This is a genomic window from Leclercia sp. UBA5076, assembly GCF_002416465.1.
Taxonomy (GTDB): Bacteria; Pseudomonadota; Gammaproteobacteria; order Enterobacterales; family Enterobacteriaceae; genus Enterobacter.
In genome coordinates this window covers 1-56849 of record NZ_DIAO01000010.1, presented here as the reverse complement: position 1 = coordinate 56849, position 56849 = coordinate 1, and the positions used below count along the sequence as shown (strand labels likewise).

The 56849-nt window shown below is 57.3% G+C and carries 54 protein-coding genes and 1 other RNA gene (1 of these 55 running past the window's edge); 39 read left to right on the top strand and 16 right to left on the bottom strand.

Annotation, left to right across the window (positions count from 1 at the left end):
- On the top strand, positions 1 to 229 hold the end of the coding sequence (locus tag B3X29_RS10390) for a transcriptional regulator (RefSeq protein ID WP_103176925.1). It extends 467 nt beyond the left edge of the window; only the last 229 of its 696 coding nucleotides appear in the window; the start codon falls outside the window, past its left edge; the stop codon is at positions 227 to 229.
- Positions 230 to 261: 32 nt separating this feature from the next.
- Here the strand turns inward: B3X29_RS10390 and ruvX are convergent, their stop codons facing one another.
- The 8 genes from ruvX to metK all read right to left on the bottom strand — a co-directional run bounded on the left by ruvX (position 262) and on the right by metK (position 7315).
- The gene (gene ruvX / locus B3X29_RS10385) at positions 262 to 678 is read right to left on the bottom strand and encodes a Holliday junction resolvase RuvX (protein ID WP_103176924.1); all 417 of its coding nucleotides are present in this window, start codon (positions 676 to 678) and stop codon (positions 262 to 264) included.
- A complete protein-coding gene (locus B3X29_RS10380; RefSeq protein WP_103176923.1) occupies positions 678 to 1238 on the bottom strand; it encodes a YqgE/AlgH family protein in 561 nt (186 codons plus the stop codon). Before B3X29_RS10380 ends, ruvX begins: the two co-directional genes overlap by 1 nt.
- A 155-nt stretch (positions 1239 to 1393) precedes the next feature.
- The gene (gshB, locus tag B3X29_RS10375) at positions 1394 to 2341 is read right to left on the bottom strand and encodes a glutathione synthase (RefSeq protein ID WP_114316823.1); all 948 of its coding nucleotides are present in this window, start codon (positions 2339 to 2341) and stop codon (positions 1394 to 1396) included.
- A 19-nt stretch (positions 2342 to 2360) separates the two neighbouring features.
- Positions 2361 to 3092: a 16S rRNA (uracil(1498)-N(3))-methyltransferase gene (rsmE, locus tag B3X29_RS10370; RefSeq protein WP_156655212.1), complete on the bottom strand. Its 732-nt coding sequence runs from the start codon at positions 3090 to 3092 to the stop codon at positions 2361 to 2363.
- A 90-nt stretch (positions 3093 to 3182) separates the two neighbouring features.
- Positions 3183 to 3890 carry a deoxyribonuclease I gene (gene endA, locus B3X29_RS10365; RefSeq protein ID WP_103176920.1) on the bottom strand — a complete coding sequence of 236 codons (708 nt, stop codon included), beginning with the start codon at positions 3888 to 3890 and terminating at the stop codon, positions 3183 to 3185.
- A 94-nt stretch (positions 3891 to 3984) separates the two neighbouring features.
- Positions 3985 to 4482 (bottom strand): SprT family zinc-dependent metalloprotease, encoded by a 498-nt coding sequence (locus tag B3X29_RS10360; protein ID WP_159339850.1) that lies wholly within the window; start codon positions 4480 to 4482, stop codon positions 3985 to 3987.
- Positions 4483 to 4553: 71 nt separating this feature from the next.
- Entirely contained in the window at positions 4554 to 5951 is a 1398-nt protein-coding gene (locus B3X29_RS10355) for a sugar porter family MFS transporter (protein WP_103176918.1), read from the bottom strand.
- 209 nt (positions 5952 to 6160) lie between these two features.
- Positions 6161 to 7315: a methionine adenosyltransferase gene (gene metK / locus B3X29_RS10350; RefSeq protein ID WP_103176917.1), complete on the bottom strand. Its 1155-nt coding sequence runs from the start codon at positions 7313 to 7315 to the stop codon at positions 6161 to 6163.
- Positions 7316 to 7734: 419 nt separating this feature from the next.
- On the opposite strand from metK, the gene B3X29_RS22650 reads away from it, so the two are divergent.
- From B3X29_RS22650 to speA, 3 genes are all read left to right on the top strand, one after another.
- Entirely contained in the window at positions 7735 to 7887 is a 153-nt protein-coding gene (locus tag B3X29_RS22650; protein ID WP_418936642.1) for a hypothetical protein, read from the top strand.
- A gap of 87 nt (positions 7888 to 7974) precedes the next feature.
- On the top strand, positions 7975 to 8106 hold the full coding sequence (gene yqgB / locus B3X29_RS10340; protein ID WP_139156299.1) for an acid stress response protein YqgB: 132 nt from the start codon (positions 7975 to 7977) through the stop codon (positions 8104 to 8106).
- Between the two features lie 8 nt (positions 8107 to 8114).
- Positions 8115 to 10091: a biosynthetic arginine decarboxylase gene (gene speA / locus B3X29_RS10335; protein WP_159339848.1), complete on the top strand. Its 1977-nt coding sequence runs from the start codon at positions 8115 to 8117 to the stop codon at positions 10089 to 10091.
- Between the two features lie 220 nt (positions 10092 to 10311).
- Here speA and B3X29_RS10330 read toward each other — a convergent pair whose 3' ends face one another.
- Positions 10312 to 11886: a hypothetical protein gene (locus B3X29_RS10330; protein ID WP_103791339.1), complete on the bottom strand. Its 1575-nt coding sequence runs from the start codon at positions 11884 to 11886 to the stop codon at positions 10312 to 10314.
- Positions 11887 to 12047: 161 nt separating this feature from the next.
- On the opposite strand from B3X29_RS10330, the gene B3X29_RS10325 reads away from it, so the two are divergent.
- From B3X29_RS10325 to speB, 4 genes are all read left to right on the top strand, one after another.
- Entirely contained in the window at positions 12048 to 13226 is a 1179-nt protein-coding gene (locus B3X29_RS10325) for an oligogalacturonate lyase family protein (protein ID WP_159339847.1), read from the top strand.
- A 13-nt stretch (positions 13227 to 13239) separates the two neighbouring features.
- Positions 13240 to 14523 carry an ABC transporter substrate-binding protein gene (locus tag B3X29_RS10320; protein WP_103176912.1) on the top strand — a complete coding sequence of 428 codons (1284 nt, stop codon included), beginning with the start codon at positions 13240 to 13242 and terminating at the stop codon, positions 14521 to 14523.
- 36 nt (positions 14524 to 14559) lie between these two features.
- Positions 14560 to 15375 carry a sugar phosphate isomerase/epimerase family protein gene (locus tag B3X29_RS10315; RefSeq protein ID WP_159339846.1) on the top strand — a complete coding sequence of 272 codons (816 nt, stop codon included), beginning with the start codon at positions 14560 to 14562 and terminating at the stop codon, positions 15373 to 15375.
- Positions 15376 to 15526: 151 nt separating this feature from the next.
- Positions 15527 to 16447, top strand: a complete 921-nt coding sequence (gene speB / locus B3X29_RS10310; RefSeq protein WP_058608614.1) for an agmatinase — start codon at positions 15527 to 15529, stop codon at positions 16445 to 16447.
- Positions 16448 to 16450: 3 nt separating this feature from the next.
- Here speB and B3X29_RS10305 read toward each other — a convergent pair whose 3' ends face one another.
- The gene (locus B3X29_RS10305; RefSeq protein WP_290531445.1) at positions 16451 to 17662 is read right to left on the bottom strand and encodes an MFS transporter; all 1212 of its coding nucleotides are present in this window, start codon (positions 17660 to 17662) and stop codon (positions 16451 to 16453) included.
- Positions 17663 to 18075: 413 nt separating this feature from the next.
- Between B3X29_RS10305 and B3X29_RS10300 the strand changes: the two genes are divergently transcribed.
- The 14 genes from B3X29_RS10300 (at position 18076) to B3X29_RS10235 (ending at position 30771) form a co-directional block, all read left to right on the top strand.
- A complete protein-coding gene (locus tag B3X29_RS10300; RefSeq protein ID WP_013098654.1) occupies positions 18076 to 18399 on the top strand; it encodes a Rieske (2Fe-2S) protein in 324 nt (107 codons plus the stop codon).
- Positions 18396 to 18704 carry a recombinase-like helix-turn-helix domain-containing protein gene (locus tag B3X29_RS10295; RefSeq protein WP_159339844.1) on the top strand — a complete coding sequence of 103 codons (309 nt, stop codon included), beginning with the start codon at positions 18396 to 18398 and terminating at the stop codon, positions 18702 to 18704. The genes B3X29_RS10300 and B3X29_RS10295 overlap by 4 nt, the downstream gene beginning before the upstream one ends.
- Positions 18705 to 18714: 10 nt before the next feature.
- Positions 18715 to 19737 carry an aromatic ring-hydroxylating oxygenase subunit alpha gene (locus B3X29_RS10290; RefSeq protein ID WP_103176908.1) on the top strand — a complete coding sequence of 341 codons (1023 nt, stop codon included), beginning with the start codon at positions 18715 to 18717 and terminating at the stop codon, positions 19735 to 19737.
- Positions 19737 to 20486 (top strand): SDR family oxidoreductase, encoded by a 750-nt coding sequence (locus B3X29_RS10285; RefSeq protein ID WP_156655206.1) that lies wholly within the window; start codon positions 19737 to 19739, stop codon positions 20484 to 20486. The genes B3X29_RS10290 and B3X29_RS10285 overlap by 1 nt, the downstream gene beginning before the upstream one ends.
- 12 nt (positions 20487 to 20498) lie before the next feature.
- A complete protein-coding gene (locus B3X29_RS10280; protein ID WP_156655205.1) occupies positions 20499 to 21287 on the top strand; it encodes an IclR family transcriptional regulator in 789 nt (262 codons plus the stop codon).
- Between the two features lie 78 nt (positions 21288 to 21365).
- Positions 21366 to 22292 (top strand): VOC family protein, encoded by a 927-nt coding sequence (locus B3X29_RS10275; protein WP_156655204.1) that lies wholly within the window; start codon positions 21366 to 21368, stop codon positions 22290 to 22292.
- A complete protein-coding gene (locus B3X29_RS10270) occupies positions 22289 to 23476 on the top strand; it encodes an NAD(P)/FAD-dependent oxidoreductase (RefSeq protein WP_159339843.1) in 1188 nt (395 codons plus the stop codon). The genes B3X29_RS10275 and B3X29_RS10270 overlap by 4 nt, the downstream gene beginning before the upstream one ends.
- Before the next feature lie 25 nt (positions 23477 to 23501).
- Positions 23502 to 24758, top strand: a complete 1257-nt coding sequence (locus B3X29_RS10265) for an MFS transporter (RefSeq protein ID WP_114316837.1) — start codon at positions 23502 to 23504, stop codon at positions 24756 to 24758.
- 10 nt (positions 24759 to 24768) lie between these two features.
- The gene (locus B3X29_RS10260) at positions 24769 to 25299 is read left to right on the top strand and encodes a cupin domain-containing protein (protein WP_103176904.1); all 531 of its coding nucleotides are present in this window, start codon (positions 24769 to 24771) and stop codon (positions 25297 to 25299) included.
- 10 nt (positions 25300 to 25309) lie between these two features.
- Complete coding sequence (locus B3X29_RS10255; RefSeq protein ID WP_156655202.1) at positions 25310 to 26080, top strand: alpha/beta fold hydrolase; 771 nt, start codon at positions 25310 to 25312, stop codon at positions 26078 to 26080.
- Positions 26064 to 26858 carry an SDR family oxidoreductase gene (locus tag B3X29_RS10250; RefSeq protein ID WP_103176902.1) on the top strand — a complete coding sequence of 265 codons (795 nt, stop codon included), beginning with the start codon at positions 26064 to 26066 and terminating at the stop codon, positions 26856 to 26858. Before B3X29_RS10255 ends, B3X29_RS10250 begins: the two co-directional genes overlap by 17 nt.
- A 9-nt stretch (positions 26859 to 26867) precedes the next feature.
- A complete protein-coding gene (locus B3X29_RS10245; protein WP_156655201.1) occupies positions 26868 to 27638 on the top strand; it encodes an aspartate dehydrogenase in 771 nt (256 codons plus the stop codon).
- A gap of 9 nt (positions 27639 to 27647) precedes the next feature.
- Positions 27648 to 29117: an aldehyde dehydrogenase gene (locus B3X29_RS10240; RefSeq protein ID WP_290531438.1), complete on the top strand. Its 1470-nt coding sequence runs from the start codon at positions 27648 to 27650 to the stop codon at positions 29115 to 29117.
- A 13-nt stretch (positions 29118 to 29130) separates the two neighbouring features.
- A complete protein-coding gene (locus B3X29_RS10235) occupies positions 29131 to 30771 on the top strand; it encodes a thiamine pyrophosphate-binding protein (protein WP_103176899.1) in 1641 nt (546 codons plus the stop codon).
- A gap of 115 nt (positions 30772 to 30886) precedes the next feature.
- Here the strand turns inward: B3X29_RS10235 and B3X29_RS10230 are convergent, their stop codons facing one another.
- Positions 30887 to 31645, bottom strand: coding sequence for a M48 family metallopeptidase (locus B3X29_RS10230; protein ID WP_159339841.1), 759 nt, complete (start codon positions 31643 to 31645; stop codon positions 30887 to 30889).
- 279 nt (positions 31646 to 31924) lie between these two features.
- Here B3X29_RS10230 and tkt point away from each other — a divergent pair, with 279 nt between their 5' ends.
- From tkt to B3X29_RS10195, 7 genes are all read left to right on the top strand, one after another.
- Positions 31925 to 33916, top strand: coding sequence for a transketolase (tkt, locus tag B3X29_RS10225; RefSeq protein ID WP_103176897.1), 1992 nt, complete (start codon positions 31925 to 31927; stop codon positions 33914 to 33916).
- Between the two features lie 347 nt (positions 33917 to 34263).
- On the top strand, positions 34264 to 35283 hold the full coding sequence (epd, locus tag B3X29_RS10220) for an erythrose-4-phosphate dehydrogenase (RefSeq protein ID WP_159339840.1): 1020 nt from the start codon (positions 34264 to 34266) through the stop codon (positions 35281 to 35283).
- A gap of 49 nt (positions 35284 to 35332) precedes the next feature.
- Complete coding sequence (gene pgk / locus B3X29_RS10215; protein WP_103176895.1) at positions 35333 to 36496, top strand: phosphoglycerate kinase; 1164 nt, start codon at positions 35333 to 35335, stop codon at positions 36494 to 36496.
- An 89-nt stretch (positions 36497 to 36585) separates the two neighbouring features.
- Positions 36586 to 37665, top strand: a complete 1080-nt coding sequence (fbaA, locus tag B3X29_RS10210) for a class II fructose-bisphosphate aldolase (protein WP_039029814.1) — start codon at positions 36586 to 36588, stop codon at positions 37663 to 37665.
- Positions 37666 to 37854: 189 nt separating this feature from the next.
- Positions 37855 to 38712 carry a small-conductance mechanosensitive channel MscS gene (locus tag B3X29_RS10205; RefSeq protein WP_103176894.1) on the top strand — a complete coding sequence of 286 codons (858 nt, stop codon included), beginning with the start codon at positions 37855 to 37857 and terminating at the stop codon, positions 38710 to 38712.
- A gap of 140 nt (positions 38713 to 38852) precedes the next feature.
- Complete coding sequence (argO, locus tag B3X29_RS10200) at positions 38853 to 39488, top strand: arginine exporter ArgO (protein WP_103176893.1); 636 nt, start codon at positions 38853 to 38855, stop codon at positions 39486 to 39488.
- A 125-nt stretch (positions 39489 to 39613) separates the two neighbouring features.
- Positions 39614 to 40366 carry an oxidative stress defense protein gene (locus B3X29_RS10195; RefSeq protein WP_409454965.1) on the top strand — a complete coding sequence of 251 codons (753 nt, stop codon included), beginning with the start codon at positions 39614 to 39616 and terminating at the stop codon, positions 40364 to 40366.
- 60 nt (positions 40367 to 40426) lie between these two features.
- On the opposite strand, the gene argP is transcribed toward B3X29_RS10195, so the two are convergent.
- On the bottom strand, positions 40427 to 41320 hold the full coding sequence (argP, locus tag B3X29_RS10190) for a DNA-binding transcriptional regulator ArgP (RefSeq protein WP_103176891.1): 894 nt from the start codon (positions 41318 to 41320) through the stop codon (positions 40427 to 40429).
- A 150-nt stretch (positions 41321 to 41470) separates the two neighbouring features.
- Between argP and rpiA the strand changes: the two genes are divergently transcribed.
- Both rpiA and serA read left to right on the top strand, forming a co-directional pair.
- Positions 41471 to 42130, top strand: coding sequence for a ribose-5-phosphate isomerase RpiA (gene rpiA / locus B3X29_RS10185; RefSeq protein ID WP_103180978.1), 660 nt, complete (start codon positions 41471 to 41473; stop codon positions 42128 to 42130).
- A gap of 267 nt (positions 42131 to 42397) precedes the next feature.
- Entirely contained in the window at positions 42398 to 43630 is a 1233-nt protein-coding gene (gene serA, locus B3X29_RS10180; protein ID WP_103176889.1) for a phosphoglycerate dehydrogenase, read from the top strand.
- A 100-nt stretch (positions 43631 to 43730) separates the two neighbouring features.
- Here serA and B3X29_RS10175 read toward each other — a convergent pair whose 3' ends face one another.
- From B3X29_RS10175 to zapA, 3 genes are all read right to left on the bottom strand, one after another.
- Positions 43731 to 44327 (bottom strand): 5-formyltetrahydrofolate cyclo-ligase, encoded by a 597-nt coding sequence (locus B3X29_RS10175; protein ID WP_159339838.1) that lies wholly within the window; start codon positions 44325 to 44327, stop codon positions 43731 to 43733.
- Positions 44328 to 44352: 25 nt separating this feature from the next.
- Positions 44353 to 44536, bottom strand: a non-coding RNA gene (gene ssrS, locus B3X29_RS10170) — 6S RNA.
- Positions 44537 to 44577: 41 nt separating this feature from the next.
- Positions 44578 to 44907: a cell division protein ZapA gene (gene zapA, locus B3X29_RS10165; protein ID WP_039029820.1), complete on the bottom strand. Its 330-nt coding sequence runs from the start codon at positions 44905 to 44907 to the stop codon at positions 44578 to 44580.
- A 167-nt stretch (positions 44908 to 45074) separates the two neighbouring features.
- On the opposite strand from zapA, the gene B3X29_RS10160 reads away from it, so the two are divergent.
- The 8 genes from B3X29_RS10160 to B3X29_RS10125 all read left to right on the top strand — a co-directional run bounded on the left by B3X29_RS10160 (position 45075) and on the right by B3X29_RS10125 (position 55175).
- A complete protein-coding gene (locus tag B3X29_RS10160; RefSeq protein WP_139156297.1) occupies positions 45075 to 45653 on the top strand; it encodes a YecA family protein in 579 nt (192 codons plus the stop codon).
- Positions 45654 to 45674: 21 nt separating this feature from the next.
- Positions 45675 to 46988, top strand: coding sequence for a Xaa-Pro aminopeptidase (pepP, locus tag B3X29_RS10155; RefSeq protein ID WP_103176886.1), 1314 nt, complete (start codon positions 45675 to 45677; stop codon positions 46986 to 46988).
- Positions 46985 to 48163: a 2-octaprenyl-6-methoxyphenyl hydroxylase gene (gene ubiH / locus B3X29_RS10150; RefSeq protein ID WP_159339837.1), complete on the top strand. Its 1179-nt coding sequence runs from the start codon at positions 46985 to 46987 to the stop codon at positions 48161 to 48163. The genes pepP and ubiH overlap by 4 nt, the downstream gene beginning before the upstream one ends.
- 12 nt (positions 48164 to 48175) lie before the next feature.
- Positions 48176 to 49378, top strand: coding sequence for an FAD-dependent 2-octaprenylphenol hydroxylase (gene ubiI / locus B3X29_RS10145; protein WP_159339836.1), 1203 nt, complete (start codon positions 48176 to 48178; stop codon positions 49376 to 49378).
- 428 nt (positions 49379 to 49806) lie between these two features.
- A complete protein-coding gene (gene gcvT / locus B3X29_RS10140; protein ID WP_290531436.1) occupies positions 49807 to 50901 on the top strand; it encodes a glycine cleavage system aminomethyltransferase GcvT in 1095 nt (364 codons plus the stop codon).
- Positions 50902 to 50924: 23 nt separating this feature from the next.
- Complete coding sequence (gcvH, locus tag B3X29_RS10135; protein WP_039029826.1) at positions 50925 to 51314, top strand: glycine cleavage system protein GcvH; 390 nt, start codon at positions 50925 to 50927, stop codon at positions 51312 to 51314.
- Positions 51315 to 51488: 174 nt separating this feature from the next.
- The gene (gene gcvP / locus B3X29_RS10130) at positions 51489 to 54362 is read left to right on the top strand and encodes an aminomethyl-transferring glycine dehydrogenase (protein ID WP_290531435.1); all 2874 of its coding nucleotides are present in this window, start codon (positions 51489 to 51491) and stop codon (positions 54360 to 54362) included.
- A 69-nt stretch (positions 54363 to 54431) separates the two neighbouring features.
- A complete protein-coding gene (locus tag B3X29_RS10125) occupies positions 54432 to 55175 on the top strand; it encodes an SDR family oxidoreductase (RefSeq protein WP_103176880.1) in 744 nt (247 codons plus the stop codon).
- 86 nt (positions 55176 to 55261) lie between these two features.
- On the opposite strand, the gene bglA is transcribed toward B3X29_RS10125, so the two are convergent.
- A complete protein-coding gene (bglA, locus tag B3X29_RS10120; protein WP_156655195.1) occupies positions 55262 to 56695 on the bottom strand; it encodes a 6-phospho-beta-glucosidase BglA in 1434 nt (477 codons plus the stop codon).
- Positions 56696 to 56849 lie beyond the last annotated feature (154 nt).

Genomic DNA, 56849 nt, shown 5'->3' with positions numbered 1-56849 from the left:
TACGCCAGAGCAGTGGCAAAACCTCGCCCCGCATGTGGCCCAGCAGCGCGAGCAGGGACGTGTGATCTGGCATCATGACGACGGTGAAGTGTCGATGGCGGTGCCCGTAGGGGCGCACCATGCCGCGCTGGCCTTTGCCGGCATGTGGAATATTGACGATGAGAGCGTCCGCTCCCGTCTTGATGAGCTGACCGCGCTCAACGCTACGCTGCTGGCGGACCGGGAATGAATTGCCCGGATTGCCGGGCAAAGGGAAGGGGATCAGTAACCCTGCTCGAAGAAACTTTCGAGAATAATCACCGCAGAAGCGGAATCGACGCTGCCTTTGTTTAGCGCGCGAAAACCGCCATGCTCGAACAGACCGGCGCGGGCTTCAACCGTGCTTAACCGTTCGTCATGCAGCTTAATCGCCACGCCAAAACGGCCATGAATTTTATTGGCAAAATTGCGCGCCCGGGCAGTTAGTGGCTGTTCTGTGCCATCCATATTCAACGGTAAACCGACGATGACCTCGTCCGGCTGCCACTCTTTCAACAGTCGTTCGATCAGGTTCCAGTCCGGGATGCCATTTTGCGCTTTCAGCGCCGTCAGCGGGCGGGCGGTGCCGGTGATGCGCTGGCCGATCGCCACGCCGATACTTTTAGTGCCGAAATCAAAGGCGAGAAGCGTGCCGCTCATCAGGCATGCCCCGCGACGCCAGGCATGGTCTGGATATCAATGCCAATCAGTTTTGCCGCATCCCGCCAGCGATCGGCGATGGGGGTTTTAAACAGAATGTTCAGATCTGCCGGGGCAGTGAGCCAGGCATTATCCAGGATCTCCTGCTCAAGTTGGCCTTTTTCCCATGAGGCGTAACCGAGCGCCACAAGCACATCCGCCGGCTGGCTGGTGGTGCCCAGCGTCTCCAGCACGTCACGGGAGGTGGTCACAACGGTATTGTCAGAGATGCGGATGCTGGAGGAGAAACCGGGCGGCGTATGCAAAATAAAGCCGCGATCTTCTGCCAGCGGGCCACCCAGCATCACCGGTTTGTCGAGACGAATTTCAGGAACACGTTCGTCCTGGGAAATTTTCAATTTTTCCAGAATGCCTTCAACAGTCAGATTTTCCAGCGGTTTATTGATGATAATCCCCATCGCACCCTCTTCGCTGTACTCGCAGATATACACGACGGAACGGCGGAAAATCGGATCCTGGAGAGCAGGCATGGCAATCAGAAAGTGATGCTGTAAATTCATTGTCAGAGGTTCAGTTTCCTGGTTTAAAAAGCGACAGTACCCAGTATGCGGACAAAACCCGACACTGTCACTATACACTTCACCCTTCACGCTGCCGGGGTAACGGCTGCGCCTTGATGCAGCATGAAGGGTTGTGTGTATAAATATTGGGACTGTTACTGCTTCAGCCGTTTTTCGATCGCATCCATCAGCATGCCGGTGATAGACACCGGGAACTCAGCTTCGATTTCACGAATACAGGTCGGGCTGGTCACGTTCACTTCTGTCAGGCGATCGCCAATGATGTCGAGGCCAACGAAGATCAGCCCTTTGGCTTTTAACAGCGGGCCCACGCGGCGGGCAATTTCCCAGTCGCTTTCGGTCAGCGGACGCGGCTCGCCACGGCCACCGGCCGCCAGGTTACCACGGGTTTCGCCACCCTGCGGAATACGCGCCAGGCAGTAAGGCACCGGCTCGCCGTCCACCACCAGCACGCGCTTGTCGCCGTCGACAATCGCCGGAATATAGTTCTGCGCCATGCAGTAGCGGGTACCGTGCTCGGTCAGCGTTTCGGCGATCACCCCCAGGTTTGGGTCACCCTCTTTAACGCGGAAGATTGAGGCACCGCCCATGCCGTCCAGCGGTTTCAGGATGATATCGCCATGTTTCTGCCAGAAGGCTTTCAGCTGCGCTTTATTGCGCGTTACCAGCGTCTCTGGCGTCAGGTCGGAGAACCAGGCGGTGTAGAGCTTCTCGTTACAGTCGCGCAGGCTCTGCGGTTTGTTGACGATCAGGGTGCCTTTCTCTTCTGCGCGCTCCAGGATATAGGTGCAGTAGATGTATTCCGTGTCGAACGGCGGGTCTTTACGCATCAGGATCACGTCAAGTTCGGCAAGCGGCAGATCCTGCTCGGAACCAAACTCGTACCATTTATCGTAATTCTGCTCGACGTTGACGATGCGGGTGCGCGCACGCGCCTCGCCGTTAATCAGGTAGAGGTCGCTCATCTCCATATAGTGGAGCTGATAGCCGCGACGTTGCGCTTCCAGCAGCATAGCGAAGCTGGAATCTTTCTTGATATTAATGCTTGCGATGGGGTCCATCACGATGCCGAGCTTGATCATTGTCTTCTCCGTTAATGCTTCAACCTAAATCACCAAAACGCACCTGCAGGGCAGTGATGGCGGTTAGCGCGGTGGTCTCAGTACGCAGAACGCGGGGTCCCAACAGAATATCAGTAAACTGGTAGCGTGCGGTCATGGCGATCTCATCCGCCGACAGGCCGCCTTCCGGGCCGATCAACAAACGCACGCGCTCAACCGGCAGCGGCAGGGTGTTGATGCTGGCGCTGGCGCGGGGATGAAGGTTGAGCTTCAGACCCTGCTCCTCTTCCGCGCACCAGGCTTCAAGATCCATGGCCGGACGGATCTCCGGGACGCGGTTGCGGCCACACTGCTCACAGGCGGCAATGGCGATTTTTTGCCACTGCTGGAGCTTCTTATTCAGACGTTCAGCATCCAGTTTAACCCCGCAGCGCTCAGAAAAAAGTGGCGTAATGAGGCTTACACCCAGTTCGATCGATTTCTGGATGGTGAATTCCATTTTTTCGCCGCGCGACATCACCTGGCCTAAATGGATATGCAGCGGTGATTCACGATCGTCGATGTCGCTATGCAGGACGCTGACCTGCACGCTTTTTTTATCGGCGCGGATGATTTCGGCGTCAAAAACCTGATTTGATCCATCAAACAGTTGAATCGCCTGGCCTGCACCCATGCGCAGCACGCGGCCAACATGGTTGGCGGCCTCTTCCGAGAGGGCGATTTCACTGCCAGCGGCGATCGGTTCAGGGTGATAAATACGAGGAACACGCATAGTTAAGAAATCCATCAAGAGCTGAGTCCCCCTCACCCCACAGGGGAGAGGGGGAGGGGGACGCTAAGAAACAGTTGCCGCTAGTGTAGGTTAGCTCTTTTGCGCCTGGCAAGCGCGCTGGACGTAAGGGTTGTGATTCCCCTGCACTTTGGCGATGCGCTCGTCTCGTATGCACTCCCAGGCCGTGACCGGATAGAGTTTATCCCAGGCGTTGAAGAGCTGGGTCTGCTGGCGGGAGAGGTTGAGGTGATACCTGTCGCGCATGTAGAAATAGATGCGGGCGATGCTGCCGCGGGCGCGGGCAGGCGGCTCGGCAAGTTTCTCCTTGAAATCGACCTTCATGGCGCACTGGCCATACTGGCCTTCGCCGCCGTTCCACTGGCTGTACATAAAGTTGCCGCGATCGCCATTTACCTCGCCCACGGCGGGTTGCAGGTTATGCATATCGCTCTCTATCTGGCGATAGATCGGGTCTTTGGCGCAGTTTTTACGTCCGCCATCCTGCCAGCACTGACGCTGGTGGCCGAACTGCCAGGCCGGGACCACATGTTCCCATTCGATACGGCTGGCACGGTTCTCATTTTTACGCACTTTGTAGCCGCAGGACTGCAGATCCACGACCCCTTTTTTGCCCTGCCAGTTAATTTTACAGCCGCAGTAAAAATCGCCCGGCACGTCGGCATTAACCTTTACGCCTGCGGCTTTTGCCTGGGAAAAACTGTGGATACCTTCGGCCAGCGCATGGCCTGAGAACGCCGTCGTCAGAAACGCGACCGCGAGAGAGAAATTACGGGACATCGTGAACTCCGTGTCAAAACGAGCCCGCAACGTAACGAAAGTTGTTCCTGTATGCAATCAGGCAGATCATGAATGTTCCTGATTGTTCTGCCGGTTACTCAGCGATAAGGGGTTCACCGCACTTGACGCAGCGGTAGGTGGCTTCACCGCGCACCACCCGATTATGACGACGCACCGTAAGCTGGTGCTGCTGACAGGGGCAGCGATAGGGGAACGTATTGCGCCGAACGGAATCAAGCTCGAACTGGTGGGTTCGGCGAGCCGGTATGCCCAGCACCGCTTCCATCATCCATTTCCACTCTTTGCCGTGCGGTGCCACGCGGCCAAAGTGCTTCCAAACCAGCAGATGCGCCAGTTCATGCGGCACCACCTCGTCAATAAACGCCTGCTGGTTTTCCAGCATTAAAACAGGGTTAAGGCGGATCTCGTACGCATCCAGCCAGGCGGTGCCTGCTGCGGTGCCGCGCTGCTGCCACACCAGTTTAGGTTCAGGGTAGTTCCGGTCGAGTTTCAGATTGGCCTGGGCCAGTTTATCGCGCAGGCTGCGCATAGCGGCTTGCTGAAGCGCAATAGGGAGACGGGGTGTTTTCATAGGAGCAGAGCATAGAGCCTGCGGCGAGGCGGTGCAAGCGGCTTCCTCCGCAGGGGAGGAAGCCGGACGGATTAGTCGTGGGAGCCAATTTCGCGCAGTGGGCGACCTTTCATCAGGTTGCGTTCAATATGTTCCAGCGAAACATGTTTCGTTTCAGGAACCAGCCACAGCGTCAGCACGATAAACAGCAGGTTCAGACCGCCGTACACCCAGAAGGTGTTGGCATTACCCAGCGTATCGAGCATGGTCAGGAAGGTTGCGCCGACAATCATGTTGGCGATCCAGTTGGTGGCGGTGGAGCAGGTAATACCGAAGTCGCGGCCTTTCAGCGGCTGGATCTCAGAACAGAGTACCCAGATCAGCGGGCCCGCGCTCATCGCAAAACCAACAATAAACATCAGCAGCATCCCGACGGCTACATACTGCATCGCGGTGGAATCAATACCCACATGCAGCATTGTACCCAGCACACCCATACCGGCGGCCATCACCAGGAAGCCCAGCGTCAGCGTCGGTTTACGACCCCAGCGATCCACCAGACCGATGGCGATAAAGGTCGCCAGCACGTTGGTCAGGCCGACAATCACGGTGCCCCACATCTGCTGAGTGGTGTTGCTGTAACCCGCCAGCTCAAAGATTTTCGGCGCGTAATACATAATGACGTTCATCCCGGTGAACTGCTGCATGATCTGCAGCAGCACGCCAAGGAACACCGCCCGACGGAAATTGCTGTTCTCTTTAAACAGCGCCCAGCCGCTCTGTTTGACCTGCAGGCTTTCGCGGATCTCTTCCAGCTCACGCTTCGCTTCCGCGCTGGTATCGCGCAGGCGCAGCAGGACGCGCTCCGCATCGTTAAAGCGCCGTTTAGCCGCAAACCAGCGCGGGCTGTCAGGCAGGAAGAAGACGCCAATCAGCAGCAGTACCGCCGGGATAATGATCACGCCCAGCATCCAGCGCCATGCGCCGCTGTAGCTGAAGGCGGTGTCAGAAAGATAGGCGCCAAGAATACCGATAGTGATCATCAGCTGATACATGGAGATCATGCTGCCGCGGATTTTCTCCGGTGCAATCTCAGACAGATACAGCGGCGCGGTATAAGAGGCCACACCCACCGCCAGACCCAGCAGCACACGCGAAGCAATCAGCACTTCCACGTTAGGCGCCGCGGCAGAGAAGAGCGAACCGGCGACAAACAGAATCGCGCCAATCATCAGGCTCTTTTTACGCCCGAGTTTGAAGGAGAGCCAGCCGCTGCCAACTGCCCCAACCGCAGCCCCGAACATCATCGAGCTGACCACCCACTCCTGGGTATGGGAATCGATCTGGAATTCGTCAGTAATGAACGGCAGGGCGCCGGCAATCACGCCGATATCGAGGCCGAAAAGTAATCCTGCCAGTGCTGCGAGGAAGCAGACGAAGAATGTCATCGTCTTGTTGGACGTCCGCCCCTGTTTTTTATTATCAGGCATGAAGCCCTCCAGTTGGTTTTTTGTTTTATGAATGTAAAGTTTTGAATGGGATGCTGTAAAAGTATGTGAGAGGGGCGGGACAGACAAAGAGAGTATTCCGAAAGGGCTGCGTTTTTATCGCGATGTAAGCGATTTCAGGCGGGGCATTCAGGGGGATAAAAAACAAAAAGCCAGCACGAGGCTGGCTTTTTCAGTAAGCGGTCAGTCGATTATTTCAGACCGGCAGCTTCACGCAGCAGAGCGGCTTTGTCGGTTTTTTCCCATGGGAAATGTTCGCGACCAAAGTGACCGTATGCAGCGGTTTCTTTGTAGATTGGGTGCAGCAGATCCAGCATCTGAATCAGACCGTACGGACGCAGGTCGAAGAACTCGCGTACCAGCAGGGTCAGCTGTTCTGAAGGCACTTTTTCAGTACCGAAGGTTTCAACCATGATGGAGGTCGGTTCCGCCACGCCGATAGCGTAGGAGACCTGGATCTCACAGCGGTCTGCCAGGCCAGCAGCCACGATGTTCTTGGCAACATAACGTGCTGCGTAGGCTGCGGAACGGTCAACTTTAGACGGATCCTTACCGGAGAATGCGCCGCCACCGTGACGCGCCATGCCACCGTAAGTATCAACGATGATCTTACGTCCGGTCAGGCCGCAATCGCCCATTGGTCCACCGATAACAAAGCGGCCCGTTGGGTTAATGAAGTATTTGGTGGAACTATTCAGCCATTCGGTTGGCAGAACCGGCTTGATGATCTCTTCCATCACCGCTTCCTGCAGGGATTTCTGCTCGATATCTTCAGCGTGCTGAGTAGAGAGAACCACCGCGTCAATGCCGACAATTTTGCCGTCGTCGTACTGGAAGGTGACCTGGCTTTTCGCATCCGGACGCAGCCACGGCAGGGTGCCGTTTTTACGCACTTCAGCCTGACGCTGCACCAGACGGTGCGCATAGGTGATTGGCGCTGGCATCAGCACGTCGGTTTCGTTGGTAGCGTAGCCAAACATCAGGCCCTGGTCGCCTGCACCCTGTTCCAGCGGATCGGCACGGTCAACGCCCTGGTTGATGTCAGGGGACTGTTTGCCAATGGCGCTCAGGACGGCGCAAGAGTTGGCATCAAAGCCCATATCAGAATGCACATAGCCGATTTCACGTACGGTGTTACGGGTGATCTCTTCGATATCAACCCATGCACTGGTCGTGATTTCACCGCCTACCATCACCATGCCGGTTTTGACATAGGTTTCACACGCTACGCGCGCCTTTGGATCCTGCTCGAGGATCGCATCCAGCACGGCATCGGAAATTTGGTCAGCAATTTTATCAGGATGTCCTTCTGATACAGACTCGGACGTAAACAGGTGTTTTGCCATGTTTTAATTTACCTAAGGAGAATTTGTTTAGCTCAAACTGTCGTGTGGGATAGCCGTGGCAGGTTTTTCCACCAGGACTTGCAGATGGTGACACTGGCAGTCTGAGTGTTAATCGGTATGGATGGATTAACATCTGGATGGCTATTTTAGGTCACTTCTTCGCCCGATTTCCAGCTTTTTTTAAATGTATCCACACGCCCCTGAAAACCCTGCTGGAAATTTTTGCTGACGGTGCGTCAATGCCCGCATTTATATTTTGCATTTTCCGCGTCTTGTCGGTATAAAACGCGGCGCGCGGCTCATACAAAAAAGCACACGACGTTTCTTCGTGTCGCCACTTCCAGCCGGGTAAAGCAGTGAACTTTTAGCTTTAACTTGTCGCGAGCTTCATCGGGCTTGCGTGGAGGTGATACGAGATAATGAACCGTCGTTTTCCGCTAATTCAGTTCTGCCTTTCAGGCCGGAACATGTACCCCGCCATTCGCATTTCTAATCTGCAAACCTGCCGATGTTATACCCATCTCGGCGCTTCTCAGGATTCCCGGGCAGGCACTACGCTTTGTGAAGACTGAACAAGGGCGCTCTTGTTAATACAAGAGTTTTCTCGTGGTTTCGCCGGACCTTGTCATACAGAGTTCGGATACGTGTTTTACAATGATATGAATAAGAAACCGGTCGCACGGCCCGGCTTTCAGCATTCTGTGCTGGAAAACCGGTCGGATAATGGGTTGTTATCGCAGATTGACGCTGCGATAGTAGTCAACTGTTTTACACTTAATAGTAAGAGTTGAGGTTCGCTATGTCTGACGACATGTCTTCGTTTTCGCCTTCGTCAGCGGGCGAACAGGGTGTACTACGTTCTATGCAGGAGGTTGCGATGAGCTCCCAGGAAGCCAGCAAGATGCTGCGCACATACAATATTGCGTGGTGGGGTAACAACTACTACGACGTCAACGAGCTGGGCCACATCAGCGTTTGCCCGGATCCTGACGTACCGGAAGCGCGCGTCGATCTCGCCAAACTGGTAAAAGCACGCGAAGCGCAGGGCCAGCGTCTGCCCGCTCTGTTCTGCTTCCCGCAGATCCTGCAACACCGTCTGCGCTCCATTAACGCCGCCTTTAAGCGCGCGCGTGAATCCTACGGCTATAACGGCGACTACTTCCTGGTTTATCCGATCAAGGTAAACCAGCATCGTCGCGTTATTGAATCCCTGATCCACTCCGGCGAACCGCTGGGTCTGGAAGCCGGTTCCAAAGCGGAACTGATGGCGGTGCTGGCCCATGCCGGCATGACCCGCTCGGTGATCGTCTGTAACGGTTATAAAGACCGTGAATACATTCGTCTGGCGCTGATCGGTGAGAAGATGGGCCACAAGGTCTATCTGGTCATCGAGAAGATGTCTGAGATTAACATTGTGCTGGAAGAGGCCGAGCGTCTGAACGTGGTGCCGCGCCTGGGTGTACGTGCACGTCTGGCCTCCCAGGGCTCCGGCAAGTGGCAGTCCTCCGGCGGTGAAAAATCCAAATTCGGCCTCGCGGCGAACCAGGTTCTGCAGCTGGTGGAGATCATGCGCGAGCGTGGTCGTCTGGACAGCATCCAACTGCTGCACTTCCACCTCGGTTCCCAGATGGCCAACATCCGCGATATCGCCACCGGCGTGCGCGAGTCGGCCCGTTTCTACGTCGAGCTGCACAAGCTGGGCGTGAATATCCAGTGCTTCGACGTGGGCGGCGGCCTGGGCGTGGACTACGAGGGTACTCGCTCCAAGTCTGACTGCTCCGTGAACTACGGCCTGAACGAATATGCGAACAACATCATCTGGGCAATCGGCGATGCCTGCGAAGAGCACTGCCTGCCGCACCCGACGGTGATCACCGAGTCCGGGCGCGCGGTGACCGCGCACCATACGGTGCTGGTCTCCAACATTATTGGCGTTGAGCGCAACGAATACACCGAAGCCACACCGCCTGCTGACGACGCGCCACGCGCCCTGCAGAGTATGTGGGAAACCTGGCAGGAGATGCACGAGCCGGGCACCCGCCGTTCCCTGCGCGAGTGGCTGCACGACAGCCAGATGGACCTGCACGATATTCATATCGGCTATTCATCCGGTACGTTCAGTCTGCAGGAGCGCGCCTGGGCAGAGCAGCTCTATCTGAACATGTGCCACGAAGTGCAGAAACAGCTCGACCCGAGCAACCGTGCGCACCGTCCGATCATCGACGAGTTGCAGGAGCGTATGGCGGACAAAATGTACGTCAACTTCTCGCTGTTCCAGTCGATGCCGGATGCGTGGGGTATCGATCAGCTGTTCCCGGTCCTGCCGCTGGAAGGGCTGAACCAGGTGCCTGAGCGCCGCGCGGTGCTGCTGGATATCACCTGTGACTCCGACGGCGCGATCGATCACTACATTGACGGTGACGGTATCGCCACCACCATGCCAATGCCGGAGTACGATCCGGAGAACCCACCTATGCTGGGCTTCTTTATGGTCGGGGCCTATCAGGAGATCCTGGGCAACATGCACAACCTGTTCGGGGACACCGAAGCGGTTGACGTGTTTGTCTTCCCTGACGGCAATGTGGAAGTGGAGCTCTCTGACGAGGGCGACACCGTGGCGGACATGTTGCAGTACGTGCAGCTCGATCCGAACAAACTGCTGACCCAGTTCCGCGATCAGGTGAAAAAGACCGACCTGGACGATACGTTGCAGAAACAGTTCCTGGAAGAGTTTGAAGCCGGTCTGTACGGTTACACGTATCTGGAAGACGAGTAATGACGGTGCCCGGCGACGTTTGCGTCGCCGGGCTTTTCCTGCCCCAGCCAGTAGATGGCGATCACAATATCCTGCCTCTCAAATGTGAGTTAGATCACCTGAAATCTCCCCAGGTCGTGATCGGCCTCGCTTTTTCTACCGCTCATTGCGCTAACCGCTCTTTTCCTTTTGCCTGACGGATTTACTTCCCGCCCCTGTGCCACCATGCTTTCACTATCGCTTAGTCGTGAGCCAGGCTTGCTATCAACGCCGCGATGCGTGGCGGATTGAGCAGTGTGGCGAAGGAGGAGGGATGTTGTGAGCCGTGCTGAAGCAGCCACGTTTCAAGCTCGCGATTCTGATGAGTAAAGTGCGCCAGCGCCGCGGTGAATTCCGCCCTGACATCCGCTTGCTCGCCATATTTGCGCAGCCACAGTTTTAGCGTCAGCGCCCGGGTGAACGCGCTGTAGATATGGCTATATTTCACCGCCCGGGTTACCCCGGAAAGGAGGATATGCCGGGCTTCGTCGGTGAGCATGCTATCAGGCAGGAGATTAGATGCCCGGCTGTACATATAGTCGGCCAGGAAGCGGCTACGCTGGTCCTCAAGCTCGATAAGCTGACGCTGCTGGTGGCCCAGCTCCGGATCGTCGCTCGGCATCAGCGGTTGAAAAGACTGGGTCCAGCTGGCGCCGCGGGTATCAAGATGAAGCAGATGCAGGGTCTGGTCTAAATCTTCCGGGGGGCGGCTGTGGGATTGCAGCACGCGCCCCAGTAGGGTAGGCGTTTTACAGCTCCATTCGTGGCTGGCGACGAGAATTTCGCTGATGGCGTTAAGGTTCGGCAAGGAGAGAGGGGCGCGGGCGCGTTGCTGTAGCCAGGGAGCGATCAGTTGACGGGGGGCGATCTCTGGCTCGTGGATCAGCCGGGAGAGGCCGGACAAATTAAGCTCGTTAACGGAATCTTCCAGCGTCAGGTCGGGCAGCCACTCCCAGTCGACGCGGACGGTGATGGCCTCTGGCGTACTGTCGAGCTGATTAAGCCAGCTAAGGCGCTGCTGGATTTCGTCAAGCAGATAACAGGGCAGCAGCGTCCAGCCATATTCCAGCCCCCAGAGATCCAGCTCCAGCCATTTCTGGTTATGGCGAATGTTGAGCAGATTGGGATTACCGGCAAAGCCGGGACGGTAATCGAGTTCGGTTGCTTTAACCGAGGCGCGAACGTCGCCGGGCAGGGCCTCCAGCGCTTCCCGCAGCATATGCCGGGGCCAGGTTTTGTCCTGGTAATCGCGTAAAATAAGCTGGCGTCCCAGTTGCCGGATGCCCTTATATAACGCCTTTAGTGCGCTAATCCAGTTTTCGGTGCTGACGTCGGGCGTGGATAACGACAGGCGCAGACCGCGAACGGTGGGCAACGCGGCGAGAATGTGCGGAATGACGTTCTGAAAAAAAGCGTGAATAAAGTGGGATTCGTTATTTTCAGAAAGAAAAAACTCCGGGAATTTTGCTTTTAATTCCTGGCTATTAGGGGTGGCTTCTCCCTGTAACCAAAGCTGCAAATTATGACGTTGAACATAGTCGCCCACTTTGCGTAAATAAATAATGGCATTTTCCTGGGCGATGGTGAGATTAATTAAATCGGCGCCTTTACAATGCGGTGAAGGCGGAGCCAGACGCGCTAATAATGACTGCTGGTGAATAATAATGCCCTGAAAACCATAGCCTGTGGCCAGTCGTACCGCTTTTTCAATAAAAGCCCAGCGCCATATTTCAGGTGAATTAAATTCCATTAACAGGTAAGGCGTCGTTGTATTCATTAAACGCATTCCGCAGCGATAAAAAACGCATGCTAGATGCGATCCCCGCAAAGATCAAACGCCGCTGCTGGCGTAAGAAAAAAAGTGTGAGCCTGCTCGAATGCGCTAAAACGTGTGACATCTGCAGGCCAGATTGTTATGCCCTGACAGGAGGAGTTCCCATGGCGAAAGGTATGAAGGTACAATTACATTTTGAACACTATATCGATGAGGATACCGGCGCTAAAGTTACCCGCTTCACGCCTGTTGATGTTATTTGTCATCGTAATTACTTTTACCAGAAATGTTTTATTGATGGCGGCAGGAAATTAATTTTTGCCGGTGAGTTCGATGTTAACCGCAACTATTATTTGCTGGATCTGGCGACGGGTATAGCAATGCAATTAACGGAAGGCGCGGGCGATAATACCTTTGGCGGCTTTTTATCACCGGATGAAACCTCGCTCTATTATGTAAAAAGCGAACGCAATTTAATGCGGGTAAATCTGTCGACGCTGCAGGAAGAGATCGTTTATCAGGTGCCGGAAGAGTGGGTGGGATATGGCACCTGGGTGGCGAACAGCGCCTGCAATAAGCTTGTCGGCGTGGAGATCCATCGCGACAGCTGGCGGCCAATTAGCGACTGGACCGTCTTCCAGACCTTCTGGGCCGAGCAGCCGCGCTGTCGGGTTATCCGCATCGATCTACATACAGGGGAGAGAACCACGCTGCTGGAGGAGAATCAGTGGCTGGGGCATCCGATTTATCGACCCTTTGATGACAACACCGTGGCCTTCTGCCACGAGGGTCCTTTGGACCGGGTCGATGCCCGTATGTGGCTGATGGATGAAGATGGCAGCAATATTCGTAAAGCCAGACAGCCCGCTCCCGGGGAGAGCTATACCCATGAATTCTGGGTGCCGGATGGCTCGGCGCTGATGTACGTCACCTATGTGAAAAACAGCCCTGTGCGCTATTTATGCCGTATTGATGGTCAGAGCGGTCAGGACGAACGTCTGATGGCGATGCCCCCCTGTTCGCACGTCATGAGTAACGAAGATGGCTCCCTCGCCGTAGGCGACGGTTCCGGCGTGCCCATTGATATCGCCGATAACGCCGGCTATGGCGATACCAGCGATCCCTACCTGTGGTTATTTGATTTGCGGAAAAAGCAAGCCTACAAAATCGCCCGTCACAGCTCATCCTGGCAGGTGCTGGACGGCGATCGCCAGGTGACGCATCCGCACCCCTCGTTTACGCCGGACGAAAAAGCGGTGCTGTTCAGCACGGATAAAGACGGTAAACCGGCGCTCTATCTGGCCGAGATCCCGCCTGAGGTTTTGCAAAACATTAAGGCTTAATAAGGAGCAAACGATGAAGAAACGTAACGCTTGCCTGAGCGCCTCATTATTGCTTGCCTGCTCCTGCCTCGCGGCGGCGCAGGCGGCGGAAATCCGTATCTCCTGGTGGGGAGGAAACAGCCGCCACCAGGCGACCTTGAACGCCATCAAGCTGTTTGAGCAGAAATACCCTGATATCAAGGTGAAGGCCGAATATGCCGGGTGGGAGGGATACCTCTCGCGCCTGACCGTACAGATTGCGGGCGGCAACGAGCCGGATGTCATTCAGACCAACTGGAACTGGCTGCCTATTTTTTCCCGGGACGGCAACGGCTTTTATGATCTCTACAGCCAGAAAGCGGTGCTCGACCTCGGGCAATATGACCCGCAGTCTCTGAGTACCACCACGGTCAACGGCAAGCTGAACGGCATTCCGGTGGCGGTGACGGCGCGCAGCTTCTACTACAACAAGAAATTATGGCAGGAGATGGGCGTCAGCTATCCGCAGAGCTGGCCGGAGCTGATGGCGGCCGGGAAAGCGTTTCAGGCAAAAGACAAAGAGAAATATCCGCTGGTTCTCGACTATATGGAGTCGTTGACGCTGGTACAGTCCTGGATGGTGCAGAAGTACGCGATTCCGGCGATTAATGAGAAAACGGGCAAGTTCAACTATACCCCGCAGCAGTGGGTGGAGTTCTTCCAGCTGTATAAAGATCTTGTCGACAGCCACGTCTTCCCTTCCATGCGGGTACTCTCCTCTTACGGCAAAAGTAATACCTGGGAGATGAAGCCCTGGATCCAGGGAAAATGGGGCGGCATCTATATGTGGAATACGAATGCCGTGATGTATGAAAACAACCTGACCGCGCCCTATAACAAGCTGGAGCTGGGGCCATTCTTTATGCTGCCGGGGGCGAAAGATGCCGGATTATTCTTCAAGCCGACAATGATGTTCAGCGTGGGGAAATCGACGAAGCACCCACAGGAGGCGGCGAAGCTGATCGATTTTTTAATGAACGATCCGCAGGGCGTCAAAGCGATGGGGCTGGAGCGCGGCACGCCGCTGAGTAAAAAGGCCGCGCAGCAGCTGGAAGCAGAGGGAGTGATTCAAAAGGACAATATTACCGTAGCCGGGATCAACGCCTCCCTGGCACTGCCCCATAACATCCCCACCTCGCCCTATTTCGATAACCCGCAGTTTGTCGAGCTTTGGCACAACACCATTGAAAATATCGACCAGGGCACCCTTACGGTAGAGCAGGCGGCGAAAAGCTTCTCCCGTAATGCCGAACGCATCCTGGGCAGAGCAATGCGCTAACCCGACGATACCGGTTCACAGATGATGGGGAAGGATATGATTACCTTTAGCGCAACGCTAACCTGCCGTTATGAAACGCTTTTTTCGCCTTTTACCCCGCAGGACTTTGAGCAGGGGCTGGCGTGGCTGGCGCAAAGCGGCTTCGACGCCGCCGAACTGTGCATCAATGATTATGAAGGCATGGAGGTCTCATGGCTGAAAAAGCGGCTGGATGATTACCGGCTGGGGTGTACGACTATTGCCACGGGCCAGGCCCGCAAGCGCGATGGCCTCTCTTTACTTTCCAGCGACAGGGCGGTGGTTTTGCGTACTCAACAGCGCCTGGCGGAACATATTGACGCCGCCGCGCAGCTGTCGAGCCATGTCACCATAGGCTCATTGCGCGCAACGGACAGGATGCTGAGTAAAACCGAGTATATGCATGCGCTGGCGGAGGCGATGGCGCCGTGCGTGGAGCAGGCGAAGCGGTGCGGCGTGACGCTGGTCCTTGAAGCCCTCAATCGCTATGAAATCGCGCATCTGCACAGCGCGGCGGATATGATGGCGTTTATGAGCTTCTGCGACGCACCGGAAAATGTCGGCGTGTTATGGGATATTTTCCATGCCAATATTGAGGATCGCGATTTCACCGACGCGATAGCCTTGCTGGGCTCCCGGCTGCGGCATGTGCATTTTGCCGACTCTAACCGGGCGTTTCCGGGGTATGGCCATTTGCCGATTGACGACATCTATCTGGCGCTAAAAGCGGCCAACTATCAGGGGGCGGTTTCGCTGGAGTGTTTGTGCCAGCCGTCAACGGCAACGCTGATTAAGGAGGCCGGTCCGCTGATCGACCGGTTGCGTCGCTTATAAGGGGTGAGGTGGGGGATCGTTTTTCCTGACTTGAACCTGCGCAGATTAACGGCGATAATTCTTTTTATTGCCTTTTTCCAATCTAACCCTTCCTCGTCGGGCTAACGACGCGGGAGGGTTTTTTTATAGCGACGAATATGAGGTTTTTGCCATGAGCACCTTAGGTCACCAGTACGACAACTCGTTAGTTTCCAATGCCTTTGGTTTTCTACGCCTTCCGATGAACTTCCAGCCTTACGACAGCGATGCGGACTGGGTGATCACCGGCGTACCATTTGATATGGCGACATCTGGTCGTGCCGGTGGCCGTCATGGCCCGGCGGCCATTCGTCAGGTTTCCACCAACCTCGCCTGGGAGCATAACCGCTTCCCGTGGAACTTCGACATGCGCGAGCGCCTGAACGTCGTGGACTGCGGTGACCTGGTATATGCCTTCGGCGACGCGCGTGAAATGAGTGAAAAACTGCAGGCGCACGCAGAAAAACTGCTGGCTGCCGGCAAGCGCATGCTCTCCTTCGGTGGTGACCACTTCGTGACGCTGCCCCTGCTGCGCGCCCACGCGAAACACTTCGGTAAGATGGCGCTGGTGCATTTCGATGCGCATACCGACACCTACGCGAACGGCTGTGAATTTGACCACGGCACCATGTTCTTCACCGCGCCGAAGGAAGGTCTGATCGATCCGAACCACTCCGTGCAGATCGGTATCCGTACCGAATTCGACAAAGACAACGGCTTCACCGTGCTGGACGCCTGCCAGGTGAACGATCGCGGCGTGGATGACATCATCGCCCAGGTTAAGCAGATCGTCGGTGATATGCCGGTCTACCTGACCTTCGACATCGACTGCCTGGATCCAGCCTTTGCCCCAGGCACCGGCACCCCGGTAATTGGCGGCCTGACCTCAGACCGCGCCATCAAACTGGTGCGCGGCCTGAAGGATCTGAACATCGTCGGTATGGACGTCGTTGAAGTGGCGCCTGCCTATGACCAGTCCGAGATCACTGCGCTGGCCGCAGCGACCCTGGCGCTGGAGATGCTCTACATCCAGGCGGCGAAAAAAGGCGAGTAAGCCTTACGCGCTGAGTGCTGCTGCGCGACGCATGCGCAGCAGCAACATTCCTCCGGCCAGCAGAGTGATAACCTGCGACGCCACCAGCACCGAAAAACCGGAACTGACCGACCCGGCCGATTTCATCACCATCCCCATCAGCAGCGGAATAAACGCCGCGCAGATATTGCCAATCCCATTAATGATCCCGTAGGCGCTGCCCACCGCTTCTCGTGCGGCGTGATGCTGGATCACGGCAGGAATGGCGGCCCCCTGAAGCCCCCAAAAGATATTGGCGGAAAGCATAAACAGCGCCAGCCATACCGGCTGATGGCTGAGCATCAGGGCGACCACTGACAACGCGGTCAACGCGCCGCCCACAACAAAGAGTACCGGAGCCTGGTCCGGGCGCATTTTATCGAGCAGTACACCACCCAGGAACTTTGAACCCAGGCTCAGCAGGAAAGGGATCGCCGCAAGCCAGCCCGTCGCGTGAAGGGAGAAATGGTGTTCATCCCGCAGCCACGCGGGCAGCCAGGCACTGCTTCCCCAGAGATAGCTCAGGGTGGCGATTTCAACCAGTAAAATCCAGCCCAGCAGCGGCGTTTGCCAGGCGAGGGTAAAGGTTTCGACAAATCCTGGTTTTTTCATCTTCACCGCACCACGCGGTGCGGGCAGGAAGCGCCAGATTAACCCGCCACCCAGCAGCAGATTGATTGCCGCCAGCGCATAGAACGAACCCGCCCAGCCCAGATGTGCCATCAGCCAGGTGACGAGCGGAAAGCCCACCGCCAGCCAGAGCGAGACGCCCAGCGCGGTGACGGCGTTGGGTTTGCCTATCTCTTCCGCGCTGAAGTTATCGCTTATAAAGCGCGTTTTCAGGGAAAAGAGCGGACCTTCGGCAATGCCCAATACCAGGCGGGCGATAAGCATCCCCATTAGCGAGCCCAGCAATGGCGAAACAGCGCAGACCAGGGCCCAGATCGCAATGCTGCTTAACAACCCCTGCCGATAATGCAGTTTGCTTTCGATAACCGGTGTTAATAATAAAGCCGAGAATCCATAACCCAGCAGAAAGCAGGTCATTAACATTCCTTGTAACATTCTGTTTTCATTTAACTGAAAATGTTCGGCAAATTCCGGATTTAAAATCATCACCGAAATATTTACCCGGTCAACGTAGGAAATAATAATGAGAAATAACAGTGCAATTGTGCCTTGCCATCTTGCCGTCATATTGCCCGCCTTATGCGTTCGAGAATTTATATTTTTATCAATGTGATTGTCACGGAGCTAAAATGGTTCACCTGTGAAACTCGTTGTTTTAAAAGGTTGTTTTAAAATGTGTTTCACGGGTGAAACCTGTCGATTTTTCTTTGCTTTATTTTTAAGGAAGAAAAAGAAAAGAAGTCAATATTTTTCATTTACTCTTTTAGCTCATCGCTAAAACGTATTCTTTCACGCCTCAATAATGAAAATTTCATATCGCTGCATTTTTTCGTGATCCCTTGCACACTTAGCTTATTAATTGCCGATCAATTAACAAATTCGTCACATTGACGCTTGACGAAACATTCATCGCTTTTATATTGACCGTATTAAATAAGAAACAGAGTTTCATATATGAAACAAAAGCCTGGAGGATCGCGATGAGCTGGATAGGCGTATGTGACGCAGAACAAGTACAGGAAGATTTCCCTTTTAGCGGCAACGTAGAAGGTAAAGAGATCGGCGTTTATTTAATCGACGGCGAATATTACGCGCTGGAAGACGTATGCCCGCACGCCTATGCGCTGCTGAGTCAGGGCTTTGTTGAGGACGGCAAAGTGGAATGTCCGCTGCACGAGGCGGTGTTCGACGTCAAAACCGGCCAGTGCCTGCACGGCCCCGGCGGCCGAAACCTTAACCGCTACCCGGTTCGGGTCTTTGAAAATCAAATCCAGATTACTTTTGTCGAGGAGACCGTGGCATGAGCGACATCCTGAACTTCAACCCGGCGCTGCCCGAAAGCCGCCAGTTTACGCCCCCGGCAGAAGGCGGGAACGGCGCCATTCATAAACCGGGCGAGTACCAGAACATGATCTGGCAGACCCGCAGCCGGGTGCCGGAAAACTGGGAAATGAGCCTTATCGCCACGCTGGAAGATCTCTTTGAGCAGGGCATTGAAACCTTACCGGAGCTGGTGAAGGGGCTGAACGCGGTGCGGATGCACGATCAGCAGGGCGAGCCGTGGAGCGACGCCAGCTTCCAGGCATTCTTACAGGTTAACGGCTACTGAGGACAACGCGATGACGACTACCGTACAAAACTATCTCGATAAAGGTCTGCGCGGCCTCTGGTATCCGGTGCTGGCGAGCTGGGAAGTGCAGTCTGCACCGGTGGGCATTACCCGCCTGGGGGAGCAGATTGTGGTCTGGCGCAACAAAGACGGCCAGGTCCAGGCGCTGGAGGACCGCTGTCCGCACCGCGGCGCGCGCCTGTCGATGGGCTGGAATCTCGGGGACCGCATCGCCTGCTGGTATCACGGCGTGGAAGTGGCAGGCAATGGCGAAGTGAAAGATGTGCCTGCGGTGGACAAATGTCCGCTGGTCGGCCAGCAGTGCGTACGCAGCTATAACGTGCAGGAGGCGCACGGCGCCATCTTCCTGTGGTTCGGCGTCACCGCCGATCAGCAGCCGGACGAACTGACCTTCCCGGATGAACTCGCCGACATGGAAAATTTCAGCAACTTCCTCTGCACCGCCGGGTGGAAATGCAATTACCAGTACGCGCTGGAAAACGTGATGGACCCGATGCACGGCACCTATCTGCACTCCTCCTCGCACTCAATGGCGGAAGGGGACCGCAAGGCCGACATGGTGCTCCAGCCGACCAAAACCGGCTTCATCTTTGAGAAAAAAGGGCAGAGCGGCGTCAACTTCGACTGGGTGGAGCTGGGCAACAGCGGCACCTGCTGGATGCGCCTCTCCATTCCTTACAGGAAGCGTTTCGGGCCGGGCGGCCACTTCTTTATCGTCGGTATGGTGGTACCGGAAGATAACGACAACTGCCGCGTCTTCTTCTGGCGCATCCGCCGCGTGCAGGGCTGGCAGCGCGATATGTGGCGCTTTATGTACCGTAACCGCCTGGAAAAACTGCACTGGGAAGTGCTGGAGCAGGATCGTGTGGTGCTGGAAAGCATGGCGCCAAACGCCCGCGATCATGAATACCTCTACCAGCATGACGTTGGTCTCTCCCGCCTGCGCCGCATGATGCAAAAAGCTGCGAAAGAGCAGCTGGCGATGCGCGACGCGCAGCAGGGAGCCGCCTGATGAACGGGCTGTTGAGCGGAAAACGCATCGTTGTAACCGGTGCCGCGCGCGGGCTGGGCTACCACTTCGCCAGAGCCTGCGCGGAGCAGGGGGCGGCGGTGGTGATGTGCGACATCCTGAAAGGCGAGCTGGCTGAAAGCGCCCACGGGCTGAGCGAACAGGGTTATGCGATCGAATCGCACGTTATCGATCTGGCCGATCCGCATTCCATCGAACAGGTGTTCAGTGCCATTGGCGAGCTGGGGCAGATTGACGGCCTGGTGAATAACGCGGCGATGGCGACCGGCGTCGGCGGCAAAAACATGCTCGATTACGATCCGGATCTCTGGGATCGGGTAATGAGCGTCAACGTCAAAGGCACCTGGCTGGTCACCCGCGCCGCCGTGCCGCTGCTGCGGGAAGGGGCAGGGATTGTGAACGTAGCCTCCGATACCGCCCTGTGGGGCGCGCCGCGCCTGATGGCCTACGTCGCCAGTAAGGGGGCCGTGATTGCCATGACCCGCTCAATGGCGCGGGAGCTAGGTGAAAAGCGTATTCGTATTAACGCCATCGCGCCGGGATTAACCCGCGTTGAGGCGACGGAATATGTGCCCGCCGAACGGCATCAGCTCTATGAAAATGGCCGGGCGTTAACGGGGGCGCAGCAGCCGGAAGATGTCACCGGCAGCGTGGTCTGGCTGTTAAGCGATCTGTCGCGGTTCATCACCGGGCAGCTTATTCCGGTCAACGGCGGTTTTGTCTTTAACTAAGGTAGGGCGATTATGGCAAACGATCAGGAAGTGAAGTATCTGGTGCCGGGGCTGGAGCGCGGTTTACAGCTGCTGTTGGCCTTCGGCGAGCAGCATCGCGATCTGACCTTTGCCGAGCTGCACCGGCTGGTGGATATGCCGAAGGCCACCGCCTACCGCGTGGTGCAGACCCTGGAGTATATGGGCTTTCTGGAGCGCAACACCCGTACCAATACCTTCTCGCTCGGCATGAACGTGCTGCGTCTGGGCTTTGAGTACATCGCCTCGCTGGATGTGGCGCAGGTGGGTCAGCCGGTGATTGAACAACTGCGTGACGTCAGCCAGTGCAGTAGCCATCTGGCGATCCGCGACGGGCGCGACATCATCTACATCGCCCGCGTCAGCGCCGCCGGGTCGCGCATCAATCAGGTCAGCATTGGCACCCGTCTGCCGGTGCACTGCACCTCGCTCGGCCGCATGCTGTTGACCGATATTTCCCGCGCCGATTTCGAACAGCTGTTCCCGCAGGAGCGCCTGCCGGGCAACACGCCGGGTCAGCTTCACGACCGTGAAGCCCTGTGGCAAATGGTGCAGCAGGATAAAGCCCGCGGATACGTGATCGGTGAATCCTTCTTCCGCCACGGTATCTCCTCCATCGTTTATCCGGTGTTTGACCGAAGCCATCGCGTGGCGGCGGTAGTGAGCATTCTGGTGCCGTCGGAAGAGATCCCACAAGCCGACCGCGAGCGACTGCAAAACGAGGTTCGTCTGGCGGCGGACAAAATTTCTGGCTTCTTAGGGTATTTATCACAGGCCAGTTAAATCAGTGAGTTAACGTCAGGCGCTTCACTGCGTCGGGCATGTTTTACGCCCAATTTGGGCCAGATGAGGCAACGAACGATGAGTGTAACCGGAATTGAAAAGCTGGAATTTGGCGTTGAGAACCTGACGCACTGCGCCAAATTTATGCGTGATTTTGGCCTGACGGGCGATGCCAGCGGCCAGCGTTTTACCACCCTGAGCGGCGCGCGCGTGGAGCTTAACCCGATCGACAGCCCCGATCTGCCCCCGGCGTTTGAAGCGGGTAACACCCTGCGCCGCATGACCTGGGGAGTGGCGACCCAGAACGATCTGGACGCACTGCGCTCGAAGCTTGCGCAGCAGCCCGGCTTTCGCGAAGTGGGCGACGCGCTGGAATGCCTTGACCCGAACGGCATGACCCTGCGCGTGCAGGTCAGCCAGCAGACCGACGTGGAGCTGAACGTCGAGCCGATCAACCAGTGGGGCGATGCCCGCCGGATTGACACCCCCAGCCCGGTTTACGATCGCGCCCAGCCCATCAACGTCGGCCACGTGGTGTTTTTCGTGGAGGAGCTGGCGGCGGTGGAGAAATTCTACCGCGAGGTGCTCGGTTTCCAGGTCTCTGACCGCTACATCAACCGCGCCGTATTCCTGCGCTGCGGCGTACGTGGGGGGCATCACAACCTGTTCCTGCTGCAATTGCCGAACCGTAAGCGCGGCCTGAACCACGTGGCCTTTACCGTGCGCGATATCCACGAGGTGATCGGCGGTGGTATCGCGATGAATAAAAATGAATGGAGCACCTTTATCGGGCCGGGCCGCCATCCGGTCTCGTCGGCCTACTTCTGGTACGTCAATAGCCCGACCGGCGGCGCGTTTGAGTACTACACCAACGACGACTACCTGACCGAAAACTGGCAGCCGCGCGAGCTGGAGCACTCGCTGGTCTCCTTTACCGAATGGGCGGTGGAAGGCGGGATCGATCACGACACGCGCCGTCAGCAGAAAAAAACGGAGGCGGTATGACGTCGCGCATTGTCATTATCGGTGGCGGCCAGGCGGGGGGCTGGGCGGCTAAAACCCTGCGTGACGAGGGTTTCGACGGCGAGATTTGCGTGGTGGCGGAAGAGGAATGGGATTTCTACGAACGGCCACCGCTGTCGAAAGCGGCTCTTTTGCAACCAGAGGCGGCGTTTCCGCGACTCTTTTCCGAAGAGGCGCAGCAGGCGCTGAACCTGACCTGGTATCGTCCGTTGCGGGCTGAATCCATTGATCGTGAAGCGAAAGCGGTTGTTTTAAGCAACGGCGAACGCCTTAGTTACAACATGCTTTTACTGGCCACCGGAGGGCGGGCGCGCCTGCCGGGTGAGGCCTGGGCGGCGCACCCGCAGGTCTACACCCTGCGCCACTGGCAGGACGCGCAGCGTCTGAAAAGCCGTCTGGCGGAGAGCCGCACCCTGGCTATCGTTGGCGGCGGCTGGATCGGTCTTGAGATTGCCGCTTCCGCGCGCAGCAGCGGCGTGGCGGTCACGCTGTTCGAGCAGCAGCCCGCACTCTGCATGCGCTCGGTGAGTGGCGAGGTTTCGCAGCGCTTAGAGGCCATTCACCGCGAGCAGGGTGTGGCGATCCGCACCGGCTGCGGCGCGCTGGAGCTGGAAGACGATAACGGTCTGCCGGTCATCCACTGCGACGGCCAGCGTAAAACCTTTGATGCGGTGGTGGTGGGGATCGGTGTCGATCTCAACCTGGAACTGGCGCGTAACGCCGGGCTTAAAACCGAACGCGGGATCGTGGTGGATGCCCAGGGACGCACCGCAGATCCGTTCATCTTTGCCGCCGGGGATGTGGCCCAGCATCATCACTACGGCCTGTGCATCCAGTCCTGGGCCTTTGCCCAGAATCAGGCGGTGGCGACGGCGAAAGCAATGCTCAACCCCGATGCGTCAGGTTACGACGACGCGCCGTGGCTCTGGTCAGATCAATATCAGCACAATATTCAGATCCTCGGTATTCCGCAGCCGGGCAGCAGCACGATAGTGCGGGACGATTCGCTGTTCTTCTCGCTCGACGCGAACGGGCGGCTGACGCAGCTGGTGGCGTTCAACGATGCGCGCACCGTCAAGCTGGCGAAGCGCTGGATGGCGGCGGGAAGGGATCTGTCAGACGTACCGCTCAGCGACCCGACCTTTTCACTGATGTCATTGCGATAGCTAACCCGCACCCGTAGGGGGAGATATGACCACATTAGAGACCAACACCGCGCCCGTTGAGGCGAGCGGTGAGGGAACCCGCACGCCTGAAAAAGCGGTGCGCTGGGCCATCCCGCTGGCGCTGCTGGCCTGCGTGCTGCTGGCGTTTTTCGACAAAATCAGCATTGCGGCGCTGTTTTCTGACGGCCATTTCCAGCAGGCGATGGGCATCGATTTCGACACCACGCGCCTCGGCATTCTGATGAGCGCCTTCCTGCTGAGCTACGGCTTTTCATCGGTCTTTTTAAGCGGGCTGGGGGACAAAATCGCCCCGCTGCGCCTGCTCACCGGGATGATGGTGATCTGGTGCGTGCTGATGGTGGCGATGGGCTTTACCCATAACTACACGCTGATGATTGTCCTGCGCATCCTGCTGGGGGTAGCAGAAGGGCCGCTCTTCCCGCTGGCCTTCGCCATTGTGCGCCACAACTTCCCGCAGCATCTGCAGGCGCGCGCCACCATGCTGTGGCTGCTGGGCACCCCGGTGGGGGCGGCGATTGGCTTCCCGCTCTCCCTCTGGTTGCTGAATACCTTCGGCTGGCAGAGCACCTTCTTCGTGATGGCGATGCTGACCGTGCCGGTGCTTATTTTTGTGCGCATCGGTCTGCGGGGGATCCGTCTGGATGCGAAACCGGCCACTACTCAGGCGTCGCAGGATGAGCGTCGCGCGGCCCGGCGCGAGCTGTTCGTCAGTCCGCACTTCTGGATCATCTGCATCTTTAACATCGCCTTCCTGACCTACCTGTGGGGTATCAACGGCTGGCTGCCGGGCTACCTGATCAAGGGGAAGGGCATTCATCTGGAGCATGCGGGCTGGCTGTCGTCGATGCCGTTTATCGCCATGCTGGCAGGCGAGGTGATTGGCGCATGGCTCTCGGACCGGGTCGATAAGCGCGCCGCGGCCTGCTTTATCTCCATGGCGGGGGCGGCGGTGGGGCTGGCAGCGGTCATGCACCTCGACACCCCGCTGACCATCATCGCGGCGATGAGCTTCAGTACCTTTATGTGGGGCACCGGGGCGCCCAACATTTTCGCCCTGCTGGCAAAGGCCACCCATCCACGGGTGAGTGCTACGGCGGGCGGCATCTTCAACGGGCTGGGAAACTTTGCGGGCGCGCTGTCGCCGGCGGTGATGGGCGCGCTTATCGCCTTCACCCACAGCATGGATTCCGGGCTGATTTTTCTGGCGGTGATGGCGGCGGTGGGCTGCGTCCTGTTACTGCCGCTGCTGAGACGTTACTGAGGAGAGTGTCATGACTGATTCAACCATAACCAACAAATCTGGCATCAAACCTGACCACCTGACGATGGAAGAGTGGGTCGAGTCGCGCATCGCGCGCTTCGAAGGGCGTAAATATGACTGGAACGCCCTGAAGTTCCAGGCCGATTTTGATCCGAAATACCGCCGGGCGCAGATGCGCTACATCGGCACCGGTGCCACCGGCGTGGCGAACGACACCAACACCGTGCAGGCGGATCACTTTACCTTCTCCACCATGGTACTGCCGTCGAAGTGCGAAGGGCCGCTGCACCTGCATGACGATGTGGAAGAGGTCTTCTTCATGCTGAAAGGCCAGATCACGCTGATGATCCAGGATGGCGACAACTACACCGAAACCGTGCTGCGCGAGCGTGACCTCATCTCCGTCCCGCCGGGTATCTATCGTGGGCTGTTCAACCACGGCGAAGAAGAGGCGCTGATGTGCGTCATGCTGGGCACTAACAAGCCGGAAATCCCGACCTACCCGGCCGATCATCCGCTCTCAAAAGTGAAGCGGAACTAAGGGGTGCACGATGACGGAATTTCGTGAACAGGGATGCGGCATTCCGCTGATGTTGCTGCACGGCATCAGCTCCGGCGCCGCCTCCTGGCATAAGCAGATGGCGCTGGACGGTTTTCGGGTGCTGGCGTGGGACATGCCCGGCTATGGCGAAAGCCCGATGCTGGCAGCTGAACGGGCAAACGCCGGAGATTACGCCGACGCGCTGGCGGCGATGCTCGATCGGGCGGGCGTCTGGCAGGCGGTGCTGGTAGGGCACTCTCTGGGGGCGCTGGTCGCCAGTGCTTTTGCGGCGAAGTTCCCGGAACGCGTTATCCATCTGGTGCTGGCGGATGCCGCGCAGGGCTACGGCCAGGCCGCGCCGGAGCAGCGCGAGCAGGTCTGGCGCAACCGCGAGCAACAGATGGCACTGGGCGGCGAAATCCTCGCCCAGACCCGCGCCGCGAAGCTGCTGCGCCCTGGCGCGCGCGCGGAGGATATTGCCACCGTGGCGTCAGGGATGCGCAAGCTGCGCCCGGAGGGCTACCTGGCCGCCGCGTGGATGCTGGCATATGACGACATCCATGCCTGGCTTAAGCGCTACCCGGGCGATTTTGAAGTCTGGTGCGGCGAGCAGGATGCGATTACGCAGCCGGAGTTGGTGCAGGGGCTGGCGCTGCGATACGGGTTGCCGTTTATCGCCATTCCCCAGGCCGGTCACGCCAGCTATCTCGATAACGACGCGTTTTTTAACCAACAGCTTTTACGCATTAACGAAGAGGTGCGCGATGAATGCACAAATTGATGGGCGCATAGCGGTCGTCACCGGCGGTTCTTCTGGCATTGGCTTTGAAACGCTGCGCCTGCTGCTGGGCGAGGGGGCTAAAGTGGCCTTCTGTGGCCGCGATCCGGATCGCCTCGCCAGCGCCCATGCCGCGCTGCATAACGAATACCCCGACGGGGAGGTTTTCTCTTATCGATGCGACGTGCTGAACGCTGACGAGATGCAGGCCTTTGCGGATGCCGTTCAGGCGCGCTTTGGTGCGGCGGATATGCTGATCAACAACGCCGGGCAGGGCTACGTGGCGCACTTCCAGGATACGCCGCGCGAGGCGTGGCTGCACGAGGCCGAGCTGAAGCTGTTCGGAGTGATCAATCCGGTGCAGGCGTTTCAGCCGCTGCTGGAGCAGTCCGACATCGCCTCCATCACCTGCGTCAACTCGCTACTGGCGCTGCAGCCGGAGGAGCACATGATTGCCACCTCTGCCGCCCGTGCCGCGCTGCTGAATATGACGCTGACACTCTCGAAAGAGTTGGTGGGGAAAGGCATTCGGGTGAATTCCATCTTGCTCGGCATGGTGGAGTCCGGCCAGTGGCAGCGCCGCTTTGAAAACCGTACAGACAAAAGCCAGAGCTGGCCGGAGTGGACGGCAGAGATCGCGCGCAAACGCGGCATCCCGATGGCGCGCCTCGGCAAGCCGCAGGAGCCCGCGCAGGCGCTGCTGTTCCTCGCCTCGCCGCTGGCCTCGTTTACCACCGGCGCCGCGCTGGACGTTTCCGGCGGCTTCTGCCGCCATCTGTAAGGACGCATCATGAAAAAGATCATGTTAATTGGGTTCGGCGCCATGGCGCAGGCGGTGATCGAGCGCCTGCCTGCCGGTGTCGCTATCGGCTGGATCGTGGCGCGCGCGTCTCATCACGCGGCGATTCGCCAGCAGTTTGGTGATGCGGTGGTGGCGCTGACCTCGCCGCTGGAGTGCGCTGAAGCGCCCGATCTGGTGCTGGAGTGCGCCAGCCAGCAGGCGGTGGCGCAGTACGGCGAGGATATTTTGCATCGCGGCTGGCATCTGGCGGTGATCTCCACCGGCGCACTGGCAGATAGCGCGCTGGAGCAGCGCCTGCTCAACGCGGGCGGCAAACTGACGCTGCTCTCCGGCGCGGTGGCCGGCATCGACGGGCTGGCGGCGGCGAAAGAGGGCGGGCTTGAGCGCGTGACCTATCAGTCGCGTAAAAGCCCGGCCAGTTGGCGCGGCAGCTACGCCGAACAGCTTATCGATCTTAATTCGGTGTCAGTGGCGCAGGTCTTTTTCGAAGGCAGCGCCCGGGAGGCGGCACGACTGTTCCCGGCCAACGCCAACGTGGCGGCGACCGTGGCGCTCGGCGGCGTGGGGATGGATGAGACCCGCGTACAGCTGATGGTCGACCCGGCCACGAAACGCAATACCCACACGCTGCACGTCGAAGGCGTGTTTGGCGAGTTCCATCTTGAGCTGAGCGGGCTGCCGCTTGCCTCTAACCCGAAAACCTCCACCCTGGCGGCACTGAGCGCGGTCCGCGCCTGCCGCGAGCTGGCCCTGAGCTGAGGAGTGACGATGAGCGAACTGAAGATTTTTATCGGGGGGCAGTGGCGACACGGCGGCGGCAACCCGATGCAGAGCCACTTCCCGGCTGATGGAACGATCAACGCGGTTTTAAACGCGGCAAGCCTCGACGATCTGCATGACGCAATCGAGGCTGGCGAGCTGGCGTGGCGCGATCCCTTGTGGCGCAACAGCCTGCCGCATATGCGCGCGAAGATCCTGCACAGAGTGGCGGATCAGATTGAATCCCGCGTCGACGAGCTGGCGCAGATGCAGAGCCGCGATAACGGCAAACCGCTGGCGGAAGCACGCGGGCTGGTGATGAGCGCGGCGGGAACGGCGCGCTACTTTGCCGCCGCCTGCGAACTGCTGGAAGGGGAGCTTCCGACGCCGCGCCAGCCGGATTTACTAACCCTGAGTCGCTATGAGCCGCTTGGCGTGGTGGCAGCCATTACGCCGTGGAACTCGCCGATTGCCAGTGAAATGCAGAAAGTCGCTCCGGCCATTGCCGCCGGTAACGCGGTGATCCTCAAGCCCGCCGAAGCGACGCCGCTGATGGCGCTGGAGCTGGCCCGCATCTTTGAACAGGCGGGGCTGCCCGCCGGGCTGCTGAGCGTGCTGCCGGGCAAAGGCTCGGTCATTGGCGATGCGCTGGCACGCCATCCTAAAGTGCGCAAAATCTCTTTTACCGGCGGCACCACCACTGGCCGTCATCTGGCGCACGTGGCGGCGGAAAAGCTGATCCCGGCCTCTCTTGAGCTGGGCGGTAAATCCCCGACCATCGTGCTCGACGATGCGGATATCGAGCAGGCCGCGCGCGGGATCTGCTTCGGCATCTTCAGCTCGGCGGGACAGGCCTGTATCGCCGGGTCGCGGCTGTTTATCCACGAAAGCCTTTACGCTCCGCTGATGGCGCGGTTGCTGGAGTTAACCCGTGGCCTGCGCGTCGGGCATCCGTTTACCGACGGCATCCACGTCGGGCCGTTGATCAACGATAAGCATCGCCAGAGCGTGCAGGCCTACGTCGAGCTGGCGAAGCGCGAAGGGGGCCGCGTGCTGTGCGGCGGGGAGATCCCAGCCGATCCCAATCTTGCAAACGGCAGCTTCTTCCAGCCAACGATTATCGAAGGGCTGAGCAACAGCGCCCGCGCCTGTCAGGAGGAGATCTTCGGCCCGGTGCTGGTGGCGATGCCATTTAACGATGAAGCGGCGTTGATCCAGCAGGCGAACGACTCGGTATATGGTCTGGCTGCCGGGATCTGGACGCGGGATACCGGACGTGCGCTGCGCTTAAGCGAGCAGCTTGAGGCGGGCACGGTGTGGCTCAACACCTACAAGGTCTTTGCGATTTCGACCCCGTTCGGGGGCTTTAAAGAGAGCGGTCTGGGCCGCGAAAAGGGCATTCAGGGGCTGAAAGCCTGGATGCAACAAAAGAGCATTTATCTGGCGACGGGTAACAGCGTCAACCACTGGTGCGACTGAAAAAGGGTGAGCAATGAGCGAAATGATAACCGTCGGCGACGCCATCGCCAGAACGCTGGAGCAGTATCAGGTTGAGGCCATCTACGGCGTCATCTCCATTCACAACCTGCCCATCGCCGATGCAGTAGGGCAGCGCGGCAATATCCGCTTTGTGCCCGCGCGCGGCGAAGCGGGATCCGTCACCATGGCCGATGCCCACGGGCGTTTTTCCGGCCTCGGCGTGGCGCTGACCAGTACCGGGGCAGGGGCAGGTAACGCGGTAGGCGCGCTGGTGGAAGCGATGAATGCCTGCACGCCGCTGCTGCATTTAACCGGACAGGTGGAAAAAGCCTGGCTGGATGCCGACACCGGGTTTATTCACGAAACCCGCGACCAGTTGACCTTCCTGAAGGCCAGTTCAAAACGGGCATATCGCATCAGCAATGCCAACCAGGCGATAGCGATTCTCCATAAAGCGATTCAGGAGGCACAGACGCCGCCGTGCGGGCCGGTCTCTGTGGAGATCCCGATTGATATTCAGGGGGCGAAAATTCCGCTGTCGCTGGTGACGGCGCCGGTAAAACCGGTGTCAGTTTCAGCGCCAGACGCCGGAATGGTTGATGCGCTTTGGGCGCAGCTGAAGCAGGCGAAACAGCCGCTGCTGTGGCTGGGTGGCGGGGCGCTGGGCAGCGCTGACGCTGTGAAAAAGCTGGCGGATGCGGGCATCACCGTGATCTCCAGCACCCACGCGCGCGGCGTGCTGCCGGACAGCCATCGCGCCAGCCTGCGGGCTTTCCACAACTCGTCGTCAGTGGAGGCGCTGATCGCCCGGTGTGATTTTACGCTGGTGGCGGGCTCACGCCTGCGCAGCAATGAGACCCGTTCATGGACGCTCGAACTGCCCTCTCCGCGGGTGCAGATCGATATCGATCCGGCGGCGGCAAGCCGTAACTATTTGATGGATAAGACGCTGGTAGCCGATTGTTCAGCGCTGCTTAACGCGCTGGCTGCAAAAGCGCAGGGGCGTGAATGGGGTAACGCGCAGTGGGACACGCAGGTACAGCAGGCGGTGGAGCAAGCTGAGCAGGGTCTGCGCGAGCAGTGTGGTGCCTATGCGAAGCTCAACGACGCCATCGAGAAAGCGCTGCCGCAGGATGGCCTGCTCGTGCGTGATATCACCGTTTCCGGCAGCCTGTGGGGCAGCCGTCTGTTCCGCGCCAACGGTCCGCTGATGAACATTCACTCTCTGGCCGGGGCAATTGGCATGGGGCTGCCGATGGCAATTGGTACTGCGATTGCCAATCCGCAGCGCAAGGTGGTGGGGCTGGTGGGCGACGGCGGCCTGAGCCTGAATTTAGGCGAGCTGGCGACGCTGGCGCAGGAGAAAGCCAACGTGACGCTGCTGATCATGAATGACGGCGGTTACGGCGTGATGCGTGGCATTCAGGATAAATATTTTGGCGGGCGGCAGTATTATAACGAGCTGCATACGCCGGACTTTACCCTGCTGGCCCAGGCGATTGGCCTGCAGGCGTGGAGCGTTGAGCGGGCAGAGGATTTTGATGCGGTGATGACAGAGGCGCTGGCCATGCCGGGGCCGTCGGTGGTGGAGGTGCGGATGGGGCAGATTGGCGCCCTGAAGTTTGCCGGGCCGCCGCAGAAAACGCTGTACTAGCTGTGTGCCCGGTAGCGCTGCGCTTACCGGGCCTACGTTTACGCACAAAGCAGGCCGGGTAAGGCGAAGCCGCCACCCGGCTTTTCAAAGGAGACGCGGGCGCCTCCCCGGTACATTATTTAATCCCGTCTGCCGCCATGCGATCGCGGATGTGCTGCGCACGCGCTGCGGAGGCAGGGTGGTCGTCAAACATGGAGCTTTGGCGGCCCGCTTCCTGTTGAGCCAGTTTTTCGAAGCTGGTGGCTAAACCTGATGGGTTAATCCCACGTTTGCGCAACAGATCGTAAGAGTAGTCATCGGCCTCAGATTCCTGACGCTGAGAGAACTGGGAGTTAACCAGTTTTTCACCGAGATCGCCGAGCTGCGACTGGGAAAGGCTACCTACAATACCACCCGCAGAGGCCGCCGCCACGCGAACGGCGTTCGTGCCGAGGGCAACCTGCATCCCTTTCTTCACATGGCCGAGGGCAACGTGGCCCATTTCATGGCCGATAACCGCTTCGACTTCATTGTCGTTCATCATATCCATTAATCCGCTGTAGACGCGGATGCAGCCGTTAGCCATCGCAAAGGCGTTAACGTCTTTCGCCATGTAAACCTTGTAGTTCACCGGCTGGCCGTTAATGTTGTCGCCAAGTGCTGAAGCAATCTTATTCAGACGCTGAGCGTAAGTGCTGTCTGCCGATGCGATGGTCGCTTTACCGTCCATCTCTTTACAGGCCTCATCGCTTAATGTTTTCACCTGGGCATCGGTGAGGGAGTAGGCCTGAAACGCCTCTGCTCCGGAGCTCAGTAGGCCACCAGAATTCATATTCTGACACCCGCTAAGAAGAAGGGTCGTTCCCAGAGCCAGCACTACTGCACGCATTTTCATTATGTTGCTTCCGTACTCGTTAAACTTGATAAATTCTGAAAGTTTTGCCGCCCCGGAGGAGGGTGCAGCTCCAATTATAAAGAATATAAACGAAGGCGAGCGAGAAGATTGCGCAACGTGCGAGCCTGTTCCAGAGATTTCTTAAGCGGCAAAAGAATGGTCCATGTACATGCTTTGTCGCTTGGGTTACATTGTTGGCACTTTTTTCTGGCGTAGCCCAAAACGCGCTGTCGTCAAGCCGAAACGGGCATGGCCTTCAACATCCGATCTGGAGTCAAAATGTCCTCACGTAAAGAGCTTGCCAATGCTATTCGTGCGCTGAGCATGGATGCTGTACAAAAAGCTAAGTCCGGTCACCCGGGTGCACCTATGGGTATGGCTGACATTGCCGAAGTGCTGTGGCGTGATTTCCTGAACCACAATCCGCAGAACCCAGCCTGGGCTGACCGCGACCGCTTCGTGCTGTCTAACGGCCACGGCTCCATGCTGATCTACAGCCTGCTGCACCTCACCGGTTATGACCTGCCAATCGAAGAGCTGAAAAACTTCCGTCAGCTGCACTCCAAAACCCCGGGTCACCCGGAAGTGGGTTACACCGCAGGTGTTGAAACCACTACCGGTCCGCTGGGTCAGGGTATTGCTAACGCCGTGGGTATGGCGATTGCCGAGAAGACGCTGGCGGCGCAGTTCAACCGTCCGGGTCATGACATCGTCGACCACTTCACCTATGCATTCCTGGGTGATGGCTGCATGATGGAAGGCATTTCTCACGAAGTGTGCTCCCTGGCAGGCACCCTAAAACTGGGCAAACTGGTTGCGTTCTATGACGACAACGGCATCTCCATCGACGGCCACATTGAAGGCTGGTTCACTGACGACACCGCAGCACGTTTCGAAGCCTACGGCTGGCACGTGGTGCGTGGCGTTGACGGTCACGATGCTGAAGCGATTAAACGTGCAGTAGAAGAAGCGCGCGCAGTGACTGACAAACCGTCCCTGCTGATGTGCAAAACCATCATCGGTTTCGGTTCTCCGAACAAAGCCGGTACGCACGACTCCCACGGCGCACCGCTGGGTGACGCAGAGATCGCCCTGACCCGTGAAGCGCTGGGCTGGAAACACGCTGCGTTTGAAATCCCGTCTGAAATTTATGCGCAGTGGGATGCCAAAGAAGCTGGTCAGGCGAAAGAAGCGGCATGGAACGAGAAATTCGCCGCCTACGCTAAAGCCTTCCCACAGGAAGCGGCAGAGTTCACCCGTCGTATGAAAGGTGACATGCCAGCAGACTTCGACGCCAAAGCGAACGAGTTCATCGCTAAGCTGCAGGCTAACCCGGCTAAAATCGCCAGCCGTAAAGCCTCCCAGAATGCGATCGAAGCCTTCGGCCCGCTGCTGCCAGAGTTCCTCGGCGGCTCCGCTGACCTGGCACCATCAAACCTGACTATCTGGTCTGGCTCTAAAGCCATCAACGAAGATACTGCCGGTAACTACATCCATTACGGTGTTCGTGAGTTCGGTATGACCGCGATTGCCAACGGTATCTCCCTGCACGGTGGTTTCCTGCCGTACACCTCCACCTTCCTGATGTTCGTGGAATATGCCCGTAACGCGGTGCGTATGGCTGCGCTGATGAAACAGCGTCAGGTGATGGTCTACACCCACGACTCTATCGGTCTGGGCGAAGATGGCCCGACCCACCAGCCGGTTGAGCAGGTTGCTTCCCTGCGCGTGACCCCGAACATGTCCACATGGCGTCCATGTGACCAGGTTGAATCGGCGGTAGCGTGGAAATATGGCGTTGAGCGTCAGGACGGCCCAACCGCGCTGATCCTCTCCCGTCAGAACCTGGCTCAGCAGGATCGTACCGAAGAGCAGCTGGCGAACATCGCCCGCGGTGGTTACGTGCTGAAAGACTGCGACGGTCAGCCGCAGGTGATCTTCATCGCAACTGGTTCTGAAGTTGAACTGGCTGTTGCCGCCTGGGATCAGCTGGCAGGCGAAGGCGTGAAAGCGCGCGTGGTCTCCATGCCGTCTACCGATGCCTTCGACAAGCAGGACGCGGCTTACCGTGAATCTGTACTGCCGAAAGCCGTTTCTGCCCGAGTGGCAATCGAAGCGGGTATCGCTGACTACTGGTTCAAATACGTGGGCCTGAACGGCGCTATCGTTGGCATGACCACCTTCGGTGAGTCTGCGCCAGCTGAGCAGCTGTTCGAAGAGTTCGGCTTCACCGTTGAGAACGTGGTCGCGAAAGCGAAAGAACTGCTGTAATCATGGTTGTGCCCGGCGGCGCGTAGCTTGCCGGGCCTACAAATATTCAGGCCGGGCAGGCGTAAGCGTCACCCGGCTTTTTTGTGCATGTTATTCCTCAAAGATGTAATACCTCTGTAAATTATTCCACTTAAAATGTGATGTGTGTCATATAGCTGGCTTATTGGTCTGGACAGTCATTCCCTTTATTCCGTGTTTCGCTTATTCTGGCTGAAGCGTTTCAGTCGATTAAATGTTCGACAAATGACCAATCAGTTGGAGTTTGTGACAGGCAAGGATTCCCCTCAGCGCGTTGCTGCATTACTCTGTCAGCCACCTCGTGTCAGGGAAAGCTTTGCAGGAGACTTATGACCGTACGCGTAGCGATTAATGGTTTCGGTCGCATCGGACGTAACGTGGTTCGTGCTTTATATGAATCCGGACGCCGGGCGGAAATTACCGTGGTGGCCATCAATGAACTGGCGGATGCCGCAGGCATGGCGCATTTATTTAAATATGACACCAGCCATGGACGCTTTGCCTGGGACGTTCGTCAGGAGAGAGAGCAGCTGCTTGTCGGTGATGACGTGATCCGTGTGCTTCATGAGCGGACGATCGAAGCATTACCCTGGCGTGAACTGGGTGTCGATGTGGTTCTCGATTGTACCGGCGTCTACGGCAACCGCGAACACGGCGAAGCCCATCTGGCGGCTGGCGCAAAGAAAGTGCTCTTTTCACATCCTGGCAGTAACGATCTCGATGCCACGGTGGTTTACGGCGTCAACCATCACGAGTTGCACGCAGAACACCGAATTGTCTCCAATGCCTCCTGTACTACCAACTGTATTATTCCGGTCATCAAGCTGCTGGACGATGCCTACGGCATTGAGTCGGGTACGGTTACCACGATCCACTCAGCCATGCACGATCAGCAGGTCATTGACGCTTACCACCCGGACCTGCGACGCACTCGCGCGGCGAGTCAGTCGATTATCCCGGTGGACACCAAACTGGCGGCCGGTATAACCCGAATTTTTCCGCAGTTTGAAGATCGTTTTGAAGCTATCGCGGTCCGCGTACCTACCATCAACGTGACGGCGATCGACCTCAGCGTTACCGTTAAAAAACCGGTAAAAGCCTTTGAGGTCAACCTGTTGCTGCAAAAGGCGGCACAGCAAGCATTTCATGGTATAGTTGACTATACGGAATTACCGTTGGTCTCAGTAGATTTTAACCACGATCCGCACAGCGCCATTGTAGATGGCACCCAAACGCGCGTGAGTGGAGCGCACCTGATCAAGACGCTGGTCTGGTGTGATAACGAATGGGGCTTTGCTAACAGGATGCTCGACACCACGTTAGCCATGGCCGCACAAGGTTTCAGGTAAGACGCGTATTGCGTCTGCAAAACTTTAAGAATCAACGAGAGGATTCACCATGTCTGTAATTAAGATGACCGATCTGGATCTGGCAGGTAAACGCGTTTTCATCCGTGCGGATCTGAACGTACCGGTTAAAGAGGGTAAAGTGACCAGCGACGCGCGTATCCGTGCCTCTCTGCCAACCATCGAACTGGCACTGAAGCAGGGCGCAAAAGTGATGGTAACCTCCCACCTGGGTCGTCCGACCGAAGGCGAGTACAACGAAGAATTCTCTCTGCTGCCGGTTGTTAATTACCTGAAAGACAAACTGTCCAGCCCGGTACGTCTGGTTAAAGACTACCTGGACGGCGTGGAAGTTGCTGAAGGTGAACTGGTTGTTCTGGAAAACGTTCGCTTCAACAAAGGCGAGAAGAAAGACGACGAAACCCTGTCCAAAAAATACGCTGCACTGTGCGACGTATTCGTGATGGACGCCTTCGGTACCGCTCACCGTGCCCAGGCTTCTACACACGGTATCGGTAAATTCGCCGACGTCGCTTGTGCAGGTCCTCTGCTGGCCGCTGAGCTGGATGCGCTGGGTAAAGCGCTGAAAGAACCTGCTCGTCCGATGGTTGCTATCGTTGGTGGTTCTAAAGTTTCCACCAAACTGACCGTTCTGGACTCCCTGTCCAAAATCGCTGACCAGCTGATCGTTGGCGGTGGTATCGCTAACACCTTCGTTGCTGCCCAGGGCCATAACGTGGGTAAATCCCTGTACGAAGCAGACCTGGTTGACGAAGCGAAACGCCTGCTGAGCACCTGCGATATCCCGGTTCCAACTGACGTTCGCGTCGCGACCGAGTTCTCTGAAACCGCAACCGCAGAGCTGAAATCTGTTTCTGACATCAAAAATGAAGAGCAGATTCTGGACCTGGGCGACGCCTCTGCAGAGAAACTGGCTGAAATCCTGAAGAATGCAAAAACCATTCTGTGGAACGGTCCGGTTGGCGTGTTCGAATTCCCGAACTTCCGTAAAGGTACTGAAATCGTGGCTAACGCGATTGCAGACAGCGACGCATTCTCCATTGCTGGCGGCGGTGACACCCTGGCAGCCATCGATCTGTTCGGTATTTCCGACAAGATCTCCTACATCTCCACTGGCGGCGGCGCATTCCTCGAATTCGTGGAAGGCAAAGTTCTGCCAGCAGTAGCCATGCTCGAAGAGCGCGCTAAGAAGTAAGCCATTTTAGGGCAGGGAAACCTGCCCAATTTTCAGCGCGCTTTTAAGAGCTCGCCCCTTTCCAAGGCCGAAGATACAGGACTCGCAACATGTCTAAAATTTTTGATTTCGTAAAACCTGGCGTGATCACTGGTGATGACGTTCAGAAAGTGTTCCAGGTAGCTAAAGAAAACAACTTTGCGCTGCCAGCGGTTAACTGCGTCGGTACCGACTCTATCAACGCCGTACTGGAAGCTGCAGCAAAAGTTAAAGCGCCGGTAATCGTTCAGTTCTCTAACGGCGGTGCTGCGTTTATCGCAGGTAAAGGCGTGAAAACTGACGTTCCTCAGGGCGCGGCAATCCTGGGCGCAATCTCTGGCGCACATCACGTTCACCAGATGGCTGAACACTACGGCGTTCCAGTAATCCTGCACACTGACCACTGCGCGAAGAAACTGCTGCCGTGGATCGACGGTCTGCTGGACGCGGGCGAAAAACACTTCGCTGCAACCGGTAAGCCACTGTTCTCTTCTCACATGATCGACCTGTCTGAAGAGTCTCTGGAAGAGAACATTGAGATCTGCTCCAAATACCTGGCTCGCATGGCCAAAATGGACATGACCCTGGAAATCGAACTGGGTTGCACCGGTGGCGAAGAAGATGGCGTGGACAACAGCCACATGGACGCTTCTGCTCTGTACACTCAGCCAGAAGACGTTGATTACGCTTACACCGAGCTGAGCAAAATCAGCCCACGTTTCACCATCGCGGCTTCCTTCGGTAACGTACACGGTGTGTACAAGCCAGGTAACGTGGTTCTGACCCCAACCATCCTGCGTGATTCTCAGGAGTACGTTTCCAAGAAACACAACCTGCCGCACAACAGCCTGAACTTCGTCTTCCACGGCGGTTCCGGTTCTTCTGCTCAGGAAATCAAAGATTCCGTTAGCTACGGTGTTATCAAAATGAACATCGATACCGACACCCAATGGGCAACCTGGGACGGTATTCTGCAGTACTACAAAACTAACGAAGCTTACCTGCAGGGCCAGCTGGGCAACCCGAAAGGCGAAGACCAGCCGAACAAGAAATACTACGATCCACGCGTATGGCTGCGTGCAGCCCAGACCTCTATGGTGACGCGTCTGGAGCAGGCGTTCAAAGAGCTGAACGCGGTTGACGTTCTGTAATTTAAGCTGCTGACAGCAAGCATCAAAAGCCCGCGTTAATCGCGGGCTTTTTTTATGTCTTTTCAACTGGCTATAGTGGCTGTTTTATGTGATCTGCTTGGCATATTGCGGACTTTTTGTTTACCCTCTACACACTTGCTCCTCTCCGCATGGGGCGGATTTGTGTTTTATGTGCATAAGGAAAGATAAATGGAAGATCTCGGTGTTGTAGATAGCATCAATAACGCGGGCTCCTGGCTGGTGCGTAATCAGGCGTTGCTGTTGAGTTACGCGGTAAACATTGTGGCGGCCATCGCCATTATCATCATCGGTATGATTGTTGCGCGCATCATTTCTAATGCGGTCAACCGCGTGATGCGGGCGCGCCATATTGATGCCACGGTAGCAGACTTTCTCTCTGCGCTGGTGCGCTACGGCATCATCGCTTTTACCCTGATCGCGGCGCTTGGGCGTGTAGGGGTACAGACCGCGTCGGTAATCGCCGTACTCGGTGCCGCCGGTCTGGCTATTGGCCTGGCATTACAGGGCTCGCTGTCGAACCTGGCCGCCGGGGTGCTGCTGGTCACCTTCCGTCCGTTCCGCTCGGGCGAATATGTGGATCTGGGCGGCGTGGCCGGAACCGTGCTGCAGGTGCAGATCTTCTCGACAACCTTGCGCACCGTTGACGGGCGTATCGTGGTGATCCCGAACGGTAAGATTATCGCTAATAACATCATCAACTTCTCTCGTGAACCTGAGCGTCGTAATGAGTTCATTATTGGCGTAGCGTACGACTCGGATATCGACAAAGTGAAGCAGTTGCTCACCAACATTATCGAGTCTGATGAACGCATTCTGAAGGATCGCGACATGACCGTGCGTCTGAACGAACTGGGCGCTTCATCGATCAACTTTGTGGTGCGCGTCTGGAGCAAAAGTAGCGATCTGCAAAGCGTTTACTGGGACGTACTGGAGCGCATCAAGCGCGACTTTGATGCTAACGGCATCAGCTTCCCATATCCGCAGATGGACGTGAACTTCAAGCGGGTGAAAGAACCGGCGGAATAACGTTTCATCGTAACCTGGTGCGCGCAATGCGTACCGGGTTACATTAGCTTCACTAATTGCCAATTAATATTATCCATTTCCTCTTATTATTCTCCCGCAGTATAGTCAGCCCTTAAGTCACATTTTTGAGATTAGTGTTCATGTTCTCTTTTTATTTTCAGGGGCTTATGATTGGCGCGGCGATGATCCTGCCTCTCGGCCCGCAAAACGCCTTCGTCATGAATCAGGGTATTCGACGCCAATATCACATCATGATCGCGCTGCTGTGTGCACTAAGCGATATGCTACTGATTTGTGCCGGGATTTTTGGCGGTAGCGCGCTACTGATGCAGTCTCCCTGGCTGCTGGCGCTGGTCACCTGGGGCGGCGTCGCGTTTCTGCTCTGGTATGGTTTTGGCGCCCTGAAAACGGCGCTGGGCAGCAATATTGAGCTGGCCAGCGCTGAAGTCATGAAGCAGGGGCGCTGGAAAATTATCGTCACCATGCTGGCGGTAACCTGGCTTAATCCGCACGTTTATCTGGATACGTTTGTGGTGCTGGGCAGTCTGGGCGGGCAGCTGGATGTCGAGCCGAGACGCTGGTTCGCGCTGGGTACCGTCAGCGCTTCCTTCCTCTGGTTCTTTGGTCTGGCGCTGCTCGCTGCATGGCTGGCACCCCGTCTGCGCACCGCCAAAGCTCAGCGCATTATTAACGGCCTGGTCGGCGTGGTGATGTGGTTTATTGCTTTTCAGCTGGCGAAAGAGGGAATTCATCACATTCGTGAACTATTCAACTAAGCGTTGTCTTATGGACATTCGGCCAGCAGTCGCTAAGCTTGCTGGCATGCGCCCTGTTACCTGGGCACTCTTCGCAACATGGAGGAATTAAAGTGAAGTTGAATGCAATTGCCCTGGCGGCATTAATGGGTTTTGGCGCAGCATCCGTTCAGGCCAGTGAACTGCCTGAGAGCCCGCACATTGTGACCTCCGGCACCGCAAGCGTGGATGCGGCACCGGATATTGCGACCTTAGCCATTGAAGTGAACGTGGCGGCCAAAGATGCTGCCACCGCCAAGAAACAGGCAGACGACCGCGTTGCGCAATATCTCTCTTTCCTGGAGCAGAACGGCGTGGGTAAAAAAGATATCAACTCTGCCAACCTGCGTACCCAGCCGGATTATGACTATAAGGATGGCAAAAGCATCCTGAAAGGTTACCGCGCGGTGCGCTCCGTGGAAGTGACGGTGCGTCAGCTCGATAAACTTAACGCCCTGCTGGATGGCGCGCTGAAAGCGGGTCTGAATGAGATCCGTTCAGTCTCACTGGGTGTTGCGCAACCTGAGAAATATAAAGACGAAGCGCGTAAAGCGGCGATTGATGATGCCGTGCGTCAGGCGCAGCAGCTGGCGTCTGGCTTCAACAGCAAACTGGGTCCGGTCTACAGCGTGCGTTACCACGTCTCTAACTACCAGCCGAGCCCGATGGTGCGCATGATGAAAGCGGAAGCGGCGCCGGTCTCCGCGCAGGATACCTACGAACAGCCAACGATTCAGTTCGACGATCAGGTTGATGTGGTGTTCCAGCTGGAGCCAGCACAGGGTCAGCAGCAGAGCCAGCAGACTCCGCAGGTGCAGCAGCAAGCGCAGCAGCCGGATACGGCGACAAAAGCCCCGTAATGGTTGTGCTTTAGCAGCAATAAAAAGCCGGGTGAGCGTTAACGCGACCCGGCTTTTTTATTAGTCCTGGCGCAGGACCTTATGGCCGTGGGCCAGCAGTGCATCGGTGACGTTGCGCATCATCCGGCTTTCCGGGGCGAAGCGGTGCCAGTAGAGCATGCGGCGCTGGTGCAGGCCTGGCGTCAGGTCGATCAGCTCACCGCTCTGCAGCTCTTTCTCGATCTGCAGATGCGGGATCATGCAGCAGGTTGTGCCCTGACGCGCCAGCTGCACGAAGGCCTCTGATGAGTTAACGATATGGCAGGGTACGCTGCCGGGCGGCAGATCGAAGTTCTGCTGTAAAAACGCCTGATGCATATCATCGAGATGGTCAAACGCCACGGCAGGCGCTTTAAGCAGCGCCGCGCGGGTGACGCCATTCGGGAAGTAACGTTCAGCAAACGCTTTGGAGCCGACGAAGAGATAATCCAGTGCCCCCAGTTGATCCACCAGGCAGCTTGGCAGCGCCTGAGGCTGGATACTGACCGCGCCCACCACTTCACCGCGACGCAGACGCTCCTGGGTACGGGTTTCGTCTTCCACCTGCAAATTCAGCCGGATAGGCGAATCGGCCAGCACCGGCGCCAGCGCGGGCAGCAGCCAGGTTGCCAGACTGTCGGCGTTGACCGCCAGGGAGAGGAGCAGCGGCGTGGAGCCGGTCTGTTCGTCACCCAGCCACTCATCTTCCAGCAGCTCAACCTGACGCAGCAGCGCCAGCAGCTTTTGCCCCTGTTCGGTGGGACGTGGCGGCACGGTACGGACCAGCAGCGGCTGCCCGAACATATTCTCAAGCTGTTTGATCCGTTGCGAAACGGCGGACTGGGTAATGCACAGCTTCTGTGCTGCGCGTTCGAATCCGCGTTCACGTATAACGGCATCAAGGGCCTGTAATGTTCTGTAGTCCGGACGTTTCATTGCTCTGGCTGACTCCCAAATAATTCAATACTTCGCACTATGACATAAATTTATGTTTGATACAGACGAAATTGGTGACCTTGCAGATCACATGGCGCAGGTGAATGCTCTATAATGCGCGTCACGCAAAATCACTACGGGCAAGAGATCATGACGCAGGATGAACTGAAAAAAGCAGTAGGATGGGCCGCTCTCCAGTATGTACAGCCGGGTACCATTGTCGGCGTGGGCACAGGGTCAACGGCAGCACACTTTATTGATGCGCTCGGCACGATGAAAGGGCAGATCGAGGGCGCGGTTTCCAGCTCCGATGCATCCACGGAAAAGCTGAAAAGCCTGGGCATTACCGTTTTCGATCTGAATGAAGTCGACCGCCTGGGAATCTACGTTGATGGCGCGGATGAAATCAACGGCCATATGCAGATGATCAAGGGCGGCGGCGCGGCGCTGACGCGTGAAAAAATCATCGCCTCTGTTGCGGACAAGTTCATCTGTATCGCCGATGCCTCGAAGCAGGTGGATATCCTTGGCAAATTCCCGCTGCCGGTTGAAGTGATCCCCATGGCGCGTAGCGCGGTCGCCCGTGAGCTGGTCAAGCTGGGCGGACGCCCGGAATACCGTCAGGGCGTGGTGACGGACAATGGTAACGTGATTCTGGATGTGCACGGTCTGGAGATCCTCGACGCCGTGGCGCTGGAAAACGCCATTAATGGCCTGCCAGGCGTAGTAACCGTAGGGTTATTCGCCAACCGTGGCGCGGATGTCGCGCTGATTGGCACCGCCGAGGGCGTTAAAACCATCGTGAAATGATCTGACGGGGGGAGCGTCCCCCCGCTAATTATTTTTGCAAAAGCGATATTTGGTGACTTGTGTCACATTTATAATCCTCTCCTGACGATCCTGCCGCTTTCCTCCTGCTCCACAGAATAATTCACTGCCAATTGCGGCTGTATGACATTTCTTCAGAGTGCCGACGCAAACGTTCATATTGCTGCAATAGTTTTTTTTGATATGTTGGCGGGAGTGGATTTCAATCCAGCACAACAACAGTTCAGACAATCAGACAGGGTCGGGGAAATGGCAAAGGTATCACTGGAGAAAGACAAGATTAAATTTCTGCTGGTCGAAGGGGTGCATCAGAAAGCACTGGATAGCCTTCGTGCGGCGGGTTACACCAACATCGAATTTCACAAAGGTGCACTGGATACCGAACAGCTGAAAGAGTCGATCCGTGATGCCCACTTCATTGGCCTGCGATCCCGTACCCACCTGACCGAAGAGGTTATTGCCGCGGCAGAAAAACTGGTGGCGATTGGCTGCTTCTGTATCGGCACCAACCAGGTCGATCTTGATGCTGCCGCGAAGCGCGGGATTCCGGTATTCAACGCGCCATTCTCCAACACCCGTTCCGTGGCGGAGCTGGTTATCGGCGAACTCCTGCTGCTGCTGCGCGGCATCCCTGAAGCCAACGCCAAAGCGCACCGCGGGATCTGGAATAAGCTGGCCTCAGGCTCTTTTGAAGCGCGTGGTAAGAAGCTGGGGATTATCGGTTACGGCCACATCGGTACACAGCTGGGCATTCTCGCTGAATCGCTCGGGATGCACGTCTTCTTCTACGACATTGAAAGCAAACTGCCGCTGGGTAACGCTACTCAGGTTCAGCATCTCTCCGATCTGCTCAACATGAGCGACGTGGTGAGCCTGCACGTGCCGGAAAACGCCTCTACCAAAAACATGATGGGTGCGGAAGAGCTGGCGCTGATGAAGCCGGGCTCGCTGCTGATCAACGCCGCGCGTGGTACGGTGGTGGATATTCCTGCCCTGTGCGACGCCCTGAAAAGCAAACATCTGGCGGGGGCGGCCATTGACGTCTTCCCGACCGAGCCGGCGACCAACAGCGATCCGTTTACCTCTCCGCTGTGCGAGTTCGACAACGTGATCCTGACCCCGCACATTGGCGGCTCCACGCAGGAAGCGCAGGAAAATATCGGTCTTGAAGTGGCCGGTAAGCTGAGCAAATACTCCGACAACGGTTCCACCCTCTCTGCGGTCAACTTCCCGGAAGTCTCTCTGCCGCTGCACGGCGGTCGCCGTCTGCTGCATATCCATGAAAACCGTCCGGGCGTGCTGACGGCCATTAACCAGATCTTCGCCGAGCAGGGGGTCAACATTGCCGCACAGTATCTGCAAACTAACGCGCAGATGGGTTATGTGGTTATCGATATCGAAGCAGATGAAGATGTTGCAGAGAAAGCGCTGCAGGGGATGAAGGCCATTCCGGGCACGATTCGCGCGCGTCTGCTTTACTAATCTGCGTTTTGTTTTGTCGGGTGGCGCTTCGCTTACCCGACCTACAAAATTTGAATGTTCCGTGTAGGCCGGGTAAGGCGACGCCGCCACCCGGCTTTTTTCACCACTGCCAAATTCTGGATGGCGTCACCACCGCAGGCAGCGGGATATCCCACTTCTCCACCGGTAACGCTTCAACGCCCTGACAATCATGCGCATAGCCCACGGGATGTAAACCGTACTGCTGCCAGTTTTGCAGGGTGCGATCGTAAAAACCCCCGCCCATGCCTAAGCGCTGGCCGCTCTCATCAAACGCCACCAGCGGCGTCACCAGCACATCCAGCTGATCCAGCGGCAATACGTCGCGCACGTCCAGTTTCGGCTCGGTGATTTTCAGACGATTCACCACCAGTTCGCTGTGAGGGTGATAGTGCAGAAACAGGAGATGACCCGGGCTAAAAGGGTGGAGTACCGGCAGATAGACTTTCTTCCCGCTGCGCCAGAGTTCATCGATAAGCGGCTGGGTATCCAGTTCACCGTCAAAGGAGAGGAACAGGGCCACCGTGTGCGCCATGACCATAGGCGGATACGCCATCATGCGGGCCGCGGCTTGCTGCGCGAAATGGGCTTGCTGTTCAGGCGTTAGGGCTCTGCGTTGCTGACGAATAAACTGACGAATTTGTTGACGTGTGGCAGGAACTTCAGGAAGTTGCGTCATGGTAGTCGCTGGGTAGAAAGGTGAGGGAATCTCCGAGATGCCGCCGCAGGCTGTAACCCTTGAACCCTTGGTTCAAGGTGAATGTGTCGTCATGATTTTAAGGCTTCTCGGACGAACCGAGCATGCTCACCAACCATGGAGCGCCACATTCTTGTGGTATGAAATATCGGCTCAGGGGACTGGCCCGCATGCGAACATCTCAGAGAAATTTTTCCTTCAGGGTCACTCTACCATAGTAGACCATGAAGTGTTATTCAAAGTTTTGCCCCGGTCTGTCAGTAATGCGACCCTGATCAAGCAATGCCTGTTCAATGGTCTGCTGGAGCATTTTAATGCGTTGTTCCATGCTCGCCGCGTATTCGCGGGTCTTCGCTTTTTCCTGAGTCAATTCATAACTGATGTTCAACGCGGCGATGAAAACCAGCTGCTCAGTATTTGTGACTCTAGTGCGTTCTTTTAAATCTTGCAACCGCTGATTCAAATCATCCGCAGCCTGATTCAAAGCATCCCTTTGTTCAGGCGGACAATTCACTCGCAGCGAACGGCCAAAAATTTGGATATCGACGGGTTGTGCAGACATGCCACCTTCCTGCTGTTTGACTGCGCTGCCTTCACACCCGATTCCGGGGGCTGCGAAGGGGCGACACTATAGCTACCCTGGTGCGCAGATACAAGCCCTATTCTGGTTCACCAGGGTCCAAAGTGGTAGCATACCATGAATATTCCTCCCAATGATGACGAATGCGCATGTCTATACAGAACGAAATGCCTGGCTACAACGACGTTAGCCAGTTACTGAACCAGCAGGGCGTGGGTTTAACACCTGCTGAAATGCACGGTCTGATCAGCGGGATGCTGTGTGGTGGAAACAACGACAGCTCATGGCTGCCGCTGGTTCACGACCTGACGAACGAAGGTCTGGCGTTTGGCCACGATCTGGCCCAGGCGTTGCGCAGTATGCATGGCGCAATCAGCGATGCGCTGGAAGATGACGGCTTCCTTTTTCAGCTTTATCTGCCTGATGGCGACGACGTCAGCGTGTTCGATCGCGCCGATGCGCTGGCCGGGTGGGTTAACCATTACCTGTTGGGGTTGGGCGTAACGCAGCCTAAACTTGAAAAGGTGACGGGCGAAGCCGGAGAAGCGATCGACGATCTGCGCAACATTGCACAGCTGGGCTACGACGAGGAAGAGGACCAGGAAGAGCTGGAAATGTCCCTCGAAGAGATCATTGAGTATGTGCGCGTCGCGTCGTTGCTCTGCCACGATACCTTTACGCGGACTCAGCCCACTGCGCCGGAAGTGCGCAAACCAACCTTACACTAATAACAACTACTGGAGGGTGTCATGACTCAGCAAGAGTACCTTCGTCGCCGTCAGGCGCTGCTGGCTACGATGCAGCCGGGAAGCGCCGCGCTGATATTTGCCGCACCGGAGGCCACGCGCAGTAACGATAGCGAGTATCCGTATCGCCAGAGCAGTGATTTCTGGTACTTCACCGGCTTCAACGAGCCGGAGTCGGTACTGGTGCTGATTAAAAGTGATGACACCCACAACCACAGCGTGCTGTTTAACCGCGTTCGGGATCTCACCGCCGAAATTTGGTTTGGCCGTCGGCTGGGACAGCAGGCCGCGCCGGAAAAGCTGGGCGTGGATCGCGCCCTGGCGTTCAGCGAAATCAACGATCAGCTCTACCAGCTGCTCAATGGCCTGGATGTGGTTTACCACGCCCAGGGCGAATACGCGTATGCCGACGAGATTCTCTTTGCCGCGCTGGATAAGCTGCGCAAAGGCGCCCGGCAAAATCTGAAAGCGCCCGCAACGATCACCGACTGGCGTCCCGTTGTGCATGAACTGCGCCTGTTTAAATCGGCTGAAGAGCTGGAGGTAATGCGTCGCGCGGGTGAAATCAGCGCGCTGGCTCATACCCGGGCGATGGAAAAGTGTCGTCCGGGAATGTTCGAATATCAGCTTGAAGGGGAAATTCATCATGAATTTTCCCGCCACGGCGCGCGCTATCCGGCCTACAACACCATTGTGGGCGGCGGTGAAAATGGCTGCATTCTTCACTACACCGAAAACGAGTCCGAACTGCGGGATGGCGATCTGGTGCTGATTGATGCCGGATGTGAATTTAAAGGCTATGCCGGGGATATCACCCGCACCTTCCCGGTGAACGGTAAATTTACCCCAGCCCAGCGCGCGATTTACGACATTGTTCTGCACTCGCTGGATACGGCGCTGATGCTGTTCCGCCCTGGCACCTCCATTCAGGAAGTGACCGGTGAAGTGGTGCGCATCATGGTCAGCGGGCTGGTGGATCTGGGTATCCTGCAGGGCGATGTCGATCAGCTGGTTGCTGAGAGTGCGCACCGTCCCTTCTTTATGCATGGCCTGAGCCACTGGCTGGGGCTGGATGTGCATGATGTGGGAGCGTATGGCCCGGAGCGTTCGCGCGTGCTGGAGCCTGGCATGGTGCTGACCGTTGAGCCGGGGCTCTATATCGCACCGGATGCCGATGTGCCTGCGGAGTATCGCGGTATCGGCATTCGCATCGAAGACGACATCGTTATCACCGAAACCGGCAACGAAAACCTCACCGCGTCGGTGGTGAAAAATGCCGATGAGATCGAGGCGCTGATGGCGGCGGCGCGCGCATGAGCATCATCATCGTTGGCGGAGGCATGACGGGGGCAACGCTGGCGCTGACCCTCTCTTCCCTGACCCAGGGTAAGCTGCCGATCCATCTGATCGAAGCCGTTGCCCCGCAGTCAACGGGCCATCCGGGTTTTGACGGACGCGCTATCGCCCTGGCGCAGGGCACCTGCCAGCAGCTCGCGCGTAGCGGCATCTGGCAGGCGATTGCCGATTGTGCCACGGCCATCGAAACCGTTCATGTCAGCGACCGGGGCCACGCCGGGTTTGTCACCCTTGAGGCGCAGGATTACCGCATTGATGCGCTGGGGCAGGTGGTTGAACTGCACGACGTGGGTCTGCGCCTGTTCCGTCTGCTAAAGGAGGCCCCTGGCGTGACGCTGCATTGCCCGGCGCGCGTGGAGCATTTTACCCGCAGCGAAGCGGCGGTGAGCGTCACCCTCGATGACGGCACCACCCTTGACGGACAACTGCTGGTGGCTGCCGACGGCTCCCGTTCGGCGCTCGGCCAGCAGTGCGGGATCCAGTGGCAACAGCAGCCCTATCATCAGCTGGCGGTGATTGCCAACGTCGCCACCGCCGAGCCACACCGTGGTCGCGCTTTTGAACGTTTTACCCAACATGGCCCGCTGGCCATGTTGCCGATGTCGCAGGGGCGCAGCTCGCTGGTCTGGTGCCATCCGCTGGAGAGTGCGGACGATGTGCAGAGCTGGTCTGATGAACGCTTCTGCACCGAACTGCAAAAAGCCTTTGGCTGGCGGCTGGGGCGGATCACCCATGCGGGCAAGCGTTCGTTCTATCCCCTGGCCTTAACTACGGCGTCGCAATCTGTCTCCCATCGCGTCGCGCTGGTGGGCAATGCAGCACAGACATTACATCCCATCGCCGGACAGGGCTTTAACCTCGGGCTGCGCGATGTCATGACCCTTGCCGAAACCCTGGCCGAGGCATTTGCGCAACAGCAGGATTGCGGGGCATATCCGGTGTTATGCCACTACCAGAAGCGTCGCCAGGCAGATAAAGCGGCGACGATCGGCGTAACCGACGGGCTGGTGCATCTGTTTGCCAATCGCTGGGCGCCGCTGGTCGTGGGGCGTAACGCCGGGTTAATGGCGATGGAACTATTCATTCCGGCACGCGATGTGCTGGCACAGAGGACGCTTGGTTGGGTCGCTCGCTAAGGAGTAAACAAAGTGCAGAATGTTGATGTCGCCATTGTCGGTGGCGGAATGGTAGGACTGGCGCTGGCCTGCGGTCTGCAGGGGAGCGGTCTGCGCGTGGCGGTGCTGGAACAGAAACAGCCGCAGCCTGTCGCTCCCGATGCGCCGCCTGAGCTACGCGTTTCGGCGATCAACGCCGCCAGTGAAAAGCTGCTGACCCGCGTTGGCGTCTGGTCAGAGATTATCGCCCAGCGCGCCAGCTGCTATCACGGCATGGAAGTGTGGGATAAAGACAGCTTCGGGCATATCGCCTTTGATGATGAGAGCATGGGCTACAGCCATCTCGGCCATATCATCGAAAACGCGGTGATCCATCATGCCTTGTGGCAGAAAGCGCAGCAGTGCAGCGACGTTACGCTGATTGCCCCGGCACAACTGCAGCAGGTGGCCTGGGGTGAAAACGATGCCTTTATTACCCTGCAAAGCGGCGACATGCTGACTGCGCGTCTGGTGGTCGGGGCCGATGGTGCCAACTCCTGGTTGCGCAACAAAGCCGACATTCCCCTGACGTACTGGGACTACCGCCATCATGCCCTGGTCGCCACTATTCGCACCGCGGAACCGCACCAGGCGGTGGCCCGGCAGATCTTCCATAACGACGGCATTCTGGCCTTTTTGCCGCTCAGCGATCCGCATCTCTGCTCCATCGTCTGGTCGCTTTCCCCTGAGAAGGCGCAGCAGATGCAGGAGGCATCAGCCGAAGCGTTTAATCAGGCCCTGTGCGTGGCCTTTGATAACCGGCTGGGGCTCTGCACTGTCGAAAGCGAGCGTCAGGTATTCCCGTTAACCGGTCGTTATGCGCGCCAGTTCGCGGCGCATCGCCTGGCGCTGGTGGGCGACGCGGCGCACACCATTCATCCGCTGGCCGGGCAGGGGGTAAACCTGGGCTTTATGGATGCCGCCGAGCTGGTGAATGAACTGCGCCGCCTCCATCGTGAGGGCAAAGATATTGGTCAGCATCTTTACCTGCGCCGGTACGAGCGTAGCCGTAAGCACAGCGCGGCAATGATGCTGGCGGGGATGCAGGGCTTCCGCGAACTCTTTGCCGGTGCCAATCCGGCGAAAAAACTGCTGCGCGATCTCGGTCTGAAACTGGCTGACACCCTCCCGGGCGTTAAACCACAACTTCTGCGTCAGGCGATGGGACTTAACGACCTGCCGGACTGGCTACGCTAATTTAGAACTCCATCACACTTTATTCTCCCGGCCTGCAGGCCGGGGGATCTCCCTCGTTTGAAATAATCTAATTTCACCGCCTTTTTCGCATTAGATTAACTAATCTGGCTATTTTTATGTTACGGAAATTTCGCGCATTTTTCCGCAGTAAATATCAGCCTGTGCTAAATCCCATCTTATCGACTTTGCTTTTGTGCGGAACGATTCGCATTTTTATAGTGAATAACTCTGTACGCTTTGCTGGCTTTTTTGACCATAAGCTAATGTGATGACCCATTTTGCCTTATGGTTAACCACCGTTTTCGGTGGTAAGTTCTGAGGAAAGAGAACGTTTGCGTCGGTGTCCGGGAGCGATGCCGATGCCGGGTTTCGTGGTGAATTTTTCGCCATGAAACGCAAGACAGCCCAGCTCATTCAACGAGGATAAGATGGCTCAACAGACGCCTTTGTATGAACAACACACCTTATGCGGTGCACGCATGGTCGATTTCCATGGCTGGATGATGCCGCTGCATTATGGTTCGCAGATTGATGAGCATCATGCGGTGCGCACCGATGCCGGTATGTTCGACGTCTCTCACATGACCATTGTCGATCTGCACGGCAGCCGCACCCGGGAGTTTTTACGCTATCTGCTGGCAAACGACGTCGCCAAACTGAAGACGCCGGGTAAAGCGCTCTATAGCGGCATGCTGAATGCCTCCGGCGGCGTTATTGACGACCTGATTGTCTATTACCTCTCTGAAGATTTCTTCCGCCTCGTTGTAAACTCCGCCACCCGCGAAAAAGACCTCTCCTGGATCACCCAACACGCTGAACCTTACGGCATCGACATCACCGTGCGTGACGACCTGTCGCTGATTGCGGTGCAGGGGCCAAATGCCCAGGCGAAAGCCGCCTCCCTGTTTAACGAAGAACAGCGTAAAGCCACCGAAGGCATGAAGCCGTTCTTTGGCGTGCAGGCGGGCGATCTCTTTGTGGCGACCACCGGCTACACCGGTGAAGCGGGCTATGAAATTGCCATGCCGAACGAAAAAGCGGCCGATTTCTGGCGTGCGCTGGTGGAAGCGGGCGTTAAGTCGGCGGGTCTGGGCGCGCGCGATACGCTGCGTCTGGAAGCTGGTATGAATTTATATGGCCAGGAGATGGACGAAGGGGTCTCTCCGCTGGCGGCCAACATGGGCTGGACCATAGCCTGGGAACCGGCCGATCGCGACTTTATCGGTCGTGAAGTGCTGGAACAGCAGCGTGAGAAGGGCACCGAACAGCTGGTTGGCCTGGTGATGACCGAGAAAGGCGTCCTGCGCGGTGAACTGCCGGTACGTTTCACCGATGCCAATGGCAACCACTGCGAAGGCATTATCACCAGCGGCACCTTCTCCCCGACGCTGGGTTACAGTATTGCGCTGGCGCGTGTGCCGGCGGGCATTGGCGAGACGGCCGTGGTGCAGATCCGCAACCGCGAAATGCCGGTCCGCGTGACCAAACCGATTTTTGTTCGCGCCGGTAAACCGGTCGCCTAATTATTTTTATCAGGAGAAATTCAATGAGCAATGTGCCAGCAGAACTGAAATACAGCAAAGAACACGAGTGGCTGCGCAAAGAAGCCGACGGCACCTATACCGTTGGGATCACCGAACATGCTCAGGAGCTGTTAGGTGACATGGTCTTTGTGGATCTGCCGGAAGTGGGCGCGACCGTGACCGCGGGCGACGACTGTGCGGTGGCGGAATCGGTAAAAGCAGCTTCAGACATCTATGCCCCGGTCGGCGGCGAAATCGTGGCGGTTAACGACGCCCTGAGCGACTCCCCGGAGCTGGTCAACAGCGAGCCTTACGGCGAAGGCTGGATCTTCAAAATTAAAGCCAGCGATGAAGCGGAAGTTGCCGCCCTGCTGGATGCCACCGCGTACGAAGCTCTACTCGAAGACGAATAAATACGCCTCATCCTTCACGTTGCAGGCGCGTTGGCTTCCTCGCTCACCCCGGTCACTTACCTGAGTAAGCTCCCGGGGATTCGCTGCGTCGCCGCCTTCCTGCAACGCGAATGATTTAGCGTATTCAGTTAAATTCCAAATACGATTCACTGCACGTTTCAGGAACCATCGCTCATGACACAGACTTTAAGCCAGCTTGAAAACCGTGGCGCCTTCATCGAACGTCACATTGGGCCGGATGCTCAGCAACAGCAGGAGATGCTGAAGACGGTTGGCGCGGATTCGCTCAACGCCTTGATCGGCCAGATTGTGCCAAAGGATATTCAGCTCGACACGCCGCCGCAGGTGGGGGAATCAACCACTGAATATGCCGCACTGGCGGAACTGAAGGGCATTGCCAGCCTGAACAAGCGCTTTAAGTCTTACATTGGCATGGGTTACACCAACGTGCAGTTACCGCCGGTGATCCTGCGTAACATGCTGGAAAACCCGGGCTGGTACACCGCGTACACCCCTTATCAGCCGGAAGTCTCTCAGGGCCGTCTGGAAGCGCTGCTCAACTTCCAGCAGGTGACGCTGGATCTGACCGGTCTGGATATCGCCTCCGCCTCGCTGCTGGATGAAGCCACTGCCGCCGCAGAAGCGATGGCGATGGCAAAACGCGTCAGCAAACTGAAGGGCGCAAACCGCTTCTTCGTCGCAGCCGACGTGCATCCGCAAACCCTCGACGTGGTACGTACCCGTGCTGAGACCTTTGGCTTTGAAGTGATTGTTGATGATGCCGATAAAGTGCTGGATCACCAGGATGTGTTCGGCGTGCTGTTGCAGCAGGTTGGCACCACCGGTGAAGTGCACGATTACGCCAAACTGATTGCCGAGCTGAAAGGGCGTAAAATTGTCGTCAGCGTGGCGGCCGATTTTATGGCGCTGGTGCTGTTAACCGCCCCGGGTAAACAGGGCGCAGACATCGTTTTCGGCTCCGCGCAGCGCTTCGGCGTACCGATGGGCTACGGCGGTCCACACGCGGCCTTCTTCGCCGCCAAAGATGAATTCAAACGCTCCATGCCAGGCCGTATTATTGGCGTATCGAAAGATGCCGCCGGCAATACCGCCCTGCGCATGGCGATGCAGACTCGCGAGCAGCATATCCGCCGTGAGAAAGCGAACTCCAACATCTGTACCTCTCAGGTACTGCTGGCCAACATCGCCAGCCTTTATGCGGTCTATCATGGCCCGGTTGGCCTGAAGCGTATCGCCAGCCGCATTCATCGCCTGGCCGATATTCTCGCCTGTGGCCTGCAGCAGAAAGGTCAAAAACTGCGTCACGCCCACTTCTTCGACACCCTGTGCGTTGACGTGGCCGACAAAGCGACCGTGCTGGCACGCGCTGAGGCGGCAGAAATTAACCTGCGCAGCGATATCCTGAATGCGGTCAGCATCACCCTGGATGAGACCACCACCCGTGAGGATCTGCAGGTGCTCTTCAACGTCCTGCTGGGTGAAGACCACGGTCTGGATGTGGACACGCTCGATAAAGAGGTGGCGCACGACAGTTGCTCCATTCAGGCGAGCATGCTGCGCGATGACGCGATCCTGACGCATCCGGTCTTTAACCGCTATCACAGCGAAACCGAGATGATGCGCTATATGCACTCTCTGGAGCGCAAAGATCTGGCCCTGAATCAGGCGATGATCCCGCTGGGCTCCTGCACCATGAAGCTGAACGCCGCCGCCGAGATGATCCCAATCACCTGGCCGGAATTCGCTGAACTGCACCCATTCTGCCCGGCCGATCAGGCGGAAGGGTATCACCAGATGATCAACCAGCTCTCCGACTGGCTGGTGAAACTGACCGGCTACGACGCACTCTGCATGCAGCCAAACTCCGGCGCCCAGGGTGAATACGCAGGTCTGCTGGCGATCCGCCATTATCACGAGAGCCGTAACGAAGGGCATCGTGATATCTGCCTGATCCCAAGCTCCGCCCACGGCACCAACCCGGCATCGGCCCAGATGGCAGGGATGGAAGTGGTGGTAGTGGCCTGCGATAAAAACGGCAACATCGACCTGGCCGATCTGCGTGCGAAAGCGGAACAGACCGGCGATAAGCTCTCCTGCATCATGGTCACCTATCCGTCCACTCACGGCGTGTATGAAGAGACCATCCGCGAAGTGTGCGAAATTGTGCACCAGTATGGCGGCCAGGTTTACCTCGATGGCGCCAACATGAACGCCCAGGTGGGGATCACCACGCCAGGCTTTATCGGCGCGGACGTGTCGCACCTGAACCTGCACAAAACCTTCTGCATTCCGCACGGCGGCGGCGGCCCGGGCATGGGCCCGATCGGTGTGAAAGCGCACCTGGCGCCGTTTGTTCCGGGCCACAGCGTGGTGCAGATCGAAGGCATGCTCACCCGTCAGGGCGCGGTCTCTGCGGCACCGTTCGGCAGCGCCTCTATTCTGCCAATCAGCTGGATGTATATCCGCATGATGGGCGCAGAAGGGCTGAAGCAGGCCAGCCAGGTGGCGATCCTGAATGCCAACTACATCGCGACGCGTCTGAAAGATGCCTATCCGGTGCTCTACACCGGCCGTGATGGTCGCGTGGCGCACGAGTGCATCCTCGATATTCGTCCTCTGAAAGAAGAGACCGGTATCAGCGAGCTGGATATCGCCAAGCGTCTGATCGACTACGGCTTCCACGCCCCGACCATGTCGTTCCCGGTTGCGGGTACGCTGATGGTTGAACCAACCGAGTCCGAAAGCAAAGTTGAGCTGGACCGCTTTATCGATGCGATGCTGGCGATCCGCAGCGAAATCGACCGCGTGAAGGCCGGTGAGTGGACCCTGGAAGATAACCCGCTGGTTAACGCGCCGCACACCCAGAACGAACTGGTAGAGGAGTGGAACCACGGTTACACCCGCGAACTGGCGGTCTTCCCGGCAGGCGTAGCCAACAAGTACTGGCCGACCGTGAAGCGTCTTGATGACGTTTACGGCGACCGTAACCTGTTCTGCTCCTGCGTGCCGATGAGCGAATACCAGTAATCTTTCTGTCATACTGTAGGCCGGGTAAGCGTCAGCGCCACCCGGCTTTTTTTTATCCGGAGGTTGTAGATGGCAATCGCATTAGTCACCGGCGCCAGCCGTGGGATTGGCAAAGCGACGGCGCTTGAGCTGGCGCGTGTGGGTTATAACGTGGCGGTGAATTATCACCACAACATCAGCGCCGCCACCGACGTGATCAATCAGATTACAGAAGAGGGCGGCAGAGCCTTTGCCCTGCGCGCGGATATCAGCGACGAAGCGCAGGTTATGGCGATGTTCGACAGCCTCGATCGCGAAGGGGAGCCCCTCGCCGCGCTGGTCAACAACGCCGGGATTCTCTTCGAGCAGAGCACCATTGAGAACCTCTCCGCCGAGCGGATTAACCGCGTGCTGGCCACCAACGTGACCGGGTATTTCCTCTGCTGCCGCGAAGCGGTGAAACGCATGTCGCTGAAACATGGCGGTAAAGGCGGGGCGATCGTGAATGTCTCTTCAGCAGCCTCACGACTCGGCGCGCCGGGGGAGTATGTGGATTACGCGGCATCGAAAGGGGCGGTGGACTCCCTGACGACCGGGCTATCGCTGGAAGTGGCGGCCCAGGGCATCCGGGTGAACTGCGTGCGTCCGGGGCTGATTTACACCGACATTCATGCCTCCGGCGGTGAACCGGGGCGGGTGGATCGGGTGAAGTCGATGCTGCCGATGCAGCGCGGCGGCCAGCCGGAAGAGGTGGCGCAGGCGATTGTCTGGCTGCTGAGCGAGAAGGCCTCGTACGTGACGGGCAGTTTTATTGAGTTAGCGGGCGGGAAGTAAGGCCCCTCACCCTAACCCTCTCCCCATAGGGGAGAGGGGATCGATCGCAGGCCGGTGCAAGCGCAGCGCCGCCCGGCAATGCCGGATTAAAGCGTCTCGCCGTTGCTGGCGATCACTTTTTTGTACCACTCAAAGCTCTTCTTACGCGAACGGGACATGTCGCCGGTGCCGTCGTCGTGCTTGTTCACATAGATAAAGCCGTAACGTTTGCTGTACTGGCCGGTAGTGAACGACACGCAGTCGATGCAGCCCCACGGGGTGTACCCCATCAGATCCACACCATCGTAAGTGACCGCTTTCATCATCTCTTCCACGTGCGCGCGCAGATAGTCGATGCGGTAGTCATCATTGATGCTGCCGTCCTCTTCTACTTTGTCGTACGCGCCAAAGCCGTTTTCCACGATAAACAGCGGTTTCTGATAGCGCTCATAGAGTTCGCACAGGGAGTAACGCAGGCCCACCGGGTCAATCTGCCAGCCCCAGTCGGACGCTTTCACGTGCGGGTTCGGCACGCTGCCTTCAAAGCCGGAGATCGCATCGCCGGTGCCGCCTTCCGCTTTCACCGCGTTGGTCATGTAATAGCTGAAGCCCAGATAATCACAGGTGCCTTCGCGCAGGATCTGCTCGTCGCCCGCTTCCATCTTGATGGTGAAACCGCGGCGCTCCCACTCATTCAGCACGTAGGACGGGTAGTAACCCCGCAACTGCACGTCGGTAAAGACATAGCGTTCACGCATCGATTCCTGAGCAAACATCACATCTTCTGGTTTGCAGGAGTAAGGATAGAGCGCGACCATTGCCAGCATGCAGCCGACTTTCATCTCCGGGTTGATGCGACGGGCCGCTTTCACCGCCAGGGCGCTGGCCACGAACTGGTGATGCAGCACCTGGTACATGGTCTCTTCCGGATTCTGATGCTCGGTATAGACCACCCCGGAGCAGCAGTAGCCGAACAGCGGCGCGCGCCAGTTACGCTGATTGTTGATTTCGTTGAAGGTCATCCAGTATTTGACCTTGCTCTTGTAGCGCTCAAAGACCACTTCGGCGAAGTTGACGAAGAAATCGACCACCTTACGGTTGGTCCAGCCGCCGTACTCCTGCACCAGGTGCAGCGGCATTTCGAAGTGGGAGAGGGTGATGACCGGCTCGATGTTGTATTTCAGCAGCTCATCGAACATGTCGTCGTAGAACTTCAGCCCCTCTTCGTTGGGCTGAGTTTCGTCACCTTTCGGGAAAATACGGGTCCAGGCGATGGAGGTGCGGAAGCATTTGAAGCCCATCTCGGCAAACAGCTTGATATCTTCTTTATAGTGACCGTGGAAGTCGATGGCCTCGTGGTTAGGGTAGTATTTGCCGTCAACTACCTCCTGGGTGATTTCACGCGGTACGCCATGCGCGCCGCCGGTCAGCACGTCACAAATGCTCGGGCCTTTGCCGCCTTTGTTCCAGCCGCCTTCAACCTGATGCGCCGCAACCGCGCCGCCCCATAAAAAGTCTTTTGGTAAGGTGAGTTTTTTCATCTTTGCTAATCTCATTTATTGCTATTGTTTTTGAGTCTAACAAAGGGGAATAAAATGTCACGATATAACAATTCGTGAGAGTTGTAATATGTTACACCGAAAAAACAGGGTGTTTTATTCCGTTAATTTCTTCGGTAATGACTCCAACTTATTG

What these genes read in the sequence shown, in the direction of transcription:
- serA (WP_103176889.1), top strand. Translation starts at nt 42,398, where the DNA reads ATGGCAAAGGTATCACTGGAGAAAGACAAGATTAAATTTCTGCTGGTC.
- B3X29_RS10280 (WP_156655205.1), top strand. Translation starts at nt 20,499, where the DNA reads ATGGCAAACGATCAGGAAGTGAAGTATCTGGTGCCGGGGCTGGAGCGC.
- B3X29_RS10240 (WP_290531438.1), top strand. Translation starts at nt 27,648, where the DNA reads ATGAGCGAACTGAAGATTTTTATCGGGGGGCAGTGGCGACACGGCGGC.
- argO (WP_103176893.1), top strand. Translation starts at nt 38,853, where the DNA reads ATGTTCTCTTTTTATTTTCAGGGGCTTATGATTGGCGCGGCGATGATC.
- B3X29_RS10245 (WP_156655201.1), top strand. Translation starts at nt 26,868, where the DNA reads ATGAAAAAGATCATGTTAATTGGGTTCGGCGCCATGGCGCAGGCGGTG.
- B3X29_RS10250 (WP_103176902.1), top strand. Translation starts at nt 26,064, where the DNA reads ATGAATGCACAAATTGATGGGCGCATAGCGGTCGTCACCGGCGGTTCT.
- yqgB (WP_139156299.1), top strand. Translation starts at nt 7,975, where the DNA reads ATGAATAAGAAACCGGTCGCACGGCCCGGCTTTCAGCATTCTGTGCTG.
- fbaA (WP_039029814.1), top strand. Translation starts at nt 36,586, where the DNA reads ATGTCTAAAATTTTTGATTTCGTAAAACCTGGCGTGATCACTGGTGAT.
- B3X29_RS10260 (WP_103176904.1), top strand. Translation starts at nt 24,769, where the DNA reads ATGACTGATTCAACCATAACCAACAAATCTGGCATCAAACCTGACCAC.
- rpiA (WP_103180978.1), top strand. Translation starts at nt 41,471, where the DNA reads ATGACGCAGGATGAACTGAAAAAAGCAGTAGGATGGGCCGCTCTCCAG.
- endA (WP_103176920.1), bottom strand. Translation starts at nt 3,890, where the DNA reads ATGTCCCGTAATTTCTCTCTCGCGGTCGCGTTTCTGACGACGGCGTTC.
- B3X29_RS10300 (WP_013098654.1), top strand. Translation starts at nt 18,076, where the DNA reads ATGAGCTGGATAGGCGTATGTGACGCAGAACAAGTACAGGAAGATTTC.
- B3X29_RS10380 (WP_103176923.1), bottom strand. Translation starts at nt 1,238, where the DNA reads ATGAATTTACAGCATCACTTTCTGATTGCCATGCCTGCTCTCCAGGAT.
- B3X29_RS10265 (WP_114316837.1), top strand. Translation starts at nt 23,502, where the DNA reads ATGACCACATTAGAGACCAACACCGCGCCCGTTGAGGCGAGCGGTGAG.
- metK (WP_103176917.1), bottom strand. Translation starts at nt 7,315, where the DNA reads ATGGCAAAACACCTGTTTACGTCCGAGTCTGTATCAGAAGGACATCCT.
- gcvT (WP_290531436.1), top strand. Translation starts at nt 49,807, where the DNA reads ATGGCTCAACAGACGCCTTTGTATGAACAACACACCTTATGCGGTGCA.
- B3X29_RS10275 (WP_156655204.1), top strand. Translation starts at nt 21,366, where the DNA reads ATGAGTGTAACCGGAATTGAAAAGCTGGAATTTGGCGTTGAGAACCTG.
- B3X29_RS10175 (WP_159339838.1), bottom strand. Translation starts at nt 44,327, where the DNA reads ATGACGCAACTTCCTGAAGTTCCTGCCACACGTCAACAAATTCGTCAG.
- gcvP (WP_290531435.1), top strand. Translation starts at nt 51,489, where the DNA reads ATGACACAGACTTTAAGCCAGCTTGAAAACCGTGGCGCCTTCATCGAA.
- epd (WP_159339840.1), top strand. Translation starts at nt 34,264, where the DNA reads ATGACCGTACGCGTAGCGATTAATGGTTTCGGTCGCATCGGACGTAAC.
- B3X29_RS10285 (WP_156655206.1), top strand. Translation starts at nt 19,737, where the DNA reads ATGAACGGGCTGTTGAGCGGAAAACGCATCGTTGTAACCGGTGCCGCG.
- zapA (WP_039029820.1), bottom strand. Translation starts at nt 44,907, where the DNA reads ATGTCTGCACAACCCGTCGATATCCAAATTTTTGGCCGTTCGCTGCGA.
- speA (WP_159339848.1), top strand. Translation starts at nt 8,115, where the DNA reads ATGTCTGACGACATGTCTTCGTTTTCGCCTTCGTCAGCGGGCGAACAG.
- B3X29_RS10355 (WP_103176918.1), bottom strand. Translation starts at nt 5,951, where the DNA reads ATGCCTGATAATAAAAAACAGGGGCGGACGTCCAACAAGACGATGACA.
- B3X29_RS10295 (WP_159339844.1), top strand. Translation starts at nt 18,396, where the DNA reads ATGAGCGACATCCTGAACTTCAACCCGGCGCTGCCCGAAAGCCGCCAG.
- B3X29_RS10205 (WP_103176894.1), top strand. Translation starts at nt 37,855, where the DNA reads ATGGAAGATCTCGGTGTTGTAGATAGCATCAATAACGCGGGCTCCTGG.
- B3X29_RS10270 (WP_159339843.1), top strand. Translation starts at nt 22,289, where the DNA reads ATGACGTCGCGCATTGTCATTATCGGTGGCGGCCAGGCGGGGGGCTGG.
- B3X29_RS10125 (WP_103176880.1), top strand. Translation starts at nt 54,432, where the DNA reads ATGGCAATCGCATTAGTCACCGGCGCCAGCCGTGGGATTGGCAAAGCG.
- gshB (WP_114316823.1), bottom strand. Translation starts at nt 2,341, where the DNA reads ATGATCAAGCTCGGCATCGTGATGGACCCCATCGCAAGCATTAATATC.
- ubiH (WP_159339837.1), top strand. Translation starts at nt 46,985, where the DNA reads ATGAGCATCATCATCGTTGGCGGAGGCATGACGGGGGCAACGCTGGCG.
- B3X29_RS10230 (WP_159339841.1), bottom strand. Translation starts at nt 31,645, where the DNA reads ATGAAAATGCGTGCAGTAGTGCTGGCTCTGGGAACGACCCTTCTTCTT.
- B3X29_RS10290 (WP_103176908.1), top strand. Translation starts at nt 18,715, where the DNA reads ATGACGACTACCGTACAAAACTATCTCGATAAAGGTCTGCGCGGCCTC.
- B3X29_RS10315 (WP_159339846.1), top strand. Translation starts at nt 14,560, where the DNA reads ATGATTACCTTTAGCGCAACGCTAACCTGCCGTTATGAAACGCTTTTT.
- B3X29_RS10195 (WP_409454965.1), top strand. Translation starts at nt 39,614, where the DNA reads ATGGGTTTTGGCGCAGCATCCGTTCAGGCCAGTGAACTGCCTGAGAGC.
- speB (WP_058608614.1), top strand. Translation starts at nt 15,527, where the DNA reads ATGAGCACCTTAGGTCACCAGTACGACAACTCGTTAGTTTCCAATGCC.
- B3X29_RS22650 (WP_418936642.1), top strand. Translation starts at nt 7,735, where the DNA reads ATGAACCGTCGTTTTCCGCTAATTCAGTTCTGCCTTTCAGGCCGGAAC.
- B3X29_RS10255 (WP_156655202.1), top strand. Translation starts at nt 25,310, where the DNA reads ATGACGGAATTTCGTGAACAGGGATGCGGCATTCCGCTGATGTTGCTG.
- B3X29_RS10325 (WP_159339847.1), top strand. Translation starts at nt 12,048, where the DNA reads ATGGCGAAAGGTATGAAGGTACAATTACATTTTGAACACTATATCGAT.
- B3X29_RS10305 (WP_290531445.1), bottom strand. Translation starts at nt 17,662, where the DNA reads ATGACGGCAAGATGGCAAGGCACAATTGCACTGTTATTTCTCATTATT.
- rsmE (WP_156655212.1), bottom strand. Translation starts at nt 3,092, where the DNA reads ATGCGTGTTCCTCGTATTTATCACCCTGAACCGATCGCCGCTGGCAGT.
- argP (WP_103176891.1), bottom strand. Translation starts at nt 41,320, where the DNA reads ATGAAACGTCCGGACTACAGAACATTACAGGCCCTTGATGCCGTTATA.
- pepP (WP_103176886.1), top strand. Translation starts at nt 45,675, where the DNA reads ATGACTCAGCAAGAGTACCTTCGTCGCCGTCAGGCGCTGCTGGCTACG.
- B3X29_RS10320 (WP_103176912.1), top strand. Translation starts at nt 13,240, where the DNA reads ATGAAGAAACGTAACGCTTGCCTGAGCGCCTCATTATTGCTTGCCTGC.
- pgk (WP_103176895.1), top strand. Translation starts at nt 35,333, where the DNA reads ATGTCTGTAATTAAGATGACCGATCTGGATCTGGCAGGTAAACGCGTT.
- ruvX (WP_103176924.1), bottom strand. Translation starts at nt 678, where the DNA reads ATGAGCGGCACGCTTCTCGCCTTTGATTTCGGCACTAAAAGTATCGGC.
- B3X29_RS10235 (WP_103176899.1), top strand. Translation starts at nt 29,131, where the DNA reads ATGAGCGAAATGATAACCGTCGGCGACGCCATCGCCAGAACGCTGGAG.
- B3X29_RS10160 (WP_139156297.1), top strand. Translation starts at nt 45,075, where the DNA reads ATGTCTATACAGAACGAAATGCCTGGCTACAACGACGTTAGCCAGTTA.
- bglA (WP_156655195.1), bottom strand. Translation starts at nt 56,695, where the DNA reads ATGAAAAAACTCACCTTACCAAAAGACTTTTTATGGGGCGGCGCGGTT.
- B3X29_RS10330 (WP_103791339.1), bottom strand. Translation starts at nt 11,886, where the DNA reads ATGAATACAACGACGCCTTACCTGTTAATGGAATTTAATTCACCTGAA.
- B3X29_RS10360 (WP_159339850.1), bottom strand. Translation starts at nt 4,482, where the DNA reads ATGAAAACACCCCGTCTCCCTATTGCGCTTCAGCAAGCCGCTATGCGC.
- tkt (WP_103176897.1), top strand. Translation starts at nt 31,925, where the DNA reads ATGTCCTCACGTAAAGAGCTTGCCAATGCTATTCGTGCGCTGAGCATG.
- gcvH (WP_039029826.1), top strand. Translation starts at nt 50,925, where the DNA reads ATGAGCAATGTGCCAGCAGAACTGAAATACAGCAAAGAACACGAGTGG.